Origin of the sequence: Haloechinothrix aidingensis (genome assembly GCF_013450155.1) — a bacterium.
GTDB classification, from domain to species: domain Bacteria; phylum Actinomycetota; class Actinomycetes; order Mycobacteriales; family Pseudonocardiaceae; genus Haloechinothrix; species Haloechinothrix aidingensis.
This window is the reverse complement of the sequence record NZ_JACCKD010000003.1, coordinates 516,757-573,318: the sequence shown is the minus strand read 5'-3', so window position 1 is coordinate 573,318 and position 56,562 is coordinate 516,757. Positions and strand designations below refer to the sequence as shown.

The 56,562-nt window shown below is 70.0% G+C and carries 51 protein-coding genes and 4 tRNA genes (1 of these 55 only partly in view); 36 read left to right on the top strand and 19 right to left on the bottom strand.

Going from position 1 to position 56,562, the window contains the following annotated elements:
- Positions 1–179 precede the first annotated feature (179 nt).
- On the bottom strand, positions 180–998 hold the full coding sequence (locus H0B56_RS11040; protein ID WP_219632565.1) for an SIR2 family NAD-dependent protein deacylase: 819 nt from the start codon (positions 996–998) through the stop codon (positions 180–182).
- 228 nt (positions 999–1,226) lie between these two features.
- Between H0B56_RS11040 and H0B56_RS11035 the strand changes: the two genes are divergently transcribed.
- Both H0B56_RS11035 and H0B56_RS11030 read left to right on the top strand, forming a co-directional pair.
- Entirely contained in the window at positions 1,227–2,018 is a 792-nt protein-coding gene (locus H0B56_RS11035) for a tryptophan 2,3-dioxygenase (RefSeq protein WP_180892867.1), read from the top strand.
- A complete protein-coding gene (locus tag H0B56_RS11030; protein WP_343063848.1) occupies positions 2,015–3,286 on the top strand; it encodes a kynureninase in 1,272 nt (423 codons plus the stop codon). The genes H0B56_RS11035 and H0B56_RS11030 overlap by 4 nt, the downstream gene beginning before the upstream one ends.
- Here H0B56_RS11030 and H0B56_RS11025 read toward each other — a convergent pair.
- From H0B56_RS11025 to H0B56_RS11015, 3 genes are all read right to left on the bottom strand, one after another.
- Positions 3,255–4,517, bottom strand: a complete 1,263-nt coding sequence (locus H0B56_RS11025) for an HRDC domain-containing protein (RefSeq protein WP_180892866.1) — start codon at positions 4,515–4,517, stop codon at positions 3,255–3,257. The two genes, H0B56_RS11030 and H0B56_RS11025, sit on opposite strands and share 32 nt — an antisense overlap.
- Positions 4,518–4,640: 123 nt before the next feature.
- A complete protein-coding gene (locus H0B56_RS11020; RefSeq protein ID WP_089301191.1) occupies positions 4,641–5,357 on the bottom strand; it encodes a response regulator in 717 nt (238 codons plus the stop codon).
- A gap of 487 nt (positions 5,358–5,844) precedes the next feature.
- The gene (locus H0B56_RS11015) at positions 5,845–6,408 is read right to left on the bottom strand and encodes a DUF3000 family protein (RefSeq protein ID WP_180892865.1); all 564 of its coding nucleotides are present in this window, start codon (positions 6,406–6,408) and stop codon (positions 5,845–5,847) included.
- 115 nt (positions 6,409–6,523) lie between these two features.
- Here H0B56_RS11015 and hemE point away from each other — a divergent pair, with 115 nt between their 5' ends.
- The 3 genes from hemE (at position 6,524) to hemQ (ending at position 9,909) form a co-directional block, all read left to right on the top strand.
- Positions 6,524–7,642 (top strand): uroporphyrinogen decarboxylase, encoded by a 1,119-nt coding sequence (gene hemE / locus H0B56_RS11010; RefSeq protein WP_246361028.1) that lies wholly within the window; start codon positions 6,524–6,526, stop codon positions 7,640–7,642.
- Between the two features lie 86 nt (positions 7,643–7,728).
- Complete coding sequence (hemG, locus tag H0B56_RS11005; RefSeq protein WP_180892864.1) at positions 7,729–9,171, top strand: protoporphyrinogen oxidase; 1,443 nt, start codon at positions 7,729–7,731, stop codon at positions 9,169–9,171.
- 33 nt (positions 9,172–9,204) lie between these two features.
- On the top strand, positions 9,205–9,909 hold the full coding sequence (hemQ, locus tag H0B56_RS11000; RefSeq protein ID WP_180892863.1) for a hydrogen peroxide-dependent heme synthase: 705 nt from the start codon (positions 9,205–9,207) through the stop codon (positions 9,907–9,909).
- A gap of 63 nt (positions 9,910–9,972) precedes the next feature.
- On the opposite strand, the gene msrB is transcribed toward hemQ, so the two are convergent.
- The 4 genes from msrB to H0B56_RS10980 form a co-directional block, all read right to left on the bottom strand.
- Entirely contained in the window at positions 9,973–10,401 is a 429-nt protein-coding gene (msrB, locus tag H0B56_RS10995) for a peptide-methionine (R)-S-oxide reductase MsrB (protein WP_180892862.1), read from the bottom strand.
- Positions 10,402–10,410: 9 nt separating this feature from the next.
- A complete protein-coding gene (locus H0B56_RS10990) occupies positions 10,411–10,707 on the bottom strand; it encodes a hypothetical protein (protein WP_180892861.1) in 297 nt (98 codons plus the stop codon).
- A gap of 71 nt (positions 10,708–10,778) precedes the next feature.
- Positions 10,779–12,410, bottom strand: a complete 1,632-nt coding sequence (locus H0B56_RS10985; RefSeq protein ID WP_343063847.1) for a serine/threonine protein kinase — start codon at positions 12,408–12,410, stop codon at positions 10,779–10,781.
- Positions 12,411–12,668: 258 nt separating this feature from the next.
- Positions 12,669–14,198 (bottom strand): alpha/beta hydrolase, encoded by a 1,530-nt coding sequence (locus H0B56_RS10980; RefSeq protein ID WP_343063846.1) that lies wholly within the window; start codon positions 14,196–14,198, stop codon positions 12,669–12,671.
- Between the two features lie 159 nt (positions 14,199–14,357).
- Here H0B56_RS10980 and H0B56_RS10975 point away from each other — a divergent pair, with 159 nt between their 5' ends.
- Positions 14,358–15,605 carry a CaiB/BaiF CoA transferase family protein gene (locus tag H0B56_RS10975; protein ID WP_180892859.1) on the top strand — a complete coding sequence of 416 codons (1,248 nt, stop codon included), beginning with the start codon at positions 14,358–14,360 and terminating at the stop codon, positions 15,603–15,605.
- 64 nt (positions 15,606–15,669) lie between these two features.
- Here the strand turns inward: H0B56_RS10975 and H0B56_RS10970 are convergent, their stop codons facing one another.
- Positions 15,670–16,428: a pyrimidine reductase family protein gene (locus H0B56_RS10970; RefSeq protein ID WP_180892858.1), complete on the bottom strand. Its 759-nt coding sequence runs from the start codon at positions 16,426–16,428 to the stop codon at positions 15,670–15,672.
- Positions 16,429–16,488: 60 nt separating this feature from the next.
- On the opposite strand from H0B56_RS10970, the gene zapE reads away from it, so the two are divergent.
- Positions 16,489–17,598, top strand: a complete 1,110-nt coding sequence (gene zapE, locus H0B56_RS10965; protein WP_180892857.1) for a cell division protein ZapE — start codon at positions 16,489–16,491, stop codon at positions 17,596–17,598.
- Between the two features lie 10 nt (positions 17,599–17,608).
- On the opposite strand, the gene rocD is transcribed toward zapE, so the two are convergent.
- Positions 17,609–18,838, bottom strand: a complete 1,230-nt coding sequence (gene rocD / locus H0B56_RS10960; RefSeq protein WP_180892856.1) for an ornithine--oxo-acid transaminase — start codon at positions 18,836–18,838, stop codon at positions 17,609–17,611.
- Positions 18,839–19,084: 246 nt separating this feature from the next.
- Between rocD and H0B56_RS10955 the strand changes: the two genes are divergently transcribed.
- The gene (locus tag H0B56_RS10955) at positions 19,085–21,169 is read left to right on the top strand and encodes a prolyl oligopeptidase family serine peptidase (protein ID WP_180892855.1); all 2,085 of its coding nucleotides are present in this window, start codon (positions 19,085–19,087) and stop codon (positions 21,167–21,169) included.
- A gap of 145 nt (positions 21,170–21,314) precedes the next feature.
- On the opposite strand, the gene H0B56_RS10950 is transcribed toward H0B56_RS10955, so the two are convergent.
- A tRNA-Val gene (locus H0B56_RS10950) sits at positions 21,315–21,389 on the bottom strand.
- Between the two features lie 337 nt (positions 21,390–21,726).
- On the opposite strand from H0B56_RS10950, the gene H0B56_RS10945 reads away from it, so the two are divergent.
- The 5 genes from H0B56_RS10945 to H0B56_RS10925 all read left to right on the top strand — a co-directional run bounded on the left by H0B56_RS10945 (position 21,727) and on the right by H0B56_RS10925 (position 24,667).
- A complete protein-coding gene (locus H0B56_RS10945) occupies positions 21,727–22,152 on the top strand; it encodes an SsgA family sporulation/cell division regulator (RefSeq protein WP_089301181.1) in 426 nt (141 codons plus the stop codon).
- Positions 22,153–22,256: 104 nt separating this feature from the next.
- Positions 22,257–22,329 (top strand) — tRNA-Gly (locus H0B56_RS10940).
- Between the two features lie 65 nt (positions 22,330–22,394).
- A tRNA-Cys gene (locus H0B56_RS10935) sits at positions 22,395–22,466 on the top strand.
- A 1-nt stretch (position 22,467) separates the two neighbouring features.
- Positions 22,468–22,542 (top strand) — tRNA-Val (locus H0B56_RS10930).
- A 676-nt stretch (positions 22,543–23,218) separates the two neighbouring features.
- Positions 23,219–24,667, top strand: coding sequence for a sugar transferase (locus H0B56_RS10925; protein WP_219632675.1), 1,449 nt, complete (start codon positions 23,219–23,221; stop codon positions 24,665–24,667).
- A gap of 14 nt (positions 24,668–24,681) precedes the next feature.
- Here the strand turns inward: H0B56_RS10925 and H0B56_RS10920 are convergent, their stop codons facing one another.
- Both H0B56_RS10920 and H0B56_RS23455 read right to left on the bottom strand, forming a co-directional pair.
- Positions 24,682–25,836, bottom strand: a complete 1,155-nt coding sequence (locus H0B56_RS10920) for a glycosyltransferase family 4 protein (RefSeq protein ID WP_246361027.1) — start codon at positions 25,834–25,836, stop codon at positions 24,682–24,684.
- An 18-nt stretch (positions 25,837–25,854) separates the two neighbouring features.
- Positions 25,855–27,066, bottom strand: a complete 1,212-nt coding sequence (locus H0B56_RS23455) for an O-antigen ligase family protein (protein WP_180892853.1) — start codon at positions 27,064–27,066, stop codon at positions 25,855–25,857.
- A 517-nt stretch (positions 27,067–27,583) separates the two neighbouring features.
- On the opposite strand from H0B56_RS23455, the gene H0B56_RS10910 reads away from it, so the two are divergent.
- Positions 27,584–28,723 carry a DUF1972 domain-containing protein gene (locus H0B56_RS10910; protein WP_180892852.1) on the top strand — a complete coding sequence of 380 codons (1,140 nt, stop codon included), beginning with the start codon at positions 27,584–27,586 and terminating at the stop codon, positions 28,721–28,723.
- Between the two features lie 56 nt (positions 28,724–28,779).
- Positions 28,780–30,450: a hypothetical protein gene (locus H0B56_RS10905; RefSeq protein WP_180892851.1), complete on the top strand. Its 1,671-nt coding sequence runs from the start codon at positions 28,780–28,782 to the stop codon at positions 30,448–30,450.
- Between the two features lie 31 nt (positions 30,451–30,481).
- Here the strand turns inward: H0B56_RS10905 and H0B56_RS10900 are convergent, their stop codons facing one another.
- Genes H0B56_RS10900 through H0B56_RS10890 form a run of 3 tightly spaced genes read right to left on the bottom strand, consistent with a single transcriptional unit; the run spans position 30,482 to position 33,514 of the window.
- A complete protein-coding gene (locus H0B56_RS10900) occupies positions 30,482–32,299 on the bottom strand; it encodes a right-handed parallel beta-helix repeat-containing protein (protein ID WP_343063845.1) in 1,818 nt (605 codons plus the stop codon).
- A gap of 1 nt (position 32,300) precedes the next feature.
- Positions 32,301–32,750, bottom strand: a complete 450-nt coding sequence (locus H0B56_RS10895; protein WP_180892850.1) for an FAD synthase family protein — start codon at positions 32,748–32,750, stop codon at positions 32,301–32,303.
- Positions 32,747–33,514 (bottom strand): CDP-alcohol phosphatidyltransferase family protein, encoded by a 768-nt coding sequence (locus tag H0B56_RS10890; protein ID WP_180892849.1) that lies wholly within the window; start codon positions 33,512–33,514, stop codon positions 32,747–32,749. Before H0B56_RS10890 ends, H0B56_RS10895 begins: the two co-directional genes overlap by 4 nt.
- Before the next feature lie 273 nt (positions 33,515–33,787).
- Here H0B56_RS10890 and H0B56_RS10885 point away from each other — a divergent pair, with 273 nt between their 5' ends.
- The 5 genes from H0B56_RS10885 (at position 33,788) to H0B56_RS10865 (ending at position 39,967) form a co-directional block, all read left to right on the top strand.
- Positions 33,788–35,272, top strand: a complete 1,485-nt coding sequence (locus tag H0B56_RS10885; RefSeq protein WP_180892848.1) for a cell shape-determining protein — start codon at positions 33,788–33,790, stop codon at positions 35,270–35,272.
- Entirely contained in the window at positions 35,259–36,500 is a 1,242-nt protein-coding gene (locus H0B56_RS10880; RefSeq protein WP_180892847.1) for an MATE family efflux transporter, read from the top strand. The genes H0B56_RS10885 and H0B56_RS10880 overlap by 14 nt, the downstream gene beginning before the upstream one ends.
- Before the next feature lie 139 nt (positions 36,501–36,639).
- Positions 36,640–38,673, top strand: coding sequence for a threonine--tRNA ligase (gene thrS / locus H0B56_RS10875; RefSeq protein ID WP_246361085.1), 2,034 nt, complete (start codon positions 36,640–36,642; stop codon positions 38,671–38,673).
- Entirely contained in the window at positions 38,670–39,278 is a 609-nt protein-coding gene (locus H0B56_RS10870) for an HIT family protein (RefSeq protein ID WP_180892845.1), read from the top strand. Before thrS ends, H0B56_RS10870 begins: the two co-directional genes overlap by 4 nt.
- Before the next feature lie 11 nt (positions 39,279–39,289).
- Positions 39,290–39,967, top strand: coding sequence for an O-methyltransferase (locus H0B56_RS10865; protein ID WP_180892844.1), 678 nt, complete (start codon positions 39,290–39,292; stop codon positions 39,965–39,967).
- A 48-nt stretch (positions 39,968–40,015) separates the two neighbouring features.
- On the opposite strand, the gene H0B56_RS10860 is transcribed toward H0B56_RS10865, so the two are convergent.
- Positions 40,016–40,555: a YceI family protein gene (locus H0B56_RS10860; protein ID WP_180892843.1), complete on the bottom strand. Its 540-nt coding sequence runs from the start codon at positions 40,553–40,555 to the stop codon at positions 40,016–40,018.
- 99 nt (positions 40,556–40,654) lie between these two features.
- Here H0B56_RS10860 and H0B56_RS10855 point away from each other — a divergent pair, with 99 nt between their 5' ends.
- From H0B56_RS10855 to H0B56_RS10835, 5 genes are all read left to right on the top strand, one after another.
- Complete coding sequence (locus tag H0B56_RS10855) at positions 40,655–41,155, top strand: MarR family winged helix-turn-helix transcriptional regulator (protein ID WP_180892842.1); 501 nt, start codon at positions 40,655–40,657, stop codon at positions 41,153–41,155.
- 136 nt (positions 41,156–41,291) lie between these two features.
- On the top strand, positions 41,292–41,903 hold the full coding sequence (gene pgsA, locus H0B56_RS10850) for a phosphatidylinositol phosphate synthase (RefSeq protein WP_180892973.1): 612 nt from the start codon (positions 41,292–41,294) through the stop codon (positions 41,901–41,903).
- Positions 41,900–42,865, top strand: a complete 966-nt coding sequence (locus tag H0B56_RS10845) for a phosphatidylinositol mannoside acyltransferase (protein WP_180892841.1) — start codon at positions 41,900–41,902, stop codon at positions 42,863–42,865. Before pgsA ends, H0B56_RS10845 begins: the two co-directional genes overlap by 4 nt.
- On the top strand, positions 42,862–44,028 hold the full coding sequence (locus H0B56_RS10840; protein WP_180892840.1) for a glycosyltransferase: 1,167 nt from the start codon (positions 42,862–42,864) through the stop codon (positions 44,026–44,028). Before H0B56_RS10845 ends, H0B56_RS10840 begins: the two co-directional genes overlap by 4 nt.
- 2 nt (positions 44,029–44,030) lie before the next feature.
- Positions 44,031–44,564, top strand: coding sequence for a LemA family protein (locus H0B56_RS10835; protein WP_180892839.1), 534 nt, complete (start codon positions 44,031–44,033; stop codon positions 44,562–44,564).
- Between the two features lie 39 nt (positions 44,565–44,603).
- Here the strand turns inward: H0B56_RS10835 and H0B56_RS10830 are convergent, their stop codons facing one another.
- Positions 44,604–46,736: an elongation factor G-like protein EF-G2 gene (locus H0B56_RS10830; protein WP_180892838.1), complete on the bottom strand. Its 2,133-nt coding sequence runs from the start codon at positions 46,734–46,736 to the stop codon at positions 44,604–44,606.
- A 370-nt stretch (positions 46,737–47,106) separates the two neighbouring features.
- Between H0B56_RS10830 and pdxS the strand changes: the two genes are divergently transcribed.
- Complete coding sequence (gene pdxS, locus H0B56_RS10825) at positions 47,107–47,991, top strand: pyridoxal 5'-phosphate synthase lyase subunit PdxS (protein WP_343063856.1); 885 nt, start codon at positions 47,107–47,109, stop codon at positions 47,989–47,991.
- Between the two features lie 39 nt (positions 47,992–48,030).
- Here pdxS and H0B56_RS10820 read toward each other — a convergent pair whose 3' ends face one another.
- Positions 48,031–48,615 carry a helix-turn-helix domain-containing protein gene (locus tag H0B56_RS10820; protein WP_180892836.1) on the bottom strand — a complete coding sequence of 195 codons (585 nt, stop codon included), beginning with the start codon at positions 48,613–48,615 and terminating at the stop codon, positions 48,031–48,033.
- Between the two features lie 46 nt (positions 48,616–48,661).
- Here H0B56_RS10820 and H0B56_RS10815 point away from each other — a divergent pair, with 46 nt between their 5' ends.
- The 10 genes from H0B56_RS10815 to secD all read left to right on the top strand — a co-directional run.
- Positions 48,662–49,366 (top strand): AzlC family ABC transporter permease, encoded by a 705-nt coding sequence (locus tag H0B56_RS10815; RefSeq protein WP_180892835.1) that lies wholly within the window; start codon positions 48,662–48,664, stop codon positions 49,364–49,366.
- On the top strand, positions 49,363–49,686 hold the full coding sequence (locus H0B56_RS10810; protein ID WP_180892834.1) for an AzlD domain-containing protein: 324 nt from the start codon (positions 49,363–49,365) through the stop codon (positions 49,684–49,686). The genes H0B56_RS10815 and H0B56_RS10810 overlap by 4 nt, the downstream gene beginning before the upstream one ends.
- A gap of 243 nt (positions 49,687–49,929) precedes the next feature.
- A complete protein-coding gene (gene pdxT, locus H0B56_RS10805; RefSeq protein WP_180892833.1) occupies positions 49,930–50,544 on the top strand; it encodes a pyridoxal 5'-phosphate synthase glutaminase subunit PdxT in 615 nt (204 codons plus the stop codon).
- A 171-nt stretch (positions 50,545–50,715) separates the two neighbouring features.
- Positions 50,716–51,465, top strand: coding sequence for a YebC/PmpR family DNA-binding transcriptional regulator (locus H0B56_RS10800; protein WP_180892832.1), 750 nt, complete (start codon positions 50,716–50,718; stop codon positions 51,463–51,465).
- A gap of 66 nt (positions 51,466–51,531) precedes the next feature.
- Positions 51,532–52,068: a DUF4262 domain-containing protein gene (locus H0B56_RS10795; protein WP_180892831.1), complete on the top strand. Its 537-nt coding sequence runs from the start codon at positions 51,532–51,534 to the stop codon at positions 52,066–52,068.
- A gap of 124 nt (positions 52,069–52,192) precedes the next feature.
- The gene (ruvC, locus tag H0B56_RS10790; protein ID WP_180892830.1) at positions 52,193–52,786 is read left to right on the top strand and encodes a crossover junction endodeoxyribonuclease RuvC; all 594 of its coding nucleotides are present in this window, start codon (positions 52,193–52,195) and stop codon (positions 52,784–52,786) included.
- The gene (gene ruvA / locus H0B56_RS10785) at positions 52,783–53,409 is read left to right on the top strand and encodes a Holliday junction branch migration protein RuvA (protein WP_180892829.1); all 627 of its coding nucleotides are present in this window, start codon (positions 52,783–52,785) and stop codon (positions 53,407–53,409) included. The genes ruvC and ruvA overlap by 4 nt, the downstream gene beginning before the upstream one ends.
- Positions 53,410–53,446: 37 nt before the next feature.
- Complete coding sequence (gene ruvB, locus H0B56_RS10780) at positions 53,447–54,511, top strand: Holliday junction branch migration DNA helicase RuvB (protein WP_180892828.1); 1,065 nt, start codon at positions 53,447–53,449, stop codon at positions 54,509–54,511.
- Between the two features lie 201 nt (positions 54,512–54,712).
- Entirely contained in the window at positions 54,713–55,108 is a 396-nt protein-coding gene (gene yajC / locus H0B56_RS10775; protein WP_180892827.1) for a preprotein translocase subunit YajC, read from the top strand.
- Between the two features lie 325 nt (positions 55,109–55,433).
- Positions 55,434–56,562, top strand: partial view of a protein translocase subunit SecD gene (secD, locus tag H0B56_RS10770; protein ID WP_180892826.1) — the 5' portion only. Its footprint extends 677 nt past the window's final position; only the first 1,129 of its 1,806 coding nucleotides appear in the window; it begins with the start codon at positions 55,434–55,436; its stop codon lies beyond the right edge, outside the window.

Sequence of the window (56,562 nt, the reverse complement as noted above, 5' to 3'; positions counted from 1 at the left end):
TACGAACCACCCTCGGAGATTAAGGATATTAGTGCCCATTTCTGGTGGCAAGTCACTTGATAGTGTGTCAGTGGTGGGGCCGCCGATCCCGTGCCCGCGATTGCAGCGGTGATCGAGTGCTGCCCGCGGCCGAGCCTGCGTGCGTTGAGCGGTGGTGGTCCCTGCCGGTTCTCGGCGCGTCAGAGCTCGCTGACCGCACTGGGCAGCGCGGTAGCGACGTCGCCGGTCACCCGCACGTCGGCCACCTCGTCGTAGGGAGTGGAGCCCTGCGTGACGACGGCGATCCGGCCACCGCCCTCGTGCGTGAGCGCGGGTAGCTCGGCGACAGGGTAGACCTCGAGCGAGGAACCGGCACAGAGCAACAGGTCGGCCCGGGCGGCCAGGTCGCGTGCCCGTTCCATCGCCCCGGCGGGCAGTAGCTCGCCGAACAGCACGACGTCCGGCTTGACCTTGCCGGAACAGCGGGTGCAGGTCGCGATGCCGTCGTCGCCGAACAGCGACTCGGTCTCGTCGAGAGTCCACGTGGCGCCGCAGCTCGTGCAGCTGGACGTGCCGATCGACCCGTGTACCTCGACGACCCCGGTACTGCCTGCCGCCTGATGGAGACCGTCGATGTTCTGTGTGATCACCGCGTCGCACCGGCCGCGCCGTTCCAGCTCGACAAGTGCTTCGTGTGCGGCATTGGGCCGCTTCTGCCGGACCATGTCCAGGCGTGGCCGGTAGAAGTCCCAGAACCCCTTGGTGTCGCGGTGGAAGGCATCGATGGTGGCCACGTCCATCGGGTCGACGGTGTTCCACAGCCCGCTGTCCGGGCTGCGAAAGTCCGGGATACCCGAGGGCACCGACACGCCCGCTCCGGTGAGCGCCACGACCCGCTCGCTGCTCGCGAGCAGCGCCGCGAGGGCGCCGACATCCGGCTCGTGCTCGTCGCAGGCTTCGCCGGTCCCGGCACCGCTGTGCTCGCCTGCCGGGTCGTTGGAGTCCGCGCGCATGCTCATCATCCTCGATGCTAGCCACGTTCGCGGTGCGAGCAACGGGACGAGACAACCCGCGCCGATGGCGACGAGCGCCGATCCTCCTGTCACCGCGACCAGTGACGCCATCAGCTCGGCGTGCAGGACGGCGGCCTCCCTGACCGTGCCCGGGCGCGACGCCGTGGCGACGGCATACAGGATCTGCCGTCAAGACGGCGCGGCAGGTGCCGGGTCAATGGCAGGATGCACGGGATGACGGAACGGAACGCGGCACTGACCTACGAGTCCTACCTCGCGCTACCGGAGATCCTCGGCGCGCAACGGCCGAGGTCCGACGAGCACGACGAGATGCTGTTCATCGTGATCCACCAGGTCTACGAGCTGTGGTTCAAGCAGCTGCTGCACGAGCTGTCGCACCTGAGGTCGTGCCTGGAGGCGGGAGACACCGCGCACTCGGTCCGGACGTTGCGCAGGGCACTGACGATCCTCAAGGTCGTCGTGGCCCAGATCGACGTGCTGGAGACGATGACACCCAGCCAGTTCGCCGGGTTCCGCGCACGGCTGGATGCCGCGAGCGGCTTCGAGTCCGCGCAGTTCCGCGAGCTGGAGGCCGTGCTCGGCAGGCGTGCTCGGCAGGCGTTCGAGCACTACCCGCAGGAGAGTGTTGCCCGGCAGCGGATCGCGGAGGCGATGGAGAACCCGTCGCTGTTCGACTCGTTCCTCGGCTACCTGGCACGCCACGACTACCCGGTTCCGGAGGAGGCGCTGCGGCGCGATGTGCGCCTACCATGGGAACCTTCCGAGGAGGTGCAGGACGTGCTGTTGCGTGTCTATGCCGATGACGGCGGACCGGCCACCATCTGCGAGCACCTCGTCGACCTCGACGAAGGCCAGCAGGAGTGGCGCTACCGGCACATGATGATGGTGCAGCGCACGATCGGGGACAAGCAGGGGACAGGGGGCTCCTCCGGAGCGTCCTACCTGCGCTCCACCGTGGGTGTGCCGGTGTTCCCGGACTTGTGGGCGGTGCGGAGCAGGCTGTGAACGAACACGTACCCGCACCGGGCGGAGGACCCCGGCTGGCGGACCTGCGGGCCAGCCCGAACGCGCTGGCCCAGCACTACTCACGGTCCGACGTGGCGAACCGGCTCCCGCTGACGGGGCACTCCCATCAGGCGTGGCCCGATGTCGCGATCGAGGGGCAGCTCGCGGCGTTCACCGATGCCGCGGCCGAGCTCGACGGGAAGTGGGATCGCGCGGCAGGTAAGGCCGAGGAGGTGCGGGACGGCTACCGCGCGCTGCTGGGCGATCCCGGTGGGGAGCTCGCTCTGGGGGCGAGCACGCACGAGCTGGTCGTGCGGTTCCTCTCCGGTCTCGACCTGTGCGGTAGGCGCAGGCTGGTGACCACCGACGGGGAGTTCCACACGGTGCGCAGGCAGCTCGACCGGCTGGCCGAGGCGGGAGTCGAGGTGGTGCGCGTGCCTGCTGAGCCCGCGGACACGCTCGCCGAGCGGCTTGCCGCCGAGGTGGACGGGCGTGCCTCGGCCGTACTCGTGTCGGCCGTGTTGTTCGAGACGGCACGGATCGTGCCCGGGCTGGACGGGCTCGCCGAGTCGTGCGCGCGGTGGGACGTCGAGCTGCTCGTCGATGCCTACCACGCTCTCGGGGTGCTCGAGATGCCGATTCACGAGCAGGGGCTCGGTGCGGCGTGGATCGTGGGCGGGGGGTACAAGTACCTCCAGCTCGGCGAGGGCAACTGTTTCCTGCGCCTTCCCGGGCACGCCGACCGGTTCCGCCCTGTCGTCACCGGGTGGTTCAGCGAGTTCTCCGCACGCTCCGAGCGGCCCGGGGCCGGCGAGGTGGTCTACGGCAGCGGGTCCGCGCGGTTCGCGGGCGCGACGTACGATCCGACCAGCCATTACCGGGCGGCCAGCGTGTTCGGGTTCTTCCGCGAGCAGGGCCTGACTCCCGCGTTCCTGCGTGAGGTCTCGCTGCACCAGACCGGTGTACTCGCCGACGCCTTCGACGAGCTGGCCTTGCCGCCCGAGCTGGTCACCCGCGACCGGTCCCGCCCGCGGTCGGACTACGCGGGTTTCCTCGCGCTCCGCTGCGCGGAAGCCTCGGCGGTGCGGGCCTCGCTCGCGCGATACGGCGTGTACACCGACCACCGTGGCGACTACCTGCGGTTCGGTCCCGCCCCGTACCTGTCGGACCGGCAGCTGCACGACGCCATGGCGGCGCTCGGCGAGGTGCTGCGGGTCGGGCGGGGGACGGGGGGAGTCACGTTGCCGAAGTCCCGAGGGCACGGCTGAGTGGCTCGGTGGTCAGGCTCACCTGCCACGGCCGCGCGCCCCCTGCCCGCAGGGCGGTGGCCGTACCGTCCACTCCGATGTCGGCAGGCGGCTCCCAGCAGAGCTTACGCACCAGATCGGGCTGTACCAGGTTCTCGACCGGCAGCTCGTGCCGCTCGGCCATCTCGGTCAGCGCAGCCCGGGCGGCGGTGAGCCGGGCCGCGGCGTCGGGGTCGCGGTCGCCCCACTTGTTCGGCGGCGGCGGGTCGGAGCCGTTGCGCGTGAGGAGCGGAAGCTCGTGCTCGCCGGATGTGCGGGCGAGGTTGATCCGGCGCAGCCACGTACCCGCATGACGTCGCTGGTGCTGGCCACCGAACCCGGGTAGCGCGACCAGCTCCTCCACGCTGCCGGGGATCTCCTGGGCAGCCGCGATGATCGCCTTGTCCGGAAGGACCCTGCCAGGGGCGCGGTCACGCTTGCGGGCCTGTGCGTCGCGGGCGTTCCAGAGCTCACGCACCACAGCCAGCCCTCGCCGGGTACGTACCTTGTGGATGCCGGAGGTACGCCGCCACGGCTCACTGCGAGGGGCGGGCGCGGGTGCCTGCCGGACCGCGTCGAACTCCTCCTCGGCCCACGCCAGCTTCCCGTCCCTGTCGAGAACCTCGATCAGCGACCGCCGCAGTGGCAGCAGCAGCTCGACGTCCAGTGCGGCGTAGTCGAGCCAGGATCGCGGCAGCGGGCGGGTGGACCAGTCGGCGGCACCGTGCCCCTTGGCCAGCTGGAACCCCAGTAGTTGCTCGACAAGCGTGCCCAGGCCCACGCGCGGGAACCCGGCAAGCCGGGCGGCGAGCTCGGTGTCGAACAGCGCAGCCGGACGGAGGTCGAGCTCGGCCAGGCACGGCAGGTCCTGCGACGCGGCGTGCAGTACCCACTCGGTCCCGGCCAGTACCGTGGCCAGGGGATCCAGTGCCCCGTCGAGGGCGACGGGATCGATCAGGTGGGTGCCCGACCCGTCGCGGCGAACCTGCACCAGGTACGCCCGCTGCCAGTAGCGGTACCCGGAAGCCCGCTCGGTGTCGATCGCGACCGGCCCGGTGCCCGCGGCCACCGCGTCGCAGGCGCGCTGCAGCCCGGCACGGTCCTCGACCACCGGTGGCGTGCCCTCGGCAGGCTCGGTCAATGCGGTGAGCCCCTCGGACCGTGCCGTATCCGCGGGACCGTCGGCTACCGTGTCGTCCTTGGCGGTGCTCACATACCGCAGACTACGGGACGGGCGCGACTCGTGCCCGTCCCGTAGCGCACGGCTGACCGGTGGGCGCGGCCCGACCCCTGCGGGGCGGGGCCACGTCCACCGGTCAGAGCACCACTCGCGGGCTCAGCGGATGACGCCCGCGCGCATGGCCAACGCGACCATCTGCGCCCGGTCGCCGGTGCCGAGCTTCCTGCCGATGCGCGACAGGTGAGACTTCACCGTGAGCGCTGACAGGCTCAGCTCGTCGCCGATTTCCTTGTTGGACTTGCCGTCCGCGACGAGCTGGAGTACCTGCACCTCGCGGGAGGACAACTCCCTCGGGGTGTTGTCGGTACTCGGGACCCGCGTTCCGGTAGCCAGGACCGGAGCCACACCGGGATCGGCGTATACGCCACCCTCGAGAACCCGGCGTACCCCGTCCGTCACGGCGACCGGTGATGCCGACTTGAGCAAGTACGCCTGAGCACCCGCTTGGAATGCGGCGCGCACCGCGTACGGATCGTCCGAGGACGCGAGTACGACGATGCGTGGCCAGTTGTGATGGCGAAGCTCGGCGACGAGCTCGATACCACTGCCGTCCGGCAACCCGAGGTCGAGGATCGCGAGGTCGCACGGCCCGGTGGCCGACGCCCGCAGTCTCGCCTCGGCCACCGAAGCGGCCTCGTGGACGGTACCTGCTCCCATCTGTGCTAGTCGTGCGGAAATCGCCTCTCTCAGCAGCGGGTGGTCATCGACCACCAGTACCGAGAACAGCTCCTCCCGCGGATGCGGAACCATGCTTGCTGGCAACGCGCCAGCTGGCGTGGAACGGACGGCCTGAGTGAAGCCGACGGCAGCCACGTCACTACCTCCCTGGAGTCGGTCGTGCCCCCCGACCGGCACCGGCACCCTCGGTCGATAACCGCGCCAGCTGTCGACCGAAAGTGGTGTCGTAGAGAGCACTCTAACCGCCTGAGAGGGTCAGTGGGGCGATCGAAAGGGTAAGTATTCGGGTGAATTGATTACCTTATGGCATCAACGTAACACTATGGGGCGACAAGGGCGTCGGCAGTTAACGTATCTTTCGGCAGATGCGATTCCCCTATATTGGGGGTTTGCTTGAACGGACCGGAGTAGTGCTCGGCGGGTTACCGCCGCCGGCACGTAGTGTGGACGGCCCGGCGGCGCGCGGCGATCACCCACGCCCGTGACGCAGCGTGGTGGTCACCGGTCGCCGCGGTCCTCGACAGGGATCTCGACAGGGATACGGGGTGGCCGCGTACGGAACACCGGTGCGTCGCGGGACGTGCCTCCCGGCGCCGGGTGGTGTGCGGGGGTGCGGCGCGTCTCAGGAGCCCTGACGTTGGCCGAACAGCGTGACCCCGACCGGGGGCAGGCCCGCGACACTGGCCATCAGCTGGCAGAAGGCCTCACCGTGCGCGCGCAGCTCGGTGCTTGCCGGTGTCCACGATGCGCGCAGCTCGAGGTCGTCGGCCTGGGAGGGGCCGCCGATGTCGCCGAACCGCGTGGAGGACGTCTTCGTCACGGTGCCACCGAGCGCGAGGTAGTCGGCGCCGGTCGCCTCGAGGGCGTCGGTCAACCACGACCACCCCACCGCCGCGAGAGCCGGATCGCCTGCCAGGTCCTGGTCGAGCTCGGCGCGCACGTAGGTCACCAGGCGGAGCACCCCGTCCCAGGACTCGTGACCGTCGGGGTCGTGCAGCAGCACGACCCTGCCCGAGGCGAGCACGTCGGCCGGCCCGGTGACCTCGCAGCCCAAGGCGTACGACCACGGGGCGAGCCGTTGCGGCGGTCGCATCGGCTCGAGAACGACCTCGGCGCGTGACTGCACCGCGCACAGTGCGGCCACCGCTTCCTGGAACGCCTGCGGCGCGTGGCTCATCGCGGTCACATACCCGACTGTAGGACGCGTGTACCGGATGCGGGGACCAGCCACGCCGGGCGATGCCCATCCGGTTCAGGTCCGATGACGGCGGTGCGGGGCATCGTGGGATCATGCATTCCTGATGTCCTCCAGCACTGAACCGCTCGGCCCCTCCCGGCAGCCGACACTGGGCGCCGACATGCGCCGTGACCTCTCGGACGCCCCCTTCCTCCTGGCTGCGCGCGGCCGGCAGCCGTCGCGGCTGCCCGTGTGGTTCATGCGGCAGGCAGGCCGCTCGTTACCCGAGTACCGGCGGTTGCGCACCGGAGTCGACATGCTCAGCGCGTGTTTCGACGCCGATCTGCTCACCGAGATCACCCTGCAGCCGGTTCGCAGGCACGGGGTCGATGCCGCGATCCTGTTCAGCGACATCGTCGTGCCGCTGCGTGCAGCCGGTGTGGATGTGGAGATCTCCTCCGGTGTCGGTCCTGTCGTGCGGTCGCCGGTGCGCACCGCGAGTGACGTGGATCAGCTGCCCGAGCTGCATACCGAGCAGGTCGACGCGGTCGCGGGCGGGGTGCGTGCGTTGGTGGGCGAGCTCGGCGGCACACCGCTGATCGGGTTCGCGGGCGCGCCGTTCACGCTGGCCTCCTACCTTGTCGAGGGCGGCCCGAGCAAGAACCACGAGCGGACCAAGGCGCTGATGCACGCCGAGCCGGAGCTGTGGCACCGGTTGATGGACAGGCTCGCCACCATGGCTGTCACGTTCCTGCGCGCCCAGCTAGCCGCGGGGGCCGACGCCGTGCAGCTGTTCGACTCCTGGGCAGGGGCGCTGTCGGAGCGCGACTACCGCCGGTTCGTGCTGCCGCACTCGTCGAAGGTCTTCGCCGGTATCGCCGATGCCGGCGTACCGGGTATCCACTTCGGTGTCGGTACCGGCGAGCTGCTGCCTGCCATGCGCGAGGCCGGTGCCGACGTCGTGGGGGTCGACTGGCGGGTACCGCTCGACGAGGCGGCACGGCGGATGAGCGCGGGCGGCCGGGACGCCCCTGTCGTACAGGGCAACCTCGACCCCGCGCTGCTGCTCGCCTCCTGGCCGGTCGTCGAGGACGAGGTGCACAGGATCGTGGAGGAGGGGCGTGCCGCCGCCGGGCACGTGTTCAACCTGGGACACGGTGTCCTGCCCGATGCCGACCCGACGGTGTTGACCCGCATCGTCGAGCTCGTGCACGGGTTGCGGCCCGGACCCACCGGTCGGTGAACGGAAGGCCACCGTCGACGCGCCGACGGTGGCAGGATCTGAGTGCTGAGCGGTCGGTGGCAGACCGCTCGACGTAGGGGAGCGATATGAGGATCGCGGTGGTCGGCGGTGGGATCGCCGGGCTGACCGCGGCGTACCGGCTGCGCACCCTGCTCGGTGACAGCGTGCGGATCACCGTGCTCGAAGCCGGCCCGCACGCGGGCGGCAAGGTGTGCACCGCCGAGCTGTCCGGGCTACCGGTGGACACGGGCGCCGAGGCGTTCCTCGCGCGCAGGCCCGAGGCGCTGGATCTGGTGGACGAGCTCGGGCTGCGCGGGCGGCTGGTGCACCCGGCCGACGCGCGCCCGCGCATCCGGGCCGGTGCGAGAACCGTGCCGCTACCCGCGCCCACCGTTCTCGGCATCCCCGGATCGCCGGACGTGGTCGCGGAGGCGCTGTCGCCACACGGGCGCGCCGCGGTACGCGCCGAGAACGACCTTCCCGTGCTCGCGCTGCCCGCGGGGGACGTCTCGCTCGGCGCGCTGCTGCGCGAGCGGTTCGGTGACGAGCTCGTGGACCGCGTGGTGGATCCGCTGCTCGGTGGGGTGTACGCGGGCGGGGCCGACGGGCTCGGACTGCGCGCGGTGCTTCCCGAGCTGGCCAGGCAGCTCGATGCCGGGGCAGGGTCGCTGACCAGCGCAGCGGCGGCGCTGTTGCCGGCGGAGACAGCTCGCGACCCGGTGTTCGGCACGCTGCACGGCGGCCTGTCCGTACTGGTGCGTGAGCTGGCGGCGCGGTCGGCAGCCGAGATCAGATACGGCGAGCCCGCGAGCGGGCTACGGGCCGCCCCGGCATCGGGGTGGCGTGTCGGCCTCGGGACGACGGGCGCGGAGCTGGAGGTGGACGGTGTCGTGCTGGCCGTGCCCGCTCCGGTGGCGAGCGACCTGCTCGCCGAGGAGTCCGGGGAGGCGGCACGCGCCTTCGCCGAGGTGGAGCTGGCGTCGATGGCCGTGGTGCAATTCGCCTTCCCGCCGGGGACCGAGCTGCCCGATGCCTCCGGGGTGCTGATCGCCACGGGGGAGCGCCATACCGGCGGCGGTGACTTCACCGCCAAGGCGTTCACCTTCCTGTCCCGCAAGTGGCCACACTACGCCGAGCGTGCCGCCGAGCACGGCATGCTCGTACGCGGTTCGGTAGGGCGGTTCGCCGACCGCGGTTCGCTGCAGGCAGGCGACGCGGAGCTGATCCGGAGCGTGCGTGCCGACCTGGCGGAGGTCGCCGGCGTGGCAGCCGAACCGACGGCCTCGGCCGTGTATCGCTGGAACGACGCGCTCCCGCAGTACGGGGTGGGGCACACCGAGCGGGTGGGCCGTATCGACCGTGCCGTCGCCGGGCTACCCCGGCTCGCGGTCGCCGGAGCGGCCCTGCGCGGCGTGGGCATACCCGCCTGCATCGGCTCCGGGGACGCCGCCGCACGCGCGGTGGCCCGCGGGCTGACGGGCGAGCCACCGGCGATGCGGGACCCCGCTCGCGAACAGGGTCCCGGATGACCGGGAAGGTCGCCGTGCGGGCAGAATCGGGTTATGACGGGTGAGACGAACGCGGCGCGGATCCGCGAGCTCAACGACACGATCCGGTACACCATGTGGTCGGTGTTCCGGGCCGACCCCGACAGGCTTCCGGACGATCGTGACCAGGCGGGCGCGCGGACACAGGAGTACCTGGACGCGCTGGCCGGCAAGGACATCACCGTCCGGGGCGTGTACGACGTATCCGGTATGCGGGCGGATGCGGACTACATGATCTGGTGGCACGCCCCCGAGATCGAACGGCTGCAGGAGGCGTACACCGGGTTCCGGAGGACACCGCTCGGGCGTGCGTCGGTCCCGGTGTGGAGCCAGGCTGCCCTGCACCGGCCCGCGGAGTTCAACAAGAGCCACATCCCGGCGTTCCTCGCAGGGGAGGAACCGCGCAAGTACCTGTGCGTGTACCCGTTCGTGCGTTCCTACGAGTGGTACCTGCTCCCGGATGAGGAACGGCGCCAGATGCTGGCCGAGCACGGCCAGCAGGCGCGGGACTACCCGGATGTCCGGGCGAACACGGTGCCGGCCTTCGCGCTCGGCGACTACGAGTGGATGCTCGCCTTCGAGGCAGACGACCTGTACCGCATCGTCGACCTGATGCGGACGCTGCGGGCAAGCTCGGCGCGCAGGCACGTGCGCGAGGAAGTGCCGTTCTACACCGGGACGAGGGTCGCCGCAGCGGAACTGGTCGGCACCCTCCCGTGACCGAGCGGCCGGGGCGATGCTCGCCTGCCTGTCGAGGGGTGGTCGTCGCGGCCGGGGGCTGACTCACCCGTCGGCACGCGGGCGCAGGGTCAGCGCCACGGAGTTGATGCAGTACCGCTGGTCGGTGGGCGTGTCGTAGCCCTCACCGGTGAACACGTGGCCCAGGTGGCTGTGGCAGGTGGCGCACTGTACCTCGACACGCACCATGCCCAGGCTGCGATCCTCGCGCAGCAGCACGGCATCGGACCGGGCGGGGTCGAAGAAGGACGGCCAGCCGCAGTGGCTGTGGAACTTGGTGTCGCTGGTGAACAGCTCGGCACCGCAGGCACGGCACGAGTAGACGCCTTCGGTGGTGGTGTCGGTGTACTGCCCGGAGAAGGGCGGTTCGGTGCCTGCCTCACGGAGGATGTGGTACTCGGTAGCGGAGAGCTCTTCCCGCCACTGCCGCTCACTCTTGGCGACCCGGGGACTCGAGGGTGTTTCCTGCTCCATGCGTGCACCCTATCCCGTCAACCACGCGGCCAGTCCGCCGGCGAACTGCCAGGTGGCGGCCAGGATACCGAGCAGAATCAGGGTCACGACCAGCGCCACGACGTACCGGCGCGGCCCGCCGAGCTTGGTGCTCGACTCCGCGAAGTCCGCGACCCCCTGCAGGGAGCCCTCGATGGTGAAACCTGGTCCGCTGCGTTCCATCTTGTCGAGATGCTCGGCGAACGCGCGCGCCTCCTGGTCGTCCGGATCCAGACCGATCAGATCATCGGAGAACCGGGGGTGCTCGGCCGGGTGATCCTGGCTCATGGCGTCCACAGTAAGCCACGGGGCACGGTGCGCGCACTGCCGAGAGCGGCACGGAGCGTCTGCTGCCCCCGCTAGCGGGTGTCCGAGTCGATCTGCAGCTCACCGTCGATCTTGACGATACGCAGCTCCCGGCTCTCGGTGCGCTCCTCCCCGCCCTCGATGAAGGTGACATCGGCGGAGATGGTGACCGAGCCGTCCTCGTTCTGGTCCGCTCGCGCGTTCTGCGCGTAGACCTGGTCGTAGCCCTGCCAGTACTGCTCGAAGCCGCGCTTGCCATCGAAGGCACCCTGCCCTGCGGCGGTCAGCATGTCCCAGGAGGCGTCGATCTCGCTGGGTAACGTGTAGTAGTCCACGACGAGTTCGCCTGCGGCGCCCCAGTCGTCAACGGACTCCTCGGTGCCGGTCGGCTCCTCGGTGTCGCCGGTATCGTCCTGCGGCGCCGACCCGACCTCGGGGTCCTCGGCAGGGGAGCCGGTGGGGTCGCCCGGATCGTCGCCGGGATTGATGAGCAGGACGACCGCGAGTACCAGTAAGGCGAGGAACCCGGCCCCGCCGAGTAGCAGCGTACGGTTACGTGCGGCGCCCGGCGGCCGGGTGGACCCCGAGCGGCCCGGGGACCCCGCGTGCGGACCGCTCGGTGCCTGCCCTGCGGCGGGCTCTCCGTCGCTCGCCGACTCGAAGGTGGCCGTGCTCGCGGGGGAGGGTCGGGCCGACGTCGCGGCGAGCGTCGGCTGCTGTCGCGTGGCCGGGGGCTGTGGCGCCTGCCCTGCGGCGCTCGCAGGCGGTTCCGCCGTGCCGGAGCCGCCGGTCGGTGGCCTCGCAGGCAGCACAGGCGGGGGTGGCGCGGGGACACCGCCGCCCGAGGCGATCGCGGCGAGCCGTTCACTGGCCTGCTGCATCGTTGCTCGCTCCTCCGGAGCGACACGCAGCAGGGACATCAGCAGCGCCGTCGCCGGGCCGGACCGGGCCGGTGGGTTGACCTTCCCGCTGGCCGCGGTGTGTAGCAGGGCGAGCTGGTTGGCGCCGCTCCCGTAGGGAGACTGCCCCTCGAGCGCGTGGTAGAGGGTGGCGCCGAGCGCGAAGACGTCCGAGGCGGCGCTCGGGTCGCCGCCCCTGGCCAGCTCGGGAGCGAGGTACCCCGCGGTGCCTGCCACCAGGCCGGTCTGCGTGAGGGTGATGTCGCCGTGCGCGCGGGAGATGCCGAAGTCGGTCAGCTTGGCGACACCGGTGTCGTCGATGAGGATGTTGCCGGGCTTGACGTCACGGTGCACGATGCCCGCGCGATGCGCGGCGACCAGGGCGGCGGCGACCTGCTCGCCGATGCGGGCTGCCGTTGCGACTGGCACCGTGCCTTCCTCGGCAAGCACATCCGAGAGGCTTCGAGACGGCAGGTACTCCATGACCAGGCACGGGTCGCCCTCGTGCTCGGTGATGTCGTACACGGCGATCGCGTTCGGGTGCTGCAGCCGCGCTGCGATCTTCGCCTCGCGCATCGCCCGCTTGTGCAGCGCGTCCCGATCGGCCTCGGACAGGCCGTGCTGGCTGACAACCCTCTTGACGGCCACCGAACGTTCGAGGCGCACGTCGACCGCACGCCAGACGACACCCATCGCGCCGGAACCGACATGCTCGGCCAGGCGGTAGTGCCCTGCGATCAGCTGCCCGGTTTCGATGGTGCTCGCTCCTGGAGACGTTGCCTGCACGGCCGTGGTGCTGTGCGGCTGGGGTAGCGAACCGCCCGCACCAACCGTGCGACGGGGCGGACGCGAAAGAATCCGCCACAGTTACCGGATCGAGTGTACTTGCGCGGGGTCGCGCCGCTGGACGCGGTGGGCGTTGCTCGCGCCACGATTCCGACGTGCGGGAATGCCGCTCACCCGCACCCCGCTGCCGTGGTGCCCTCAGCCGGTATGCGCGCCGACCAGCCGGTTCAGCAGGTACGCGGGGTTGGCAGACACACCCTACGCAGGGCAGGGCGTGCCGTCCGCCGGCACGTCCCCGTCCGCGAGGAAGCCGTGCACGCGCTCGTTCACGCAGCCGGACCGGCCGATCGCACCGTGCCCTGCGCCCTGCCAGGACAGCGTGACCGAGGTCGGCATCTGCATCGCGCGTCGCTGGCTGCCTTCCTCGGGCGTCACCGGGTCGGCTGCCGTCGTGACGACCAGGATCGGCGGGACCTCATCGGTGATCCCCTCGGCCGGTTGCTCCTCCACGGTCGGCCACGGCGCGCACCAGGCGAGCCGCTGGGCGACGAGCCCGCCGAAGACCGGGAATCGCTCCCGCCACTCGGCGCTGGTCTCGTTGATGCGGTCGGGGCTGAGCCGGGTCGGGGTGTCGTTGCATCGGGTCCCCCATGCGGTGTCCACCGTCGGTGGCCCGTTGATGGTGGCGTGCAGCATCGGCTCGCTGAACGTGGCCAGGCCCGCCGCGTCGCCGTCGAGGGCGTCGCCGATGCCCTCGGCCAGTTCCGGCCACCGTTCCCGGTCGGCAAGTCCGGCCCGGATCGCCCGCAGCGCGAGCGCGGGACCCATCAGCTCGCCCTGCGGCGTTCGGAGCGGGTCCGCCCGCAGCTCCCCGGTGAGCTCGGTGACCGCCGCCTCGGCGTCGTCCAGTGGGCAGTCGTTGCGCGAACAGTCCGCGGCGAAGGCCTCGAACGCGTCCTGCGTCCCCTCGGCGATCCCTTCTAGCTTGGCGGCGTGGTCGTCGGCGGGGTCGGGGATCCCGTCGACGATGAACCGGCCAACGGTGTCCGGGTAGCGCTGCGCGTAGAGGTCGAGCACCTGGGATCCGTCGCCACGGCCGATCGCGTGCAGCCGGGACATCCCGAGCTGCTCCCGGATGTGTTCCAGGTCACCTGCGCTGCGCCAGGAGTCCAGGGCGCCCTGCTCGTTGCCGAGCTCGATGGTGCACTGCTGGCCGGCGCTACCGGCCGTGTCGATCAGCGGTTTGAGATCCTCGGCCGCCGGGTCGAACCCCAGCATCCGCTCCCTGGTATCCGGTTCGATGCATTCGTTGGGGTTGGACCTGCCGGTGTACCGGCGATCGACGCCGACGAGCGAGAACGTCTCGAGCATCTCCTCGGGCAGCTGACCGGCCAGCCGAGCCGCGTACACCCCACCGGGCAGGCCGCCGACGTCGTTGACGACGAGCAACGGAATATCCCCGTTGCCGATCCTGGTCAGGGACAGCCGGATCATGCCGCGGTCCGGGAGTCCCGGTGGGTCGAGCACGCTGCTGACCATCGCGCAGTCGACGCGCATCGATCCGGGCACGTCCTGCTCGTCGATGCGGTCGCGAGCATCTCCCTCGCAGTCCTGCCACGAGACGCCGGGATGTTCGGGCCGCTCGAGCGTGGGCAAGGGCACCTCGTCCTCGATCTCGTCCGAGTCCCCGGTCACCGGATCGTCCTGGGCGATGACCGCGGGCCGCTCGGACGGTCCGGGGACGCATCCAGCCAGTAGCGTCGCGGCGGCGACGGCGAGCGCCGGCACCCGACCGGCTCGGCCGCGAAGTCGAGCAGGTGGCACCCCACACCCTCTTCCTCACGCGCTGTCGTGTCTGTCGTCTGCCACTCTCGGCGTCGAGCATGGCAGAGCCGAGGTGAGTAGCCGGTAAGCACCGCCGCTCCAGGAGGCAGGAGGATGACGCGCATGGAGCGTGATCGCGAAGACGGTACGGATGCGGGGTCCCGGGGCTCGGCGAGAGACACAGGTGACCAGCGGCCGCTGGAGGGTGTACGTGTGGTGGCGCTCGAACAGGCTGTCGCGGCTCCGCTCGCCACCCGGCACCTCGCTGACCAGGGTGCCGTGGTGACCAAGGTGGAACGGGTCGACGGCGGCGACTTCGCGCGCCACTACGACACGGAGGTACTCGGCCTGGCGTCGCACTTCGTCTGGCTCAACCGCGGCAAGGAGTCCATCGCGCTCGACGTGAAGGCTCCGGCAGGTGGTGACGTACTCGGCGCGCTGCTCGAGCGTGCGGACGTGTTCGTGCACAACCTCGGGCCCGGATCCGCCGGGAGTCTCGGCGTGGACGCCGCGACGGCCGCGGCCGCCTACCCCGGACTGGTCGCCGTCGAGATCTCCGGCTACGGCCGGAGCGGGCCGTACCAGGACAGGCGGGCCTACGACTTCCTCGTGCAGGGGGAGGCCGGCGTGGTCTCGGTTACGGGGACGCACGGATCGCCGGCCAAGTCCGGCATCCCGATCGCCGATATCGCAGCCGGAATGTACGCTTACTCGGCCACACTGGCCGCGCTGTTTCGCAGGGAACGCACCGGCCAGGGGTCGTCGGTGCATGTGAGCATGCTGGAAGCGCTCGCGGAGTGGATGGGCCACCCGCTGTACATGGCGAGCTACGGGGGAGGTGCCCCGCCACGTACGGGTACGGCGCACCCGGCGATCGTGCCGTACGACGCCTATCCCACCGCCGACGGTGACCTGGTGCTCATCGGGGTACAGAACGACCGGGAATGGGACCGCCTCGTGCGGCAGGTGTTGGAGCGCCCCGAGCTGCTGGACGACCGGGAGCTGGCGACCAACATCGGCCGGGCACGCAACCGGGAGCGCGTCGACTACCTCGTGACGAAGGTGACCTCGGGACTTCCGACAGGCGAGCTGCTCGCACGCCTTGACGAGGCATCGATCGCCGCAGGCAGGCTCAACTCGGTGGCGGGACTCGCCGAGCATCCGCAACTGCGCGAGCTGGGGAAGTGGCAGGATGCCGGCTCGCCGGTCGGCCCATTGCGGATGCTGTCGGCGCCCGCCATGCCGGACGGTGTGCCACCGGAACACGGAGCGATCCCCGCGCTCGGCGAGCACACCGACACCGTGCTGGCACGGCTGGGATACACGTCGAACCAGATCGCACGGTGGCGTGCCGACGGCGTCGTGGCGTAGCGGTGACGAGCCGAAGGACTCCTCCGGTGCACCACAGGTACCCGGGGAGTCCTTCGGCTCGTACTCACGTGCCGTGGTCGGCTGCCGGACGCCGGTAGCGCAGCAGCAGGAAGCCGTCCTCGTGCAGCACCGAGGCCAGCTCGAACCGGTGGAGGTGCTCGGCAGGCGTGCCGGCCGCGATGCGATCGGCACCGGCGCCGGTGGCCAGCGGGGCAACGGTCAGGCACAGCTGGTCGATCAGGTCGGCGGCGAGCATGCCGGCGAACAGCCGCGGGCCGCCCTCGCAGTCGATGCGGTAGAACCCCCGATCGCGCAGGGCGTCGAGAGCCGTCACCAGGTCCACGCCGTGCTCCCCTGCGGTGATCACCTCGGCGCCGGCTCCGCGGAGCGCATCCGCCCGCTCGGGAGGAGCAGCCTGGCAGGTCAGCACGATGGGCGGCACGGAGGTCTCGACCATCACCCGTGACGTCGGCGGGATGGCGCAGCTGTTGCTGACCACCGCGATGGGCGGCACCTCGGCCAGCCCGAGCCGCGCGCGGCGTTCGAGACGCCGGGCGCTCGGTTTGACGCCGGCGTAGTTCTCGGCGAGCACGGTTCCGGCCCCCGCGAGTACCACATCGGCCAGGTCCCTGCCGAGCCCGAACACGCGCCGGTCCACGGGGTGGGACAGCCCGGAGGAGCCACCCTCGACGCTGGCAGCGCCGTCGACCGAGGCGATGAAGTTCGCCTGCACCCACGGCCGTTCGAGTGGTTCCGGGTAGGCGTAGAGCGCCTCGAGGTCGGCGTCGCCGACCGTGCGCGTCGCCGCTTCGTGCGGTGTCATCGGCCACAGCTGGTCCACGCGTTCATCTCATCACAGCGGCAGGCCAGCTACGCTCCCGCCATGTCCCTTGGTCCCGACGCAGGCCCTGACACCGCTGACGAGACAGCTGGTGACACGTCCGCGGGCAGGCTGGCCGACCGGTGGCCCACGGTCGGTGCCGACGAGCTGGTCGGCGCGCTCGTCCCGCCGCCGCGGTTCGACACCGTCCGGTTCGGGACGTACATCCCCAACCCCGACGAACCCAGCCAGCAGCGGGCGGTGACCGAAGGCGCCGCGTTCGCCGCGCGCGTGGCCGCGCGGGCGGGGTCCGGCGCGCGCCGGGGGTGGCGCGCACTGCTTCCCGGCAGGCTCGGCACGCGGAACGCGAAGGCGAGCCGGGACGGGACTCGCGGCCTGTACTTCGACGGCGGGTTCGGGGTCGGCAAGACGCACCTGCTCGCCTCGTTGTGGCACGACGTGCCGGGGCCGAAGGCGTACTGCACGTTCGTCGAGCTGACCCACCTCGTGGGGCTGCTCGGGTTCAGCGCGGCGGTGGCCAGGCTCGCCGATCACCAGTTGCTCGCCATCGACGAGTTCGAGCTCGACGACCCCGGCGACACGATGTTGGTCACGCGCCTGCTGCGGGAGTTGATGGCGGCAGGGGTGCATGTGGCAGCGACCTCGAACACGCTGCCGGACAAGCTCGGCGAGGGCCGGTTCGCCGCGGAGGACTTCCTGCGTGAGATCCAGGCCCTGTCGGCACGGTTCGAGGTCGTCCGCGTGGACGGCCCGGACTACCGGCATCGCGACGCGGTGGACGCGCCCGACCCGGTCAGCGAGGGCGAGCTGGCGGCCTCGGCCGCCGCGCTGGACGGGGCGACGATGGACGACTTCGGCACGCTGTGCGAGCACCTGGCGCGATTGCATCCCTCGCGGTACGGGCGCCTGCTCGACGGGGTGGCTGCGGTTCACCTGAGCGGGGTGACCGCGGTGACCGACCAGAGTGTGGCGTTGCGGCTGGTCTCGTTCGTGGACCGGCTGTACGACAGGGCGATCCCGGTCGTCGCGTCGGGGGAGCCGCTGTCTGTGTTGTTCTCCGAGGAGATGGTGCGTGGTGGCTACCGCAAGAAGTACCTCCGCGCGCTGAGCAGGCTGACGGCACTGGCGCGGGAGTCCGACGGGAGCGCCTGACCGGCTCCCGCTACCCGGTGAGCACCTCGGCGATGGCGTCGATGCCGCTTTCCAGCTCCGCCTTGTCGATGACCAGCGGTGGAGCGATCCGCAAAGTCGAACCGTGCGTTTCCTTGCACAGCACACCCTTGGCGGCGAGCATCTCGGACGCCTGGCGACCGGTCGGCCCGCCCGGTGCGATGTCCACGCCCGCCCACAGGCCGACCCCGCGCACCGCGTCGACGCCGTGCCCGACGAGCTCGCCCAGCCTGCCGTGCAGGTGCGCGCCGAGCTCGGTGGCGCGGCGCTGGTACTCGCCGGACCCGAGCAGGCGGACGACGGCCCGGCCGACGGCGCATGCCAGGGGGTTGCCACCGAACGTGGAGCCGTGCTGGCCGGGGCGCAGCAGGCCGAGCACCGCCGCGTTCCCCACCACGGCCGAGACCGGCAGGATGCCCCCGCCGAGTGCCTTACCCAGCGTGTAGAGGTCCGCGCGTACCCCGGCGTGGTCGAGTGCGAGCACGGTGCCGGTGCGCGCGAGACCGGACTGGATCTCGTCGGCGATCAGGAGCACACCGCGCTCGTCGCAGAGCCTCCTGACCTCGGCCAGGAAACCGGGCGGCGGGGTGACGACACCGGCCTCGCCCTGAACGGGTTCGAGTAGTACGGCCGCGGTCCGCTCGGTGATCGCGTCGGCGACGGCGGACGCGTCCCCGTAGGGGACCGTGACGAAGCCGGGTGTGTAGGGACCGTAATCCGTACGCGCATCCGTGTCCTCGGAGAACGAGACGATGGTCGTTGTCCGGCCGTGGAAGTTGGACCCCATCGTCACGATCTCCGCCGTACCGTCCGGCACCCCCTTGATGCGGTAGGCCCACTTCCTGGCCACCTTCACCGCTGACTCGACGGCCTCGGCACCGGAGTTCATCGGCAGCACCATCTCGGTCCCGGTCAGCTCGGCGAGCTCGCGGCAGAAGGCTCCGAACTGGTCGTGGTGGAAGGCGCGGGAGGTCAGCGTGAGCCTCTCGAGCTGCGCCGAGGCGGCCGCCACGAGGTCGGGGTGGCGGTGACCGAAGTTGAGTGCCGAGTAGCCGGCGAGGAAGTCGAGGTAATCGTTGCCGTCCACGTCGGTCACCCAACAACCCCGCCCTTCGGCGAGCACGACCGGCAGCGGGTGGTAGTTGTGCGTCGACCAGCGCTCGTCCAGCTCGATGTACTCGGTCGCGGCGTGCGTGCGCAAGGAGTTCGCGGTCAGCGTCATATCAACAGCATAGGCGCCCCGATGCGCGCGAATCAGCACGACAACGTTGCACGATGCGACGATTCATTGTGTGTATAGCCTGCCTTCAAGGCGATTCGTTGTCCGCTGGGGTGTAGCCGGGGCGATGGCCGCCGTACCCGGCACCGTCCCCGCACCGGTGCGCGGGCACGAGCGGTCGCCGGAAGATAGTGTTCGGCCAGCCGTGAACAGTCGTGCATGCCCACATGCAGATGAGGAGCTCGTTCGGTGACCGGATCTGGCACGTTCCTGCGCAGGCTCGCCCGCACACAACGCTTCACGCTGGGAGCGCCCCGGGACTTCCGGGTCGCCTCGGACGGCTCACGCGTGCTGTTCCTGCGCAGCGCGGACGGCTACGACAGGCAGCACGACCTGTGGTCGGTCGACCTGACGTCCGGGCGCGAGGTGAAGATCGTCGACGCCGACCGCCTGCTTTCCGGGGACGAGAACCTCTCGGACGAGGAGCGGGCACGCCGGGAGCGCAGCAGGGAAACCGGCGGCGGGGTGGTGCGGTACTCGGTGGACTCGGCGTGCGAGACCGCCGCGTTCACCCTCTCCGGCCGGTTGTTCACCGTCGACGTCGCGTCCGGAGCGATCTCCGAGTACGCCACCGCCCAGGGGGCCGTGGCCGATCCGCGATTGAACCCCCAGGGCACGCAGCTGGCCTATGCCTGCGGGGGAGCGCTGCGGGTGATCGCCCTGGACAGCGGCACGGACGTGGAGCTGGTCTCGTCCACCGACCCGAATGTCAGCTGGGGGGTCGCGGAGTTCATCGCCGCGGAGGAGATGGGCAGGGCCGCCGGGTACTGGTGGTCGCCGGACGGGCACTTCCTCCTTGCGCAGCGCAGCGACGACTCGGCCGTGCCGCGCTGGACGATCGCCGACCCGGCACAGCCGGAGCGGGACGCGCGAGCGGTGCCCTACCCGGCCGCGGGTTCGCGCAATGTCGCGGTCTCGGTGGCTCTGGTCGGCCTGGACGGGACGGTCATCCCGGTCCGGGCGGGGGACTGGGAGTACCTGGTCGCGGCGCACTGGTCGGAAGGGGGCCCGCCACTCATCTCCGTGCAGTCCCGTGACCAGCGCAGGGTGGACGTCCATGCCGTCGACACGCGGGACGGCAGCACGACAGTGCTGCACAGCGAGACCGACCCGAACTGGGTGGAGCTCGCTTCCGGCGTGCCGGCGTGGACCGTGGACGGGCGTCTGGTGTGGATCGCGGTCAGCGACGGCGCGCACCGGTTGGTGATCGACGGCAAGCCTGTCACCGAGCCGCACGTGCAGGTGCGTTCGGTTCTGCACGTCGGCACGGAGGTCCTGTTCTGCGCGTCCGAGGACGACCCGACCCAGATCCACGTCTACCGCACCGAGGGCGACAGCGTGCTTCGTGTGTCGACCTCCGCAGGTGTGCACATCGGGGCGGGTACCGCCGAGACGACGGTGCTGTCCAGCTGGGGCCTCGATCACAGTGGACCTCGGGTGGCCGTGCTGCGCCCGGGGCGAGCGGAGGTGCCGGTCGGCTCGTACCCGGAGGAGCCCGGGGTGGAACCGAACCTCGCCGTGCACGTGGTGGGGGACAGGGAGCTTCGTACCGCGTTGTTGCTGCCGACGGGGTACCGGGAGCAGGACGGGCCGTTGCCGGTTCTGCTCGATCCGTACGGCGGGCCGCACGCCCAACGTGTGCTGTGCAGCCGTAACGCGTTCCTGTCCGCGCAGTGGTTCGCCGATCAGGGCTTCGCGGTGGTGATCGCCGACGGGCGGGGGACCCCGGGGCGAGGGCCGGACTGGGAGAAGGAAGTGGCCGGTGATCTCGCAGGCGTGACCCTGGCCGACCAGGTCGACGCGCTGCACGCGCTCGCGGCGGAGCGCCCCGAGCTGGACACCGGCCGGGTCGCGATCAGGGGATGGTCCTACGGCGGCTATCTCGCCGCGTTGGCGGTACTACGCCGACCCGAGGTGTTTCATGCCGCGGTCGCCGGAGCGCCGGTGGTGGACTGGTCGCTGTACGACACCCACTACACCGAGCGGTATCTCGGCCACCCCGAGTCCGAAGCCGAGGTGTACCGGCGGAACTCGCTACTCGACGACGCGAAACGGTTGAGCAGGCCCTTGCTGATCGTGCACGGCCTGGCCGACGACAACGTCTTCGTGGCACACGCCTTGCGGCTGTCCTCGGCACTGCTGGCGGCGGGCAGGCAGCACACCTTCCTCCCGCTCGTCGGGGCCACGCACATGACGCCGCAGGACGAGGATGTCGCCGAGAACCTGCTCCGCATGCAAGTGGACTGGTTGCGCAGGGAGCTCGGCGTCACGTGAGCGGGCAGCGCCCGCAGCACTCTCGGGGACGCCGTAGTCCTGCCTGGAGAGGCAGGAACGGTAACCGGACGGGTGCTCCCGAGCCCAACACAGTGGGCCGGGACGCCCAACGCAGTGGGCCGGAAGGCCCGGCACGCCGGCGTGATGGTGCGCGATGCTGGGTTCGAACCAGCGACCTCTTCGGTGTGAACGAAGCGCTCTCCCGCTGAGCTAATCGCGCCGGATGCAGGAAGAACTCTACAACAGCCGTCGCCGAGCCTCTCAGACGGGTCGGACGGGGTGCTCACGAACCGCGAGTGGCCGGACACGGAGTGAACAAACTCCTCGTCATAGGGTTACGGTAGCCCGGACGTGATCGAACTCGCTTAAGACATTCGCGGGACATTGCTGTCGCATGGCGGTTTCAAAGAGCAGTATGTACCCAGTAACATCAGGCGCGCTGAAACTCGATCGGGTGATCTGGGTGACAATCGCGAGCGAACAGGCGGCCGTGGCCGTCCCATGGGTGAAGCTCGGCCGGCGGAACGGTGCCGGGGAGGGAGAAGAAGGGTAGAACGATGCGCAACGACCACGTAACGCTTCGCTCGGCCGCGGTGTTCGATCTGTTGGCACCGCAAACACCGGCGGTTCCCGTCAAAGTCGAGTTGCGGTATGACACCCGCGACCCCTACGCGGTGGTCGCGGCGTTCCGCACCGGCCGCGCGGGCTGGGTGGAATGGGTGTTCGCACGCGACCTCGTCGCGGACGGGTTACTCGCCGAGGCGGGTAACGGAGATGTGCGGATCCGGCCGTCCCTCGAAGAGCCCGAGTCGGTGCTGGTGGAGCTGAACTCGCCGTCGGGTCACGCGGTGTTCGAGGCCTCGGCGCAGGAGCTCGCCGACTTCCTCGACCGGACCTACGACGTGGTGCTTCCGGGCAACGAGCACCTGTGGGTGGATGTCGACGAGGCGTTGACCCACCTCATGCCCAACGATCGGGCCTGATCACGCCGGATGTATCCCCCCGGTTGTCGAAGCCGATCAAGGGTCTTATAGAGTACTTCCTGCGTCACCGCGCAGGGCCGGGTTCGGTCCGGGGTCGGCGAGATGCGGACGTAGCGCAGCTGGTAGCGCATCACCTTGCCAAGGTGAGGGTCGCGGGTTCGAATCCCGTCGTCCGCTCGGATGGGGTCCTCCACTCGGGGACTCCCTTCCTGCGATAGCCTCACAGGAGGCCGGGATTACCCGGCGGAGTGGCCGAGTGGCTCAGGCAAGGGCCTGCAAAGCCCTGTACGCGGGTTCGATTCCCGCCTCCGCCTCGCGCGATTAGCTCAGCGGGAGAGCGCTACCTTGACACGGTAGAGGTCGCTGGTTCAAACCCAGCATCGCGCACCATCCGTCCAGCCCCCTGGCCAGTAATGGCAGGGGGCTGACTGCTGTCACGGGGCGGCTCGACCGGGCGGCCCCGAGCAGCCTGGCTCGTCCCTGCCGTGCCTACCCGCCTGCTCGCGAAGGACGAGGGCGGACGTACCGCAGATCCCGGCAGACACGCATCCTTTGTAGACAGCTACGGGGGCACCCGGAACGCGGGCCCTGCCCGGTACCGCCGGGATTCGGGGTCCGGGCCGCAGCGTGCCGGGTGCCCAGCGTGACCGTCCACTGCGGAGACCGGTGCCCCCGCTACGAGCGCGGGCCATCCCGCAGGCACCCGCGGCACGCGACCCGCACCGCTCCATCGCCCCCACGGGGCACACGGACGGTAGCGAACGCGCGATGCACTCCACTCACGTCACGCCATCCGCTGGACCGCGAGAGTGACGAATCAGAAGAAGCGGTTGATAGCAGGCAAAGTCTACGCTAAGAATGACCCGGTAGAGGGATATAAGGTCCCCTTCAGGGGGATATTCCGGGTGTAGGTGACACGTTCAGTGAACGTTCCGTCCGTGCGAGGTAGCTGTGCGCTACGGGTCGGGTCGGTTCACCGCGCTGAGCGCCGGTATCTGAGGGAGAGCGTGTGCGGGACCAGCAGGGGGTAGCGACTACCGGTTCGACGCCCGATACCGCCCATGACCTGGCACCCGTCGACCTGGCTCATGGCAGCAGGCGCGGCAAGGGGCCCGGGCTGGACTGGGAGCGACGGTATCGCGCCAGGGTGATCGCCGGTGACGTGCTGCTGGTCCTCGCTCTCGGCGCGGTGTGCGCTCTCGGCGCGGCACTCGGGGCGTGGCAGGTGACGCGCCCGGAGATGGCCGTCGTGACGGTGCTGGCGATGTTGACGGCGCTACCGGCGCGCCGTGCGTGGGCCGAGTCCGTGCTCGACGAAGGGGTCGAGGAGTACCGGGCAGTCCTCGTGGGTACCTGCACCGCCGCTGTGGTGATCGCGCTCATCGGAATGTTCCTTCCCGATACGGACGCCCGGCCGTGGGTCTTCGTGGCCGTTCCCGCGATGGGTGTGCTGCTGCTGGTCTCCCGCTACGTGCTGCGGCAACTGCTGCACCGGGCACGGCGCTCGGGCGCGTGCCTGCTGCCGGTGCTGGCCGCGGGTGACGTGGCGAGCGTGCGCGACCTGATCACACGGACTCGCGAGCACCCGCACGTCGGATGGCGGGTGGAGGCCGCGTGCGTCGTCGCACACGGCCGGGAGAACGACGTCGGGGAGATCGACGGCGTCCCCGTCATCGGTGGCTACGACACGCTGACCGACCACGTACGCAACGGCGGCTACCGGGTCGTGGCCGTGGCCCCGGCAACGTTCTGGACCTCCGAGCGGTTGCAGCATCTCGCGTGGAACCTGGAAGGCACACCGGCCGAGCTGGCGGTGGCACCGACCTTGATGGACGTCGGCGGCACGCGGCTCAACGTCACCGGAATCCTCGGACTCCCGATGCTGCGTGTCACGCAGCCCGCTTTCACCGGTGCGGGACGGCTGGTCAAGGAGATAGCCGACCGGGTAGGCGCCGCCGCGTTGCTGATGCTGGCCGCGCCACTCATGCTCGCGATAGCCGTCGCCATCAAGCTCGATGACGCCGGGCCCGTCTTCTACCGTCAACGCAGGGTGAAGCGGGACGGTGCGATGTTCACGATCTGGAAGTTCCGCACCATGCGAACCGGCGCCGATGCCGAGCGGGCCGCCCTGGCCGCGCGCGAGAACGACGCGGACGGCCCGCTGTTCAAGCTCCGGGGTGATCCCCGGATCACCCGTGCCGGCGCCGTGCTGCGGCGCTTCTCCCTCGACGAGCTCCCCCAGCTGGTCAACGTCCTCGGCGGGAGCATGTCGCTTGTGGGGCCGCGACCGGCGTTGCCGGAGGAGACCCAGGCCTACGGACCGGTGGTTGGGCGGCGGCTTCTCGTCAAACCCGGGATGACGGGCCTGTGGCAGGTCAGCGGCCGCAGTGACCTGTCCTGGCAGGAGGCCGTGCGGCTGGACCTGCGCTACGTGGACGACTGGTCGCCCGCGCTGGACCTGATGATCCTGTGGAAGACGGCGCGGGCCGTGTTGTTCGGCAAGGGCGCCTACTAGCCGCGCGGGCGATGTCACCGTTCACGGTCGCGCTCGATCAGGTCCGCGGCGATTCCGGCGAGCCCGGCGCGGTAGGTGGCCGGTGCGAAGCGTTCCAGCGCTGCCGATCGCGCCCGTTCGGCGATGCGGCGGGTGTGCGGCCAGTCGTCGAGCATCGCCGCTATCGCGTCCGCGAGCGCACGGGGATCGTCGCGCGGTACGACCGAACCGTACGTGCCGTGCGCGACCGTCTCCGGCAGGCCCTGGGTGTCGGTGACCACGACGGGGACGCCTGCCAGCTGCGCCTCGACGGCGGTGTTGCCGAACGGTTCCACCCGGGAGGGAACCAGGGCGATGTCCGCCCGTGCGTAGGCCCGCCAGACTTCCTCGGTGAAGCCGCGTAACGAGACCCTGCCGGTCAACTCGAGCTCGTCGACCCGGGAGCGAATCCGCCGCTCGAACCACTCGTAGCCGGTGAAGGCCGATCCGACCAGGTCGAGGGTGACGTCGTGGCCGTCCCGTAGCAGCTCGGCCACGGCTTCCACGGCGATGTCGGTGCCCTTGCGCGGCGACAACCGCCCGACGAGTACCAGGCCAACCGGACTCGGGTCGTACGTGCGCAGCTGTACAGCGTGCTCGGGTCCGGCGACACCGTTGTAGAGCAGCCTGCTCGTACGCGCCAGCCTGGGAAGTGCAGCGGTGATCGACCGTCGCGTCGCGTCACTGTTGACCACGACGGTGTGGGCGGCCAGCAGCGGCGCAGCCAGCGCGACGCGGACCGGCGCGGCGACCTCGTCCTCGGCCTCGTGCACGTGGGCGAGGACGGGCTTACGGCACAACCGGGCCATGACGATCCACTGTGGAACAGTAAGTGTGTTGACGTATACCACGTCCGGCCTGCTGTCCTTGAGCAGTCCCAGCATTCGCGGGGTGGCGCGTACCGAGTCCACGATGAGCCGAAGCAGGCCTGCCGGTCGCAGTGCGGTCTTGCGCAGGACTGCGGTGGGGCAGTGCACCACGTGCGCGTGCTCGCGCAGCAGCTCGGCGAGGGGTCCGTCGTGCGGCAGCGCGGCGACCACTCGCCAGCCTCGCTCGGCAAGGGCCGCGACCGACTCGGCGAACATGCGATCGGACCCGTACAGCTCCGCCGAGGGGTGCACCATGAGGGCGACCCTGCCAGTGCTGCTCAACGAACCTCCCCAGTGTGTCTACAGGACCGGCCGGTCTCGGTGACGGGCCGTGTCGCGCGCGACGATGATCCAGGCGAGCAGCAGGTACAGCCACGTGAACGCCGCGTTCGCCGGGGTTCCCAGCTCCTCGGTGAATACCGAGTTCGCCACCATGCCGCACAGTACCGACAGCACGATGATGCCATCGACCCGGACCGTGCCCGTGGAGTTGACGAGGCGGGCGGCGGCGACGCCGATCGTCACGAGTAGCGCGAGCCAGATGGCCCCGCCGACCAGCCCCGTGTCGACCAGCAGGTTCACCAGCGCGTTGTGACCTCCCCCGAGCCCCATGGCCTCCAGGAAGACGCCACGCGAGGCAGCGAGACCGGAACCGTACAGCGGATGGCGCGCCACCTGCTCCATGGCGAGCGCCCACAGCTCCGTCCTGGCGTTGAGGGTCGACAACCGCTCGGCCGACTCACCGCGTGTGACGAACTCACCGATGGCGTGCCAGCTGGTGAGTGCGATCAGGCCGAGCACGACCGCGCCGAGCGCGCCGACCTCCACCTTGCGGCTGCCTCGCCATCTCGTCCACACCACCACCGCCGTTCCCACCACGGCTCCGAACACCGCACCCCTGGTCTGGGTGGCGACGATCCCACCGGCGCAGGCCGCCAGCAACGCCAGGTAGACCGGAAGTGGCCAGCGAGGCCCGGTGCGATCCAGGCGGTGCGTGACCAGGTAGGCGATCAGCAGCACCACGGCGATCCCCAGCATCTCGCCTGCCTGGACCGGATGAACGTGCAGCCAGGTGAACCGGTCCGGCTGGGTCGTGCGGGGGAACGGCACCAGGACACCGAAGAGTACAGCGGCCGCCAGGAGGACGCAGTAGACGTGTGCGACACGGTGCAACGCTCCGGGGCCTACGTGTCGCATGAGCGCGGTGAACAGGACGACGACCACGACGACCTGGCCGGCGCGCACCACGGCCAGCGACAGATAGGGCGAGTACACGGCGGACAGGACGAGGACGCAGCCGAAGCCGTACCCGAGCGCGTACGTGGCCAACCCGTCGTCCGGCCTGCGCCGCCGCGGTCGCGGCCGGAAGCGGAGCAGAACGAACGCGCCGACGCAGGCGTAGGTGGCGACTTCCAGCAGGACGAACAGGTCGGGTCTGCCGGAGACCGCCTCGTCCTCGTCACGGACGCGAAACTGGAACTCGCTCACGACGATCACGGCGAGCACGCACACCGACGGCCACCATGGTGCGGAGTACGGCCGCCGGTCGGTCGGTCGTGGTCGGAAGGCGCGTGCGGCGCCTCGTGGGTTTCGGGGCAGCTGCATCCCTCGTCCTCGTTGTCCGGCTCGTCCAGCCTACCGGGTAGTGCGGAGATACGGACTCGATCCGCCGCCGTCGGGCCACAGCGGGTTCTGGGACGCACGCATGCCTGCGGTGTGCTCCGTAGGGGGCAACGGGCTACGCCGTTTCGCCCAGATTGCTCGTGACCGGGTAACGATGTCGCGGCTGCGACGTACATCCGTGGCGGAACGTGACATACAGGGTGGGTTGTCCGAAACGTTGCGCCGGCAGCTGCGCGCGAGGTAACCCGGCCGCGCATGCGGGGAGCAGGCAGGGGAGGAACGTGAGTACCGATCCAGCGAGGCGGCGACAGGCCGGTCGGGCGGCGGGAGATCACCCGCACGATCCGGCCTCGCGCGCGCGGATGCGCGGCGAGTACCACCGATGCCGTGCCGTACGGGTTCGTTGATGCGGATCGCGATGATCGGCACGCGCGGCGTACCCGCGCGGTACGGGGGTTTCGAGACGTGCGTCGAGGAAGTCGGGCGCCGCCTGGCTTCTGCCGGACACGAGGTCACGGTGTACTGCCGCGGTTCGACGTCCCCTGGACGCCGGGCCGCCCGGGACGGCGACTACCGGGGAATGCACCTGGTGCACCTGCCTGCCGTGCGGCACAAGGCGCTGGAGACGTTGAGTCATACCGCGTTGTCCACGGCGCACAGCGCGCGCCGACGGCCGGACGCCGCGTTCGTGTTCAACGCGGCGAACGCGCCGCTGCTGCCCGTGCTCCGCGCGCGCGGGGTTCCGGTCGCCACCCATGTGGACGGCCTGGAGTGGAAACGCGGGAAGTGGGGGCGGGCGGGCCGCCGGTACTACCGGCTCGCGGAGTCGTTGGCCGTGCGATGGTCGGATGCGTTGATAGCGGACGCGCGCGGCATCCAGGAGTACTACATGGACCGTTTCGGCGCGTCGAGCGAGTACATCGCCTACGGTGCCCCGGTCCTGGACGGTACCGGTAGTTCACGGCTGGCCGAGTACGGGCTCCGGCCGGGCGAGTACCACCTGGTGGTCGCGCGCTTCGAGCCGGAGAACCACGTGCACACGGCCGTCGAGGGGTACCGGGCAGGCGACTGCCGGTTCCCACTGGTCGTGGTCGGCTCGGCGCCCTACGCCGACGAGTACGTCGCGCGCCTCACCCGGCTGGCGGCCGGAGACGAGCGAGTCAGGTTCCTCGGAGGGGTGTGGGATCAGGAACTGCTCGACGAGCTCTATGTCAACGCCCTGACCTACATTCACGGTCACTCCGTCGGCGGCACGAATCCCTCGCTGCTGCGCGCGATCGGAGCGGGTACGGTCACGCTCGCCTACGACGTCGGGTTCAACCGGGAGGTACTGGGGCAACGGGGGCAGTACTTCTCCGCGCCGGGCGAGCTGGCTCGGCTGTGCGCGCGCACGGAGGCCGACGATCCCGCGGTGACGGCCGAGCGTGGTCGGGCGCTGCGCCGTGAGGCCGCTCGCTACGACTGGGACGAGGTCGCCGGGGCCTACGAGTCGCTGGCGGGGCGGCTGGCGAGGAATTCGAGATCGGCATTCCGGTGGGGCGTGTGACCAGGGGAACATGCCGGTGCGGGCCGTACAGGGACAGGAAGAGAGGTCGACGACAGATGCGTGTGACACGGTGGGCGGTCACCGTGCTGACCGCGTCGCTCGCCGGCGCGATGGTGGTAACGGTTCCCTCGGTGGCCGAGCCCGACCCGCCTCCCGAGCCGGTGACGGCCGGCGCCATGCCCGCGCCGCAGACCGACGGGACGGTCTTCGCGATCACGATCGTCGGCGACACGGTGTTCGCGGGCGGGCGTTTCGACACGGCCCGGCCCTATGGCGAGGAACCGGGCGGGCCCGGCGAGGTGGAGCGGCAGAACCTGCTGGCGTTCGACCTGCATACCGGCCGGTTGCTTGACTGGTCCCCCGAAGTGGACGGAACCGAGTTCAGCTCGTCGAACGATGACCTCGCGGCCTGGTGCACCGGTACAGGAGAGGACCGGTGGGTGTGCGACTCGGTCTTCGACATCGAGGCCGATCCATCCGGGGAAACGCTGTACGTGGGTGGTGACTTCGACAGGATCGACGGGCAGTGGCGGTCCAGGGTGGCCGCGTTCGACATCGCTGACGGGAACCTCCAGCCGTTCGACCCGGCGGCCGACGGCCGCGTCCGATCGGTGTCGGCCACCGCCGATTCCGTGTACTTCGGGGGTGACTTCGGCACCGTGGGCGGTAGCGAGCGCGCGAGGCTGGCCGCTGTGGACACCGGAGGCGAGCTCCTCGAGTGGTCTCCCCGCGCGGACCGCGAAGTCTGGTCATTGCTGGCGGTGCCTGAGCTGGACCGTGTCGTACTCGGGGGCCGGTTCGGCACGGTCAACGGGGCTGACCGGCAGGGCATGACAGCGGTCGACGCGACGGAAGGCGACCTCGTTCCGTGGGAGGCAGAAGTACCCGGTGGGGGAGAGGCCGTCACGGACATCGTCACCGACGGTTCGGGTACGGCATGGTTGAGTGCCTTCGACTTCGGCAGCGGGAGCGTACGGTTCGAGGGGCGCATGGCCGCGGACATCGCCACCGGAAGGGCCCGCTGGTGGGACGGCTGTTACGGGGACAGCTTCGGTGCGGCCGTCGCGGGCGGTGTGCTCTACAGCGTCTCGCACGCCCACGACTGCGAGGCCAGCGGCGCCGTGCCGGAGGAGGGGTCGGACTTCCGTTACTTCCGGCTGCTCGCGCAGACCGCGGATGCGCGCGGTACGGCGCAACGGGACCACAACCACGTCGAGGAAGGCGACCCGGTTCCGGAGGTGCTGCCGTGGTTCCCGAACACCAACAGCGGACCCGCCGACAGCTACTTCCAGCAGGGTACCTGGGCGATCGACACCGACGGGCGGTATGTCGTCGTCGGTGGGGAGTTCACCGGGGTGAACACGCATTCGAGGGACAGCAGGCAACAGCAGTCCCTGGCCCGGTTCGGGGCCCGCGGAGTCGACGGCGCGGTCGACAACGGGCCGCAGTTCCCGTTCCCCGCACCGCGGTTGAGCCGGACGTTCCCGATCTTCGGCAGCCCGGTCATCCGCTGGGACGCCACGTGGAACGCGCAGAACGGCGAGATGACGTACCAGGTGATGCGCGAGGGTACCGACGAACCGATCCACGAGGTCACCGTCGAGTCGCGTCCGTGGGACCGGCCCGAACAGCGGTTCGTGGACAGGGACGCGCGGTCGGGCACCTACTGGATCAGGGTCGTCGACGGCGATGGTCAGGTGCTGCGCTCGCCGAGCTCCTCGCTGTGACCGGCGTGCCGGCGTCGCGAACGGCAGGGCGTCACGGGCGGGGAAGTACACCGATGACGGGCGTGTCCCCGTCGTCGATGCCGAGCTCGGCGGCAGCGTCGGCCGGGATCGGCTCGCCCGCGCGCCGCCCGGGCGCGTCCGTGCGGAGGCTGAAGTCGCCGTCACCGGGATCGGCGAAGGGGGACAGCGGCGATGCGGTGAGCTCGTGCTCGGAACCGGAACGTTCGAAGCCGGTCGCCTCGCGCAGCTCGGCGAGCGAGGTGAAGTCGACGCGTTCGCCGTCGCCCATGACGAGGGTCAGCAGGTGGCCACGCTCGTCCGAAGAGGACCAGAGGTAGGCGTTGCCCTCGGCTTCGGACACGAACGGCGGGTTGCCCGCTGGGTCGTCCTTGCCATCGACCGCGTCGATGACCGGGCGTTGGCCGATGTGCTGGGTGATGTAGTTGTTGACAAGGCGCACGTCCTCGGTGAGCCACGTCAGGCCGAGCCCGGCACTGTACGCATCGGAGTCCGGGCTTCGGGGATCGTTGTAGATTCCCGTGCTCAGGTCGTTGCCTGCGAACGTGTTGTGGTACACGCCGATGTCGTCGGAGCTGGATATCTTCAACCCGGCCCCGCCGTTGCCGGCCAGGGCGTTCGATGCGATCAGCGCTCGGGACGAGACCTCGTAGTACAGCCCGTGCCGGAGGTTGTCGGTGGAGACGTTGTGCACGACGGTGGCATCGGTGCAACCGAGGTCGCACCACCACCCGGTGGCGAGGTTGCCGGTGAACGTGTTCCGCGCGACGTGCGGGCGTGCGGTCCGGGTGATCTTGGTTCCCGCGGCGCCGATGGCCTCACCGCTGAGCGTGAACCGTCGCAGGTTGTTGCCGGTCACGGTGTTGTCGGTCATCACGAGGCCGTCGGCGCGGTTGGCGAGCAGTCCCACGAGGCCGTTGTCGCCGAGCCACGTTCCTGTGACGGTGACATCGGGCTGGAACACCGCGAGGCCGGTGGAGGCCGACGAGACGAAGGCGGCGGAGTCGACGGTGACATCCGGGGCGTTGACGACGACCATCGCCGAGCGCGCGCCGTAGTCCTGGCGCGAGGCGTACTGGGCGACCCCGATGCCGACGATGGCGCTACCTGCTGCCTCGGCTCCGTCGAACTGCAGCAGGTGGTCGTGCGTGGCGACCTCGACGAGCTCGCCGGTGGGGTCGTCGCCGATCACCACCGCGGGGTCGTCCGTGTCCACGAAGAACGTGCCGGGCTCCACCTCGTCGCGCCCGGAAACCTGCCGTAACGGCGTACCGTTGACGAACACCATGTCGGGCCGACCGGCGAGGGGATGTTCCGGATCGATGATCTCCGGAACGAAGCAGTCGCGGCAGAAGTCCGGCACCCAGCCCGTGTGTTCCCAGTACTGCCCGTTGCCGGTCCAGTCGTCCACCGGGGTGCTGCCGCGGAACCAGACACGCTCGCCGGGGTAGGCGCGGATCGTCACCCTCTTGCCGACCATGCCGACGGACTCGCGGTAGACACCTTCGCGCAGGACGATCGTCGCCCCGGGCTCAGCACGGTCGATCGCCGCGCCGAGCGTGCGGAGTGGCGCATCGGCGGTACCCGGGTTGTTGTCGGCGCCGTCGGTGGCCACCCGCAGCGCGCCGTCCGGCACCGGGGCGTCGGTTCCCGCCAGTGGCGGTTCCTGGTAGCGCTCGCCTGCCGGCTCGGTGCCGGACCGTACCGGTGAGCCGTCGGACATCTGCAGGACGAGCACGGCAGCCAGCGATACGAGCAGTACGAGCAGTGCCAGGTACCGCGTGGCCGAGCGGGTATGCAGGGTGCGCGTCAGTGAGCGGCCTCGGAGCACGTCAGCCGCCGGTCTCTCGGTACGAACCGGACTGCGAACCGGACATCGCGATGAACCTCCGGAGGGCGGTACTCGAGGTGTGCACGGTGTACGGGAAATACACCACGCGAGCGCCGACCTCACTCAACAACGCCTCGAGCCGCCGGCCGGCCGGTGTGTCGCGCCAGTCGTCGCCCTTGAACAGGACGTCGAAGCGGTACCGGCGCCACGACTCGAACTTGTCGACGTACGGGTCGGCGACGGCGTCGTCGACATAGCGGATGTTGCGTACGATCTCGATACGCTCGTGGAGCGGGATCACCGGCCGCTGCGCCTTCGCGGCCTCCAGCACGTCATCGGTGACCACGCCCGCGACGAGGTGGTCGCAGCGCTCGCTGGCGTGCCGGAGCAGGTTCAGGTGCCCGATGTGGAACAGGTCGTAGGCTCCGGGGGCATATCCGATGATGCTCATGAGGTGTGCTGGTCCTCCGGTGCCGTGCCGGGTCGTCCGAGCGCGGAGACGTCCTTGTACCACTTCACGAGTGCGGCGGCCAGGAAGGCGGCATTGGCGGCGAACAACGCCGCATAGCCGATGGGGAAGACCCGGCTGAAGCCGAGAGTGAGGAAGAGCAGGCACAGAACGCCGTAGTCGGTGGGAACGACGAGGAGCGAGCGAACGGGCGACGATCCCGTCTCGCCCGCCACCCGGCCCGGCGGTGTGTGGCGGAGCCGCAGCTGCTCGTTGAGGATCATCGTGAAGAACGCGACGGCGGCTACGAGGTGGAATCCGAGCGGGACGAGCAGGAACTCGGTGGCGACGTCGAAGTGCCGGTACAGTGCGATGAGCACGGCGAGGTGCAGTGCGGATATCTTGATGCTGTCCACGACATGGTCGAGCCATTCCCCTTCGGGCGTGCCGCCACCACGCAGCCGCGCGAGCTGCCCGTCTGCGGCATCGAGCGCGTAACCGAGCACGAGGGCCACGGCCACGGCCAGACCGAGTAGCGGGCTCGGAGGTGCTGTCGCGATGAGACCGATCCCGCCGAACGTGAACACGACGCTGACGGCGGTGACCTGGTTGGGCGTCAGGTTGGCCGTGAACGCGGCGGCCGCGAGCACGCGGCCCGCTTCGCGGTTGATGAAGCGCGAGTAGGCAGGCGCTCCCTTGGTGCCCTTCTGCGCGTCACGCAGCCTGGCCAGCGCCGCGGTGAAATCGGGTGTCGTCGCGTTCGTCATCCCGCCCCATACATGCTCGGTCCCGTGGGCGGCTCGGGGTGCTGGAGTATGGCACACGCCACCCGCGTGAATGGTGTTTTGACCCCCCACGAGAGTATTGCCCGTTGCCCACCTTGTCGTGCGGACGGCATGATTCGTTACGGCCTGGGAATCTGTCACCGTGCGTAGCAGCCGGGCCCCGGTTGATCGAGCCGGCGTGAGCCGGCTCGACGTCGGTGACAGGCTCGACGGGTAAGGACGGATCCGGCTGTGCCGAGCATCGGAGCGCGAGACATGGATGACCAGTCGAGTCCCCGCGTGCTGGACTCGCTGTGGCGGTATCGCTGGAGCTCGACGGCGATCGTCCTCGGCTGTGTCGTGATCAGCGTGCTCGTCGCCTTGCTGGTGGGCAGCGCGAGCACGGTGCAGTCGCGCGTGGTACTGAACCCGCCTGACGAGACGGGGTTGCTCGGCGTCGATTCCTCCAGCGAGTCGGCGTTCAGCCGCTACGTCAACCAGCAGGCCCTGCTGATGACCTCGGACGGGGTGCTCGGTGCCGCCAGGGAGGAGCTGGCCGACCAACGGTCGTTGCGGGAGTTGCGGCGCGCGGTGACCGCACGGGAGTCCGGCACAGGGGAGTCCGTCGTCGTCGAGGTCGAGGGGGCGTCGCACGAGGACGCGGTGCGGCTCGCCGAGGCCGTGGTCGCCGCGTACCGGGAACTGTCGGGTGAGCGACTCGAGGAACGTGTCAGTGGCGCCCTCGAAACGATAGCCGAGCGTCGGGAGGCAGTGGAGGACGCGCTGCCCGACGAGGTGGCCGGCAGCCGCGTGGAGGCCAACACCACGGCAGCCGCGCAGACGCTCAGCGAGCTGGACAGGCAGGCGACCCAGATCCGGCTGGCCGGAAACGAGCTCGGCGACGGGGTGGCGTTCGTGCACGCGCCCGACCCCGAAGCCGGGACGATCCCGATGACGGTGCCGCGGGACGGCGCCATCGGGCTCGCCCTCGGCGTGGTGCTCGCGACCGCGGTGGCGTGGGTGCGCGCGGACCGGGACCGCCGGTTGACCGACCAGGCGAGTGTCGCGGCCGTCGTGGACGGGCCGGTCCTCGGCGAGATCGAACGGCGCGGAACCGAAGACGGGAGGGCGTTGCTCGACCCGAAACTGCAACCGGCGAAGGCGTACCGGTTGACGCTGGCCAGCGTGCAGCAGGTGGTGCAGCGCGGGGTGCTCGCGGTTACCGGGCTGCCGGACTCCGGGAGCACGACCACGACGATGCAGCTGGCCAACGCGGCGGCACGCGCGGGACTGCGGGTGCTCGTGGTCGACGCCGCGCTGCGTAGCCGTGACCTGTCCGCCACGCTGCGGCTCGACGGGATCGAACACGGCGGGCTGACCGATGTCGCGGCAGGACTGACCGACGTCCGCGATGTCGTGCGCCCGGTCAACCTGGGGTACGGCATCGGGTACTGGGTGATTCCCGCCGGCCACTACGCGGAGGGAGCGTCCGAGTTCTTCCGTGCCGGTCAGCTGCGTGCGCTGGCCGAGCACCTGCGTTCCGGCTACGACATGGTGCTGGTCGACACGTCCGCCCCGGACATCGCTCCGGAGTCCACCCCGCTGCTGCGCGAGGCCGACGGTGTGGTGATCACCGTCAGCCACGGTAGCTCGGCCGATGAGCTGTTGCGGCTGCGCGATCAGCTACAGATGATCGGCGGTTCGATCGCCGGGTACGTGTTCACCTTCGCGACCCCGTCACAGCGGCATGGCGGGCGGTGACCTCGCGGCCGGCCTGCAGCGGGTAGGCCGGCTCTCCGCGAAGGTCGGTGCTCCGGTCGTCGCGCAGGGGCTCACCGCGGGTACCAGCCTGCTGCTCCAGGTCGTCGCCGCGCGCTCGCTCGGACTCGCCGAGTTCGGCGCGTTCGCGCTGTTCCTCGCCCTGCTGGTGAGCGCGGCAGCCGTCTACACCGGCTATGTCGGCGACAGCCTGGCGGTACTCGACCGCCACGAGCCGCGGACACGCTCGGCACTGGTCACCAGCGCGCTGGCAGGGATACTGCTGTGCGCGGCCATCGCGGCCGGTGCGGTGCTGGTCGTGAGCGGGGCCGACGCCGCGCTCGTGATCGCCTACCCGGCGATGCTCGCGTGCTGGCTGTGCAAGGAGTCGGTCCGCAGGCTGCTGATCGCCCGGCTTGAGTTCGGTGCCCTGGTGGGTAACGACTGCGTGTACCTGCTCGGCACACTCGTCACCTTGGGGGTGTTCCGGTGGCTGGCCGCGGTCAGCCTGCTCGCGCTGTTCACCGCGATGGCCGTCGGCGCGCTCGCCTCGGTGGCCACCGGACTGGCGCACCTGCCGCGCAGGGAGTGGAGCGGGCTGCGGCCCGCTACGGGTGGCCTGCGTCAGCTTGCCTCGTTCGCCGCGTGGCGTTCGGCGCAGGCCGGCCTGCGGCCCGCGGCGCTGCTGGCCGCACGCGTGCTTGTGGCGAACCTGCTGTCGCTGACAGCGGTCGGCATGCTGGAGGCGGCGCGCCTCGTGGTGGCGCCGCTGCAGGTGGTGATCAACGGCGCGGGCAGCTACCTGCTGCCGAGGTTCGCCTCGGCCGAGCGCGAGGGGTTGGCCCGTACCGGGCGCCTGACCACCCGCTCCGTGGGGATACTGACCGTCGGCACCCTCGGCGCGGGGGGTGCGCTCGTCGCGCTGGCAGGACCGGTCGGCGCGCTGATGACCGGGACCGGGGTAGACCGGTTGCTGGTGCTCGGCTGGGTCGCCTACCTGGCCGTGTGGGGAGCCGGCCTGCCCTACGTCACCGAGCTGGTCGCTCGGCGGCACTCCCGCGCGGTATTCACAGCCAGGCTCGTCGACGCGCTGATCGGGTTGCTGCTCGCGGCGGTGCTGCTGGCGGCGGGCTGGGGTGTGACGGCTGTGCCGTGGGCGATGGCGCTCGGCGGGGTGTACGCGGTCTGGCGTGTGCGGCGGCTGGCGCATGCCACACGCCGCACCTCGTGACCCCGGCTGGTGGGGCACCCGGGCCTGCTCGGTAAACCCGCAGCGTACCGCCGAGTCCGCGCAGGTAAAATCGGCTCCGCCCGCCGGAGCGTGGAGCTGTAGTCGTGCCATCGTCGTCAGGGAGCCCGAAGTGAACGAACTGTCCGAGTCCGTGCCCGTGCCACGCGTGAAGGTTCCTGCTGGCACCAGCGCGGGGACAGCCGTGCACGAGGCCGGGTTGCCCGGTAAGGGGTCCGACGCGGTCGTGGTGGTGCGCGACGAGGACGGTTCGCTGCGCGACCTGTCCTGGGTACCCACGGTCGACTCCGAGGTGGAGCCGGTCACGGCAGGCAGCGAGGACGGGCGGAGTGTCCTCCGGCATTCCTGCGCGCACGTGCTCGCCCAGGCCGTGCAGGAGCAGTTCCCCGATGCCAAGCTCGGCGTCGGACCGCCCGTGCGGGACGGCTTCTACTACGACTTCGCCGTCGACACCCCGTTCACCCCGGAGGATCTGCGCGCGCTCGAGAAGCGCATGAAGCAGATCATCAAGTCGTCCCAGCGGTTCTCCCGGCGCGTGGTGGACTCGGTGGACGAGGCCAAGCGTGAGCTGGCCGATGAGCCGTTCAAGCTGGAGCTCGTCGACGACAAGGGGGACGTCGACACCTCCGAGGTCATGGAGGTCGGTGGTGGTGAGCTGACCATCTACGACAACGTCGACCCGCGAAGCGGGGAGGTGAAGTGGGGCGATCTCTGCCGCGGGCCGCACGTTCCGACGACCAAGCACATTCCCGCGTTCCGGTTGACCCGGGTGGCCGCCGCCTACTGGCGTGGCGACGACAGCAACAGGCAGCTGCAGCGGGTCTACGGGACCGCATGGGAGTCCCAGGAGGCCCTGGACCACTATCTGGAGATGCTCGCCGAGGCCGAGCGGCGCGACCACCGCAAACTCGGCGGTGAGCTGGACCTGTTCAGCTTCCCCGAGGAGATCGGCTCCGGCCTGGCCGTGTTCCACCCCAAGGGTGGTGTGGTGCGGCGCGCCATGGAGGACTACTCGCGGCGTAAACACGACGAAGCCGGGTACGAGTTCGTCTACTCCCCGCACATCACCAAGGCGGACCTGTTCGAGACCTCCGGCCACCTGCAGTCCTTCGCCGACGGAATGTTCCCCCCGATGGAACTGGACGGGGTGAACTACTACCTCAAGGCGATGAACTGCCCCATGCACAACCTGATCTTCCGCTCCCGCGGGCGGTCGTACCGGGAGCTGCCGCTTCGCCTGTTCGAGTTCGGCTCGGTGTATCGCTACGAGAAGTCCGGTGTGGTGCACGGGCTGACCAGGGTGCGCGGCATGACGCAGGACGATGCGCACATCTACTGCGCGAAGGAGCAGATGCAGGATGAGCTGCGGAACCTGCTGACCTTCGTGCTGGATCTGCTGCGGGACTTCGGTCTCGAGGACTTCTACCTCGAGCTGTCCACACGCGACGACTCCCCGAAGTTCATCGGCGAGTACGCCGAGTGGGAGGAAGCGACAGAGGCGTTGCGCGAGGCGGCCGAGGCCTCCGGGCTCGCGCTGGTTCCGGATCCGGGTGGCGCGGCCTACTACGGCCCGAAGATCTCGGTGCAGGCCACCGATGCCATCGGCCGTACATGGCAGATGTCCACGATCCAGGTCGACTTCCAGCAGCCCAAGCGGTTCGACCTGCAGTACACGGCGCACGACGGGTCGCGGCAGCAGCCCGTGATGATCCATCGTGCGTTGTTCGGCTCGATCGAGCGGTTCTTCGGGGTACTCACCGAGCACTACGCGGGGGCCTTCCCCGCGTGGCTGGCTCCGGTACAGGTGATGGGGATCCCGATTGCCGAGGAGCACATACCGCACTTGCTCGACGTGCGTAACCAGCTGCGGGCGCACGGTCTCCGGGCGGAGGTCGACACCAGCGACGACCGTATGCAGAAGAAGATCCGTAACCACACCACCGACAAGGTGCCGTTCATGCTGCTCGCCGGCGGCAACGACGTCGAGGCAGGCGCTGTGTCGTTCCGGTTCAGGGACGGCAGTCAGATCAACGGGGTTTCGGTATCCACGGCCGTTCATGCCATCGTGGATTGGGTGGAGCGCAAGGAGAACGTGGCACCGACGGCCGACAGCTTCGGGGAGGCTGTCAGCAGGAGCGCGGAGCAGCACGGATGACGGACGCGGGCCGCGAGCGCGCGGGCGACGAGGCCTGCCGAGGCGGTGGTTCGGTGGGTGCGGAGTCCGAACTCGTCGAACAGGACGGCGTCGGCGTCGATGACGCGCTGCAACGGCTGTGGACGCCGCACCGGCTGGCCTACATCAAGGGCGAGAACAAGGCCGAGGATGACCAGCCGCGTGGTTGTCCGTTCTGCCGCCTGGTCGACCTCGATGACGAGGAAGCGCTGATCATCGCGCGTGGCGACGGGGTGTATGCCGTGCTGAACCTGTACCCGTACAACCCGGGGCACCTGATGGTGCTGCCCTACCGGCACGTTGCCGACTACACCGAGCTGACCCAGGACGAGACCGTCGAGGTCGCGGAGTTCACCCAGCGAGCGATGCGGGTGATCCGGTCGGTGTCCGGGGCGCACGGCTTCAACATCGGGATGAACCAGGGGGTCATCGCGGGGGCGGGCATCGCGGCGCACCTGCACCAACACCTGGTGCCACGGTGGGGCGGTGACTCCAACTTCATGCCGGTCATCGGCCACACCAAGGTGTTGCCGCAGCTGCTGGCCGACACCAGGATCCTGCTCGCGGACGCGTGGAAGTCGGTGTAGCGTCGGGCTCTGTGAGTAGCACAGCCTGGACCGACGTCGATGAGTACGTCGCCGAACTGCTCATCGGCCGAGACGAGAACCTGGCCGAGGCGCTGCAGGCCTGCGAGGACGCGGGCCTTCCGCCGATCAGCGTGTCAGCGACTCAAGGGCAGTTCCTGAACCTGCTGGCCACGATGCAGGGAGCCGACAAGATCCTGGAGATCGGCACGCTGGGGGGTTACAGCACGATCTGGCTCGGCAGGGCGCTGCCCGCCGACGGGACGCTGGTCACCCTCGAGGTGGACCCGACACACGCCGCCGTGGCCGAGTCCAACATCGTCGCCGCGGGCCTCGGGGCTCGGGTCGACATCAGGGTGGGCAACGCCCTCGAGACGCTCCCGCAGCTGGAGGCCGAGGGCGCCGGCCCGTTCGACCTGGTGTTCATCGATGCGGACAAGCCGAGCAACCCCGAGTACGTGTCCTGGGCGGTTCGCCTCGCGCGTTCGGGGGCGGTGATCGTCGTCGACAACGTGGTCCGGGGTGGTGCCGTGCTCGACGCGGACAGCGACGATCCCACGGTGCGTGGCGTGCGCGCGATGCACGAGCTGATCGCGGCAGAGCCGCGCCTGACGGCCACCGTGCTGCAAACGGTGGGGAGCAAGGGGTACGACGGCTTCGCCCTGGCGGTGGTCGACGCCAAGTCCGCGTGAGGTGCCGCGTACACCTGCACGCGGCACCTCACGCGGTGCGGGCCGCGCTCAGGACTGCAGGGCGGCCTCGATCTCGAGAATGATCTTCACCTGCTCGCTGAGCATGGCGTTGCCGGGCTCCCCGACGCCGAAGTCGAGCCGGTTGATGGTCGCCTCGGCGGAGGCGCCGAGCGTTGTCGCGTCGTTGTTCGCGGGGTTCTGCCCGACACCGTGGAACTCGGTGTGCAGGCTGACCGGAACCGTGTACCCGCGCCAGGAGATCTCACCGTCGATGCGGTACGCGTCGCCGTCGGGAGTGATGCTCACCGAGCGGAAGCTCATCGTCGGGTGGTTCTCGGCGTCGAAGAAGTCCGCCGAGCGCACGTGCTGGTCACGGTTCTCGTTGCCGGTATCCAGTGAGGCCACGTCGATCTCGGCGGTCACCGTCGAGTCGGTCACGCTCTCGCCTGTCACGATCTGCCCGCGGAACGCGGTGAACTCGCCCCGGACCCGGGCAAGGCCCAGGTGCCGGACCTTGAAGGTGACCTCGGAGTGCGCGGGGTCGATGACCCACGTTCCGGTGGGCAGTGCGGTGGTGGCAGTAGTCATGCGTGTTCCCTTCGGGTTGTTGAACATCGAATCATTGAAGACTCAACAACATAGTAACGATAGATACTTGAAGCTTCAACCAAGGGGTATGATGCCGGTATGAACGAGGGAGTGCGTTGGCTCACCGAGGACGAGCAACGCGTGTGGCGTAAGTACCTCGCCGCCACCAGCATGCTCAGCGAGTACCTGGAACGGCGTATGCAGCAGGACGCGGGAATCCCGCACACCTACTACGAGGTCCTCGTCTCGCTGTCCGAGGCGCCGGAGTGCACGCTGCGGATGAGCGAGCTCGCTGTGCGGTCCCGGTTCTCCCGCAGCCGGCTCTCGCACGCCGTGACCAAGCTGGAAGCCAAAGGGTGGGTCGTACGCACCTCGTGCCCCTCCGACAAACGAGGGGCGTGGGCGACGCTGTCGGAGCAGGGCAGGGCGGTGCTCGAAGCGGCAGCTCCGGATCACGTCGAGGCGGTCCGGAAGGCGCTGTTCGACGTGCTCGACGCCGAGCAGGTGCACCGGCTGGGCGAGATCACGGGCGCGATCATCGACGGTCTCGCCGAGGAGTGCGAGGCAGTCGAGGCCGATGCGGGCGAAGGAGCGGACTGAGGGGCTGCCGCGCGGGCCCGGCACCGGGACACGCGCGCACGCGACGGCGACGCCGGTGGCGGAGCGGTCGCCAGCTAGGCTGGCTGGGCCGCACCGTATCGAGCGCGCAGTTACAGATGTGAGGGTCTACGAACCGATGCTGAACGTCCTTGCCCGCGCCTCCGTGTCCCGGGTCGTCGATCCGATCGGGCGCACCCTGGTCCGTGCCGGGTTGACCCCGAACGGTATGACGCTGATCGGGACCGCAGGCGTGGTCGTGGCGTCGCTGGTGTTGTTCCCGCTGGGGATGCTGCTGGTAGGGACCTTCGTGGTCTGGGGCTTCGCCATGCTGGACCTGTTGGACGGTGCCATGGCCCGCGCGACGGGGCGACCGACGGCGTTCGGTGCTGTGCTCGACGCGACCGGCGACCGGTTGGCCGACGGTGCGCTGTTCGGGGCGATAGCCTGGTGGTGCTTCGTCGTGGACGACAACCGGACCGCGGCGGTGGCGGCGTTGCTCGCACTCGTCCTCGCCCAGATCATCTCCTACGTCAAGGCGCGGGCCGAGGCATCCGGGTTGACCGCGGAGGGTGGGTTGATCGAACGGCCAGAACGCCTGATCATCGCCCTCGTCGGTACCGGCCTGCACGGCTTCGGGATCCCGCACACCGTCGAGATCGCGCTGTGGATACTCGTGGGGTTGTCCACGGCGACGTTCGTACAGCGCGTGGTCGCCGCACATCGTTCGGCCCGGGAGGCAGGTCGATGACGACGCCGTGGCAGTGGCTGGGTTCGCGCAGCCGGGAGCTGGCCTACGTGACCGGGTGGTGGTTGGTCAGGGCGGCACCGGCGAAGGTGGCCGAGACGTTGTTCGCCGTCGGCGGCGACATGGCTGCCCGGCGCGGCGGCCCGGGGGCACGCCAGCTGCGCAGGAACCTCGCGCGGGTGGTGCCGCAGGCGGGGCCGAACGAGCTCGACGAGCTGACGCGCAAGGCGCTGCGTTCCTACGGGAGATACTGGCAGGAGGTGTTCCGGCTGCCTGCCGTCGATCTGGACAAGCTGTATCGCAAGGTCAGCGAGGGCATCGACGGGGTGGACAACCTCAACCTTGCCCTGCGCGAAGGGCGGGGTGTGATCGTCGCGCTGCCGCACAGCGGGAACTGGGATGTGGCAGGCGTGTGGCTCGTACGCTACTCCGGCCGGTTCAGCACGGTGGCGGAACGGCTGCGACCGGAGTCGCTGTACCGCCGGTTCGTCCGGTTCCGCGAGTCGCTCGGATTCGAGATCCTCCCGCTCTCCGGTGGTGTCCGGACCTACGCGACGTTGCGCGAGCGGCTACGCGCCAATCGGGTCGTGTGCCTGCTCGCCGATCGCGACCTGACCTCGGCCGGTATCGACGTGACGTTCTTCGGCGAGCGCACGCGGATGCCTGCCGGGCCGGCGCGGCTGGCCGCGGATACCGGCGCTGCCCTGTTACCCGTCGGCAGCTGGTTCACCGATGACGGATGGGGGTTGCGGATCCATCCGCGCATCCGGGTCGACAGCCGGGACGAGGTGGCCTCCGCGACCCAGCTGCTCGCCGACTGCTTCGCGGGAGACATCGCAGCTCACCCTGCTGACTGGCATATGCTGCAGAAGCTGTGGCTTGCCGACCTGTCCGGCGCTCGAGGGGGTGCGGGGGAGATAGCGGACGGGTCGGAGCCGGACGCGGAAGAGCTGGGGCCGTCGTGAGGATAGGAATCGTCTGCCCCTACTCGTTCGCCGTACCGGGCGGGGTTCAGGGTCACGTGACCGCCCTGGCCAATGAGCTGCTGCACAGGGGACACGAGATCTCGGTGCTGGCGCCCGCCGGCGCGGCCGAGGAGCTGCCCGATTTCGTGCACCCCTCCGGCAGGGCAGTGGGCATCCCGTACAACGGCTCCGTCGCGCGGCTGCAGTTCGGTCCCCTCGCCTTCGCCAGGGTGCGCCGGTGGCTCAGGGACAACGACTTCGACGTCCTGCACCTGCACGAGCCCACCGTGCCCAGCCTGTCGTTGCTGGCCCTGGCTGTGGCCGACGGCCCGATCGTGGCCACGTTTCACACCTCGACGATGAAGTCGCGCACGCTGTCCGGATTCGGGCCCCTCCTGCGGCCGTGGCTGGAGAAGATCACCGCGCGCATCGCGGTGTCGGCGCTGGCGCGCCGCGTGCAGGTCGAGCACCTGGGCGGCGATGCGGTGGAGATTCCCAACGGGGTGGACACCGAGCTCTTCGCAGCGGCCGAACCGCTTCCCGGTTATCCCCGGCCGGGCCGCACGATCGGGTTCGTCGGCAGGTACAGCGAACCCCGCAAGGGTATGGGCGTGTTGCTCGAGGCGCTGGACGGCCTGGCGGGGGAGTTCCCGGAGCTACGCCTGCTTGTGGTCGGCAGGGGTGAGCAGGATGTGCTGTTCCGGCAGGCGGGGGAGCGGCTGGGCGAGCACATCGAGCTGCTCGGCCAGGTCGATGACGAGACCAAGGCACGCGTGCTGCGCAGTGTGGACGTGTACTGCGCGCCCAACCTGGGCGGGGAGAGCTTCGGCATGATCCTGACCGAGGCCATGGCGGCGGGTACCCCGGTGGTGGCCAGCGCGCTGGACTCGTTCCGGCGGGTACTCGACGACGGGAACGCCGGGGTGCTCACCGAACCGGGAGACCCCGCCGCGCTCGCCAGGGCGTTGCGTGGCCTGCTCCGGGATGCCGATCGGCGGGCGGAGCTGGCAGCGGCCGGTTCGGAGCGGGTGGCACGGTACGACTGGACGACGGTCTGTGAACAGGTGCTGCGGGTCTACGACACGGCGGTGGCCGCGGATCCGCGGCACGTCCGTGAAGCGGTGCGGCAGTCGCGTGCCAGGCAGCCGGGCCCGGTGGAGTGACCGTGACGGTACTGCTGCTCGTCCTCGTCTGCCTGCTGGCCGTGATCCTGGTCGTCGGTGCGATGCTGATCTCGGCGGCGAACCGGCTGGACCGCCTGCATGTGCGTACCGACGCGGGGTGGGCCGCGCTGAAGGCCGCGCTCGACCGGCGCGCGGTCGTGGCTCGGGCGGTGGCGTTCGGCTTGGGGGACCCGGACAGCCCCCGCCGGGTCGACGGCGCCGGCACGGCCGATGAGCTGCGTGCCGCCGCGGACCGGGCGGAACGGTCCGGGCGTGCCGAACGCGAGATCCGGGAGAGCGAGCTCACCCGGCTGCTTGCCGCGGTCGACATCGCCGCCCTGCCTGCGGACCTGGCCGGGGAGCTGTCCGACGCCGAGCAGCGCGTAGTGATCGCGCGCAGGGTCTACAACGACGCGGTTCGCGACACGCTGTCGGTGCGCAGGCTGCCCGCGGTGCGCTACTTCCGGCTTGCCGGTAGCGCACCGGCCCCGGAGTACTTCGAGATCGCCGAGCCTGCTCCCCGCGCCGAACGCTGAATGACGCTCTCGGTCCGCACAGCGGCGTGAAAGCGTCATTCAGCCACCCGTATGGGCGGTCATGTTCTGCGGTGCGGGTTCGTAGCGGGAGAACGTGCGGGTGAACGTCGCGGTGCCGGAGGTCATCGAGCGTAGCTCGGTGGCGTAGCGCAGCAGCTCGGTGGCAGGCACATCCGCCCGGACAGTGGACGTGCCCGCGGTGGCTTCGGTACCGAGCACCCGGCCTCGCCGGGCGGACAGGTCACCGAGCACCGTTCCCACGTGCTCGTCGGGGACCCGCACCACGACCTCGTCGAGCGGCTCGAGCATGATGACCGAACCGTTCGCGGCGGCGTCCTTCAACGCGAGGGCGCCCGCGGTCTGGAACGCCGCGTCGGAGGAGTCCACGCTGTGGGCCTTGCCGTCCACGAGCGTTACCCGGATGTCGACCATCGGGTATCCCTCGGCAACCCCGAGCGCGAGCTGGTTGCGTATGCCCTTCTCCACGCTCGGGATGAACTGGTTGGGGATGACACCACCGACGATCCTGTCGACGAACTCGAAACCCGCGCCGCGCGCAAGCGGCTCGACCTCGATGTAGCACACCGCGTACTGGCCGTGCCCACCGGACTGCTTGACGTGCCGCCCGTGGCCGCGCGCCGGTCCGGAGAACGTCTCGCGCAGCGGTATCCGGACGTCCTCGGTGGTCACATCGATTCCGCCCGCGCGAAGCCTGGACAGCGCCACGTCCGCGTGAGCCTCGCCCATGCACCACAGCACGAGCTGGTTCGTCTCGGAGTTGCGTTCCAACCGGAGGGTGGGATCGCCCGCCACCACGCGCGCCAGGTTGCGCGAGAGAGCGTCCTCGTCGCCGCGCTTGTTGGCCACGACGGCGATCGGCAGCAGCGGCTCCGGCATCGACCACGGCCGCACCAGCACCGGGTCCGAGGGCAGCGACACCGTGTCGCCGGTCTCCGCCGATCCGACCTTCGTCAGCGCGCAGACGTCGCCTGCCACGCAGTAGGGCACCTCGCTCAGCTCCGTTCCCCGTGCCGAGTAGATGTGCGTGACACGCTCGTCCGCATCGTGGTCCGCGTGCCCGCGTTCGGTCAGACCGTGCCCGGAAACGTGCACCGTACGGTCCGGTCGCAGGGTGCCGGAGAACACCCGGACCAGCGAGATGCGTCCGACGTAGGAGTCCATGCTCGTGTGCACCACCTCGGCGGCCAGTGGCCCATCGGGGTCGGCGCGCAGCGTGTCGTGCGGATCCCCGTTGACGCCGGTCACGTCGGGCGGCTCGTGCTCCAGCGGGGACGGGAACCCGCGGCTGACCAGCTCGAGCAACTCGGCGAGACCGACTCCGGTGTGCGCGCATACGGGAATGACCGGGTGAAACGAGCCGCGCTCGACGGCGGTCTCCAGGTCGTCGATGAGCGCGGCCTCGTCGAGCTGCTCACCGCCGAGATAGCGATCCATGAGGGTCTCGTCCTCGCTCTCCGCGATGATTCCCTCGATCAGCTCGTCACGCGCCGCGCTTACCGGGACCGCGGCGCTGGTGCCCTGCGGGTCCGCCGCGATCATCGTGGGCGGGTAGCCCGCGCTGTAGTCCGATCGTTGCTGGGTGATGAGCCCGACGAGTCCCGGCCGCTCACCGTCGACCGGCAGGTAGAGCGGGACTACACCTGCCCCGAACGCTTCCTGGCACGCGCGCATCTCCCCGAGTACGTCGGCGCGCTTGTGGTCGGTGCGGGAGATCACAACCGCGCGTGGCATGTCGATCGCGGCGCACTCGTTCCAGAGCGCGACGGTCGCGGCGTCGACGCCGTCAGCGGCACACACCACGAACAGCGCGGCGTCCGCGGCGCGCATGCCGGCACGCAGTTCACCGACGAAGTCGGCGTATCCGGGCGTGTCGATCAGGTTGATCTTGATGCCGTCGTGCGTGATCGGGGCGAACGCGATGCCGACCGAGCGTTGCTGCCGGACCGCGGCGGGATCGTGGTCGCATACGGTCGTGCCGTCCGTCACGGAGCCGGTCCGGTCCAGTGCGCCGGAGACCGTGAGCAACGCCTCGATGAGGGTGGTCTTGCCGGAGCCACACGGACCGACAAGGACCACGTTTCGCACCTTACGCGGGTCATCGACCGCCATCGCCGCGGAGCCGCGGCCGTTCTTCGCTTGTTTGTCCACCATGACCTGCCTCCGTGTCCCCACGTCTACGGGTGTGTCATCGATCACACACCGAATCGCCGCGGTGAGCAAGAGGAGGCAGCGTGACGATCGATGGCCACGTGTGACGGCTCCGCAGCGGAAAGTGGACTTCCGGAATTGCCGCATACTGGCCTGCACGAGCGGTCCACGCGGCCCGTAAGATGGCAGTGGAAGCTCTGGATAACCACGGACACGCCATTCCTCGGCGCGGCAGTACGGTTCGGAAGCCGCGCGCGAACGCCACGGTGATGCTTCCCCTGCGGTCGAATGGCTCGTCCCGTGGATCACGGATGACAGAAAGGCTCGTGCATTGACTGCCGTCAACGGCTCGAACGGGACCAGCCCGAACCCTATAGCGGAGACAGGCACTGCCCGCGTGAAGCGCGGCATGGCCGAGATGCTCAAGGGCGGGGTAATCATGGACGTGGTCACCCCGGAACAGGCCAAGATCGCGGAAGACGCCGGTGCGGTCGCTGTGATGGCGCTCGAACGGGTCCCCGCGGATATCCGGGCGCAGGGCGGCGTCGCGCGGATGAGCGATCCGGACCTGATCGACGGCATCGTCGATGCCGTCTCGATCCCGGTGATGGCCAAGGCGCGCATCGGGCATTTCGTCGAGGCACAGGTGTTGCAGTCGCTCGGCGTCGACTACATCGACGAGTCCGAGGTGCTCACGCCTGCCGACTACACCAACCACATCGACAAGTTCGCGTTCACGGTTCCCTTCGTGTGCGGGGCGACGAACCTGGGCGAGGCGTTGCGGCGCATCACAGAGGGGGCGGCGATGATCCGCTCGAAAGGGGAGGCCGGAACGGGTGACGTGTCCAACGCCACCACGCACATGAGGCAGATCCGGGCGGAGATCCGCAGGCTGTCCTCGCTTCCGGAGGACGAGCTCTACGTCGCAGCCAAGGAGCTGCAGGCGCCGTACGAGCTGGTCCGGGAGGTCGCCTCGCGAGGCAAGCTGCCCGTCGTGCTGTTCACGGCAGGGGGAGTGGCCACACCGCCGGACGCGGCGATGATGATGCAGCTGGGCGCCGAAGGCGTGTTCGTCGGGTCCGGCATCTTCAAATCGAGCAATCCCGGACAGCGGGCCGAAGCGATCGTCAAGGCGACGACGTTCCACGACGACCCGGACGTGCTGGCGAAGGTCTCGCGCGGGTTGGGCGAGGCGATGGTCGGCATCAACGTCGAGAACGTCGCGGAGCCGCACCGCCTTGCCGAACGCGGCTGGTGAAGCCTGCCGCGCCGACGCGGTCACCGGCGTCGGCGCGGCTCAGGTGTGCTCCATGACGAGCACAGCCCAGCTTCCCGGGTCCAGCGCCTCGTAGACGTGCGATACGTCGCCGGGAAACGCCAGGTAGTCGCCGACCGCGAGGTCGACCGGGTCGCCCTCGGGGCCGGCGCGGAGGCGCCCCGCGGCCACCGTGAGGTGCTCGACCGTGCCCGGGATGTGCGGCTCGGCCACGCGTGGTGACCCGGGCTCCAGCGAGATGACGTAGATGTCCCTGCGTGCCGAGGGGGGACACGAGGACAGCAACGTGCCGACGAAGCTCGCCTGCTCGGAGGCGACCCCGGGGCCTTCACCCGAGCGGATCACGCGAACCCTGGGCTCGGGTGGTTCGACCAGCCGGGAGAACGGCACGTCGAGTGCGACACCGAGGGCCCACAGCGTTTCCACGCTCGGGTTACCCGACCCGGCTTCGAGCTGCGAGAGGGTGGACTTGGCGATGCTCGCGCGCTTGGCGAGCTCGCTGAGCGACAGTCCGGCTCGTTCCCGCTCCCGGCGGAGTGACACCGAGATGGTCTCCAGGGGCGTCTGCATGGATGGCACGACCTCGTGTTCGGCATACTGGATCATCTGTTCGCCTTGACGAACGATCCCTGCGTGTTCTACACAGGATACTATGCGTTCGGTATGGCGAACAGTTGGACGTGAGATCGGGGCGGATGCCGCTCTGGTCGCCGCGGCGGTCGGGGTCGTGGGGCTGGCCTTCGGGGCGATCGCGGTCGGCTCCGGCCAGCCACTGTGGCTACCGATCGCGCTGTCGGTGCTGGTGTTCGCCGGAGCGTCCCAGTTCGTGTTCATCGGCATCCTGGCGGCGGGAGGTGGTCCGCTCGGCGCGCTGGTCGCGGCGCTTGCCGTGAACAGCAGGCACCTACCTTTCGGGTTCGCCGTCTCCGACGCCCTCGGTTCCGGCTGGCGACGCTACGTCGGGGCACACCTGATGATCGACGAGACGGTGGCGTTCACGATCGCGCAGCAGGACCCCGGACGGCGGCGGGCGGTGTACTGGACGCTCGGGGTCGGGCTGTTCGTCACCTGGAACATCGGTGTGCTGGCCGGCTCGCTCGCGGGGACGGCCGCCGGGGACACGGCCGCGCTCGGGCTGGACGCGGCATTCCCCGCGATGCTGCTCGCGCTGGTCCGGCCGTCGCTGCGCGAGCGGCGCATGGCCATCGCTGCCGCGCTCGGCGCGTGCGTCGCGGTGGCCAGCACTCCGGTCCTGCCGTCCGGCATGCCTGTCCTGGCGGCATTACTGGTGCTGCTCGCGGTACCCGCGGGCACGCCACGGGCGGCCGTGCCGGGCGTGGCCGGGGAGTCGCGATGATGCCTGCCGGGAGCATGGCCGCCGCTGTGGTCGCGCTTGCCGCGGGGACGTACGCGTTGCGTTGTGCCGGTCCGGCCCTGCGGGACAGGGTGGAGCTGCCGCACTGGCTCACCCGGCGCATCACGATGGCCACGGTCGTGCTGCTCGCGGCCCTTGTCGCCACGCAGGCGCTCGTGGATGGCGAGGGGTTCGCCGGGTGGGCCCGCCCCGCGGGTGTGCTGGCCGGGGGTGTGCTCGCGTGGCTGAAAGCACCGTTCCTCGTCGTGGTGCTCGCAGGCGCAGCGGTCGCGGCGGCGTTACGGATGGTCGGCGTACCGTAGATGCCGGCGGTGTTCGGCCTGCCGAACAGCGTCGCGGGGCCCGTTACCGGGGCCCGTTACCGGGGCCCGTTACCGGGGCCCGCTCATGGGCCACGGTCCACGCGGCTCCGGCCCCACCGGCGGTGCTCCTGCCGGCGCGGAATAAGGTTGAGCAGCGCGATCGAGTACGGCAGGGCAGCTGGTGAGGGCGCTCCCGGCGCCGCACGCGCGTAGTGAGGAATCGTCCGGGCAGGTGGTGCAGTGGTGGCGGAGCCACATATCGGTGTGCTCGCGTTGCAGGGTGACGTGCGCGAGCACGTGGTCGCGCTCGAGGAATGCGGGGCGCGGGCATCGCCCGTCCGCCGCCCGGGCGAGCTGTCTACTGTGGACGGCATCGTGATTCCGGGCGGCGAGTCGACCACCATGTCCCGGCTGCTCGAGGCGTTCGACCTGCTGGAGCCGCTTCGCGGGCACCTCACGGAGGGGATGCCCGCGTACGGCTCGTGCGCCGGGATGATCCTGCTGGCAGGCAAGGTGCTGGACGGCAGGCCGGACCAGCATCAGCTCGGTGCGCTCGACATGATCGTGCGCCGCAACGCCTTCGGCAGGCAGGTCGACTCGTTCGAGGAGGACCTGGACGTGACCGGTGTCGGAGGGGGACCGATGCACGCGGTGTTCATCAGGGCCCCCTGGGTGGAGTCGGTCGAGCCCGCCGTGGAGGTCCTGGCGAGAGTGCCCGAGACCCCGGCCGCCGGGCGGGCGGCAGGTAGGATCGTAGCGGTGCGGCAGGGCTCCGTGCTGGCAACCGCGTTTCACCCGGAGCTAACGGGTGACCGGCGGATGCACGAGCTGTTCGTCGGCATGGTCGGTGCACGCTGAGATGCCGGGACGGTCGTTGACGAGTCCGGCGGGGACGCGGGCCGGCCGTCCGGCGACGAGCTCGCCGGGGCGGATGGTCGGGTACGGGCGTGATTTGTCACGCTCGCGGCAGGACCTGCCTTCCCCGGACACCACGCGCGCTGGCAAGCACCCGGAGCAATTGGAGGAACGATGAGCGGCCACTCCAAGTGGGCGACGACGAAGCACAAGAAGGCCGCGCTGGATGCCAAGCGGGGCAAGCTGTTCGCCAAGCTGATCAAGAACATCGAGGTCGCCGCGCGAACCGGTGGCGGCGATCCGGAGGCCAACCCCACGCTCTACGACGCCATCCAGAAGGCGAAGAAGAGCTCGATGCCCGCGGACAACATCGAGCGTGCCCGCAAGCGCGGCGCCGGGGACGAGGCCGGTGGCGCCGACTGGCAGACGGTGATGTACGAGGGCTACGCGCCGAACGGCGTCGGGGTCCTGATCGAGTGCCTGACCGACAACAAGAACCGTGCCGCGGGTGAGGTGCGCGCGACGCTCTCGCGCAACGGCGGTTCGCTCGCCGACGCCGGGTCGGTGTCGTACCTGTTCACCCGCAAGGGCGTGGTCATCCTGCCCAAGAACGGGTTGACCGAGGACGACGTGCTGATGGCCGTGCTCGACGCCGGTGCCGAGGAAGTCAACGATCTCGGGGAGAGCTTCGAGATCGTGTGCGAGCCGGGCGAGCTGATCGCCGTGCGGAGCGCGTTGCAGGAGGCCGGGTACGACTACGAGTCGGCCGAGCCGAGCTTCATTCCCTCCGTGAACGTGCCACTCGAGGCCGACGGCGCCAAGAAGGTGTTCAAGCTGATCGACGCGCTCGAAGACCTCGACGACGTACAGAACGTGTGGGCGAACTTCGACGTCAGCGACGACGTGATGGCTCAGGTTGGTTGACGCTTCGCAGGCGAGTTCGGCTGACACGGCACCGGACACTGGGCCGAGCGGGGTCAGTGCTGCAGAATGGCCGCTGTGTCGACGCGAACCCTGACCGATGACGATATTCAGCTCCGTGACAGCCTGCTCGCCGAGCTCGACAACCGTGGCAACGCCGTGGTGTCGGTGCCTCCGGAAGGCGCCGAGGCGGGATTCTGTTTCACCGCTGGGGCGTGGTGGAAACACCGCGTACCCGAGGCGGTAGTGATCGGCCTGCCCGCCGAGATGGGGCCGGTCCTGCTTGACGCCTACGTCGACCGCGCGGCCACCGGGGAGCGCTTCGTGCCCGGCACCGTGTGCGACGACTTCTTCGACGGTGTCCCGGTGGCCTTCGAGCGCGTCTCCGCCGAGCACTACCCGCAGTACTTCGGCAGCGCCTTCCTGCTCTACCCGGACGGGGCGTTCCCCGCGCTGCAGATCATCGTGGCCACCCCGGACGGGTACTGGCCGTGGAGTGCCGAGGCGCCCGCCGGGTTCGCGGAGTGGCAACCGCTGCTGACCCGCAGCGGCAAGCCGGAGAGCCGGAATCCGCACGCCGGGCCGCCGGCAGGCGGCGAGTCCTGAACGCGCCACGCCGGGCGAGAAGGTAATCTCCGGGGTCGAACGAGTGTTCGCGAAGTAGGTTGGCGCGCCGTCACGACCCGCACACGGGGTCCGCGCGGAGCGTGCAGAGTACCGAGGAGGTTGCGTGCGAGTGCTCGGCGTCGATCCCGGCCTCACGCGGTGCGGCCTCGGCATCGTCGACGGCGGTCAAGGACGGTCGGTCAGCAGCGTCGCGGTGTCCGTGGTGCGCACACCGGCGGGTACGGAGCTGTCCGAGCGCTTGCTTTCGGTGGCCGACGCCGTCGAGGAGTGGCTGGACACCTACCGGCCCGACGCGGTCGCCATCGAGCGTGTGTTCAGCCAGCACAACGTGCGTACCGCCATGGGCACCGCACAGGCGGGTGGGGTGATCGCGCTGGCTGCCGCACGGCGTGACCTGCCGGTGGCGTTCCACACCCCGAGCGAGGTCAAGGCCGCGGTGACGGGGTCGGGAAGTGCGGGTAAGGCGCAGGTCTCGGCCATGGTCACCCGCCTGCTCCAGCTCGAGGACACACCTCGCCCCGCGGACGCGGCGGACGCGCTCGCGCTGTCCATCTGCCACCTGTGGCGGGCGCCGATGCGTGCCCGGATCGCGGAGGCCGAGCAGCGTGCCGCGGAGCTGGCGACGAAGCACAAGGCGCGGCTCGCGGCGGCGCGGCGAGGCAACCAAGGCGTACAGCAAGGAAGGTCGCAGAAATGATCTCGTCGATACGCGGCACCGTGCTGTCCACCGCGCTGGACCACGCGGTGGTCGAGGTCGGTGGTGTCGGGCTGGCCGTGCAGGCCGCGCCATCGACCCTGGCGACCCTGCGGGTGAACGAGCAGGCCCACCTGCATACGACGTTGGTGGTGCGGGAGGACTCGCTGACCCTGTACGGGTTCGTCGATCTCGAGTCCCGCGAGTTGTTCACCCTGCTGCAGACGGTGTCCGGGATCGGTCCACGGTTGGCCCTGGCCGCCCTGGCCGTGCTCGAGCCGGAGGCGCTGCGCTCGGCGCTGTCGGAGGGCAATATCGGCCTGCTGACGAAGGTGCCGGGCATCGGCAAGAAAGGGGCGGAACGGCTCAGCCTCGAGCTGCGGGACAAGATCGCCACGGTGGCCACGGACGGCTCCGGTGCAGCCGGGACGGAAACGGCCGCGCAGTCCGAGCCCGTACGCGCGGAAGTCGTGGAGGCGCTGGTCTCGCTCGGGTTCACCGCGCGGCACGCCGAGCAGGCCGTCGACGGCGTGCTCGGGGACGGCGGGGACGGGGCCGACGGGCGCGCCCCGGACACCTCCACGGTGCTGCGGGCTGCCCTGTCGACGTTGGGGCGGCGGCTATGATCGTGCGCGCTGACGGCACAGGAGAGGGACTCTGATCATGCACGGTGACGGCACGGGGGATGCCGCGGAGGAACAGTCCCCCCTGTCGGCCTTGCCGGACAGCGGGGATCGCGACGTGGAGTCGACGCTGCGTCCTCGCAAGCTGGCCGAGTTCGTCGGTCAGCCCAAGGTTCGTGAGCAGCTCGAGCTGGTGCTGGAGAGCGCGCGCAGGCGCGGTGTCGCGCCCGACCACCTGTTGCTGTCCGGGCCTCCCGGGCTCGGCAAGACGAGCCTGGCGATGATCATCGCCGCGGAGCTCGACAGCGCGATCCGGGTCACCTCCGGGCCCGCGCTGGAACGGTCCGGCGACCTCGCGGCGATGCTGTCGAATCTGGTCCAGGGGGATGTGCTGTTCATCGACGAGATTCACCGCATCGCCCGGCCCGCGGAGGAGATGCTCTACCTCGCGATGGAGGACTTCCGCGTGGACGTCGTCGTCGGAAAGGGGCCGGGTGCCACGAGCATCCCGCTGGAGATCGCCCCGTTCACGCTCGTCGGGGCCACCACGCGTACCGGTGCGCTGACCGGGCCGCTGCGGGACCGCTTCGGGTTCACCGGCCAGATGGAGTTCTACGAGCCCGCGGAGCTGGAGGATGTGCTCCGGCGCTCGGCGAGCATCCTCGGGGTCAGCCTGGACGCGGAGGCAGGTGCGGAGATCGCGGGGAGGTCGCGCGGTACGCCGCGGATCGCGAACCGCCTGCTGCGCAGGGTGCGTGACTATGCAGAAGTACGCGCGGACGGGCACGTCACCCGGGAGATCGCGAGCGCGGCGCTGGCCGTCTACGACGTGGACGAGCTGGGTCTGGACCGGCTCGACCGAGCCGTGCTCACCGCGCTCGTCCGATCGTTCGGGGGCGGCCCGGTCGGTATCTCCACGTTGGCGGTCGCGGTCGGGGAGGAGGCGGCCACCGTCGAGGAGGTGTGCGAGCCGTACCTGGTCCGTGCCGGGATGCTGGCTCGCACACCGCGCGGCCGGGTGGCCACCGAGTTCGCGTGGCGGCACCTCGGGGACAGGCCACCGCAGAACCCGCGTGGCGACGGTGGGCAGACGCTGTTCGACTGAGCCCGCCGTGCGGTGCCCGGCGGGTACGGTGGAGCCGGACCCGGGCGGCGCGAGTTGACCCGTGTCCGGTTTGCGGCGCACTGTGGTCGAGTGGGCCGGTGCTGGTGCCTACCGGGTGGCCTGGCACACTCGCCATCTGGACGCGTACTGGACACTAGGACGTACGAGGGCCCGCACGTACGTCGATCTTAGGGAGACCGAATGGAAACGCTATTCCTGCCGATGCTGCTGCTGCTGCTCGCGCTGCCGCTGTTTCTCAGCGTGCGCCGGCAGAAGAAGCAGATGCAGGAACAACAGGAGCTGCAGAACAGTCTCGAGGTCGGCGACCGTGTGATGACCTCGACCGGCCTCTACGCCACTGTCGTCGACCTCAGCGATGACGAGACTCTCGAGCTCGAGATCGCTGACGGGCTGGTGACGACGTGGCTGCGCCAGGCGGTGACCAAGAAGATCGAGCCGGTCGACGAGGACGAGTTCGACGACGACATGGGGGACTCCGAGGACTCCGAGGACTCCGATGACGCGGACCTCGACGAGTCCTCCGGTACGGACTCCGCCGAGGTGGCTTCCTCAGCCGAGTCGGGCGGCAAGCAGTAACTCGCGTGTTGCTCGTGGTGGCGAGCGAGTGCCTCGCCACCGGACGTACATGTCGTCCAGCACCATCACCCACGCCCGGACGGTGGGCACGTACAGCCAGCTGACGGCGTCGAGGCGCGGTACGGCGTCGTGCCGGTCGCACGGCACCGCCGTGTCGGTGTCCTGTCCGCATGGGTCACCGACGGAAGTGAGTATGCTCCGGGAGGGGTATTACGCTACGTTCACGTAGCGCTGAGTACACTGCTGCCGCGTCGGCGTCGCCCTGCAGGGTGGACGCGGGCCAGCCCACCGTAGAACGCAATCCAGTTCGAGGAGACCGACTCCCGTGGCACCACCGGCCGGGACTATCCGCCCTGGACGCTATCTCGCGTTCTTCCTGCTCATCCTGGTCGCGCTGTACGGCCTGGTGTTCTTCACCGGCGATCGCGAGGCGCGCCCCACCCTGGGGATCGATCTCAGCGGCGGCACCACGGTCACCATGACGGCGCGCACGCCGGATGGTTCCGAGCCGGAGCACGAACAGCTGGAACAGGCGCGCGAGATCATCAACGAGCGTGTGGACGGCATGGGCGTCGCGGGCGCCGAGGTCGTCCGGAACGGCAACAACATCGTCATCACGGTGCCCGGTGAGGAAGGCGAGCAGGCCCGTACGCTGGGCCAGACGGCGCGCCTGGGGTTCCGCGAGGTGATCGCCCAGGTTCCCGTCGACTCGGAGGGCATGCAGCAGCCCGACGAGCAGGAAGAGGGCCAGTCGGAGTCCTCGGCGGAGGAGTCCGACGCCGACCCCACTGATGAGCCTGCCGGGGAGCCCACCGAGGAACCTGCCGGGGGCGGCGGCAGTACCTCCGGCGCTGCCGGTGGTGCCGCGACCGCAGGCGACACCGGTGCGCGGCAGCAGGCCGACGACTCCGACGAGATGCTCGACGAGGAGACGCGCAAGGAGATCGCCGAGGCCAAGGAGGTCCGGCAGAACCCGGCCATCGGCGAGGAGGGCCCAGAGGCGCAGCAGGCGATACAGGCCGCGCTGGAGTCGCTGGACTGCTCCCCGGGCGCGGAGGACCCGCTGCGCGGCAACGACGACCCCGAGTTGCCTCTCGTGGCGTGCAGCCAGGATCGGGAGCCCGCGGATCCCAACGACCCGGAGGCGATCCCGCCGAGCAAGTACGTGCTGGGTCCGGTGATCCTCGAGGGCGAGCACATCAGCGACGCCAACTCCGGGTTCCGCCAGGACGGGGCCGGCTACCAGGTGACGCTCGACTTCGACAGCGAAGGCACCTCCGAGTGGGCGCAGATCACCTCGGACTTCGCCAGCGCCCCCGGGCAGAAGCAGGTCGCCTTCGTGCTCGACACCCAGGTCGTCTCGGCTCCGTCGGTGAACGAGCCGATTCCCGGGGGCAGCACCCGCATCACCGGCGACTTCAGCCAGTCGGAGGCCCAGGACCTCGCGGACATCC

What these genes read in the sequence shown, in the direction of transcription:
- H0B56_RS10890 (WP_180892849.1), bottom strand. Translation starts at nt 33,514, where the DNA reads ATGACGAACGCGACGACACCCGATTTCACCGCGGCGCTGGCCAGGCTG.
- H0B56_RS10860 (WP_180892843.1), bottom strand. Translation starts at nt 40,555, where the DNA reads ATGACTACTGCCACCACCGCACTGCCCACCGGAACGTGGGTCATCGAC.
- H0B56_RS10820 (WP_180892836.1), bottom strand. Translation starts at nt 48,615, where the DNA reads ATGATCCAGTATGCCGAACACGAGGTCGTGCCATCCATGCAGACGCCC.
- H0B56_RS10870 (WP_180892845.1), top strand. Translation starts at nt 38,670, where the DNA reads ATGACGGACGCGGGCCGCGAGCGCGCGGGCGACGAGGCCTGCCGAGGC.
- hemE (WP_246361028.1), top strand. Translation starts at nt 6,524, where the DNA reads ATGTCCTCCAGCACTGAACCGCTCGGCCCCTCCCGGCAGCCGACACTG.
- H0B56_RS10895 (WP_180892850.1), bottom strand. Translation starts at nt 32,750, where the DNA reads ATGAGCATCATCGGATATGCCCCCGGAGCCTACGACCTGTTCCACATC.
- ruvA (WP_180892829.1), top strand. Translation starts at nt 52,783, where the DNA reads ATGATCTCGTCGATACGCGGCACCGTGCTGTCCACCGCGCTGGACCAC.
- H0B56_RS10970 (WP_180892858.1), bottom strand. Translation starts at nt 16,428, where the DNA reads ATGACACCGCACGAAGCGGCGACGCGCACGGTCGGCGACGCCGACCTC.
- H0B56_RS10815 (WP_180892835.1), top strand. Translation starts at nt 48,662, where the DNA reads ATGCGTTCGGTATGGCGAACAGTTGGACGTGAGATCGGGGCGGATGCC.
- yajC (WP_180892827.1), top strand. Translation starts at nt 54,713, where the DNA reads ATGGAAACGCTATTCCTGCCGATGCTGCTGCTGCTGCTCGCGCTGCCG.
- H0B56_RS10855 (WP_180892842.1), top strand. Translation starts at nt 40,655, where the DNA reads ATGAACGAGGGAGTGCGTTGGCTCACCGAGGACGAGCAACGCGTGTGG.
- H0B56_RS11040 (WP_219632565.1), bottom strand. Translation starts at nt 998, where the DNA reads ATGAGCATGCGCGCGGACTCCAACGACCCGGCAGGCGAGCACAGCGGT.
- H0B56_RS10905 (WP_180892851.1), top strand. Translation starts at nt 28,780, where the DNA reads ATGCGTGTGACACGGTGGGCGGTCACCGTGCTGACCGCGTCGCTCGCC.
- pgsA (WP_180892973.1), top strand. Translation starts at nt 41,292, where the DNA reads ATGCTGAACGTCCTTGCCCGCGCCTCCGTGTCCCGGGTCGTCGATCCG.
- H0B56_RS10910 (WP_180892852.1), top strand. Translation starts at nt 27,584, where the DNA reads ATGCGGATCGCGATGATCGGCACGCGCGGCGTACCCGCGCGGTACGGG.
- H0B56_RS10810 (WP_180892834.1), top strand. Translation starts at nt 49,363, where the DNA reads ATGATGCCTGCCGGGAGCATGGCCGCCGCTGTGGTCGCGCTTGCCGCG.
- hemQ (WP_180892863.1), top strand. Translation starts at nt 9,205, where the DNA reads ATGACGGGTGAGACGAACGCGGCGCGGATCCGCGAGCTCAACGACACG.
- H0B56_RS10885 (WP_180892848.1), top strand. Translation starts at nt 33,788, where the DNA reads ATGGATGACCAGTCGAGTCCCCGCGTGCTGGACTCGCTGTGGCGGTAT.
- H0B56_RS10830 (WP_180892838.1), bottom strand. Translation starts at nt 46,736, where the DNA reads ATGGTGGACAAACAAGCGAAGAACGGCCGCGGCTCCGCGGCGATGGCG.
- H0B56_RS10800 (WP_180892832.1), top strand. Translation starts at nt 50,716, where the DNA reads ATGAGCGGCCACTCCAAGTGGGCGACGACGAAGCACAAGAAGGCCGCG.
- msrB (WP_180892862.1), bottom strand. Translation starts at nt 10,401, where the DNA reads ATGGAGCAGGAAACACCCTCGAGTCCCCGGGTCGCCAAGAGTGAGCGG.
- H0B56_RS10990 (WP_180892861.1), bottom strand. Translation starts at nt 10,707, where the DNA reads ATGAGCCAGGATCACCCGGCCGAGCACCCCCGGTTCTCCGATGATCTG.
- hemG (WP_180892864.1), top strand. Translation starts at nt 7,729, where the DNA reads ATGAGGATCGCGGTGGTCGGCGGTGGGATCGCCGGGCTGACCGCGGCG.
- rocD (WP_180892856.1), bottom strand. Translation starts at nt 18,838, where the DNA reads ATGACGCTGACCGCGAACTCCTTGCGCACGCACGCCGCGACCGAGTAC.
- H0B56_RS11035 (WP_180892867.1), top strand. Translation starts at nt 1,227, where the DNA reads ATGACGGAACGGAACGCGGCACTGACCTACGAGTCCTACCTCGCGCTA.
- H0B56_RS10975 (WP_180892859.1), top strand. Translation starts at nt 14,358, where the DNA reads ATGGAGCGTGATCGCGAAGACGGTACGGATGCGGGGTCCCGGGGCTCG.
- H0B56_RS10845 (WP_180892841.1), top strand. Translation starts at nt 41,900, where the DNA reads ATGACGACGCCGTGGCAGTGGCTGGGTTCGCGCAGCCGGGAGCTGGCC.
- H0B56_RS10880 (WP_180892847.1), top strand. Translation starts at nt 35,259, where the DNA reads ATGGCGGGCGGTGACCTCGCGGCCGGCCTGCAGCGGGTAGGCCGGCTC.
- H0B56_RS10945 (WP_089301181.1), top strand. Translation starts at nt 21,727, where the DNA reads ATGCGCAACGACCACGTAACGCTTCGCTCGGCCGCGGTGTTCGATCTG.
- H0B56_RS10795 (WP_180892831.1), top strand. Translation starts at nt 51,532, where the DNA reads ATGGCCGCTGTGTCGACGCGAACCCTGACCGATGACGATATTCAGCTC.
- zapE (WP_180892857.1), top strand. Translation starts at nt 16,489, where the DNA reads ATGTCCCTTGGTCCCGACGCAGGCCCTGACACCGCTGACGAGACAGCT.
- ruvB (WP_180892828.1), top strand. Translation starts at nt 53,447, where the DNA reads ATGCACGGTGACGGCACGGGGGATGCCGCGGAGGAACAGTCCCCCCTG.